Annotated in this window: 56 protein-coding genes, 2 tRNA genes, 4 pseudogenes and 1 riboswitch (1 of these 63 running past the window's edge); of the genes and pseudogenes, 28 read left to right on the top strand and 34 right to left on the bottom strand. The window is 42.3% G+C overall.

Features of this window, described 5'->3' with window-relative positions:
- From FTT63_RS06865 to FTT63_RS06850, 4 genes are all read right to left on the bottom strand, one after another.
- Positions 1-180 carry the start of a lysozyme inhibitor LprI family protein gene (locus FTT63_RS06865; RefSeq protein ID WP_127801689.1) on the bottom strand. Its footprint begins 219 nt before the window's first position, so the window shows 180 of its 399 coding nt (coding positions 1-180); its start codon is at positions 178-180; its stop codon lies beyond the left edge, outside the window.
- A complete protein-coding gene (locus FTT63_RS15745; protein ID WP_227554677.1) occupies positions 164-1729 on the bottom strand; it encodes a pesticin C-terminus-like muramidase in 1566 nt (521 codons plus the stop codon). Before FTT63_RS15745 ends, FTT63_RS06865 begins: the two co-directional genes overlap by 17 nt.
- Positions 1726-4620 (bottom strand): type VI secretion system Vgr family protein, encoded by a 2895-nt coding sequence (locus FTT63_RS06855; RefSeq protein ID WP_180192102.1) that lies wholly within the window; start codon positions 4618-4620, stop codon positions 1726-1728. Before FTT63_RS06855 ends, FTT63_RS15745 begins: the two co-directional genes overlap by 4 nt.
- Before the next feature lie 168 nt (positions 4621-4788).
- Positions 4789-6489, bottom strand: a complete 1701-nt coding sequence (locus tag FTT63_RS06850; protein WP_180192101.1) for an NAD-dependent malic enzyme — start codon at positions 6487-6489, stop codon at positions 4789-4791.
- Positions 6490-6855: 366 nt separating this feature from the next.
- Between FTT63_RS06850 and FTT63_RS06845 the strand changes: the two genes are divergently transcribed.
- Complete coding sequence (locus tag FTT63_RS06845; RefSeq protein ID WP_127799283.1) at positions 6856-7461, top strand: hypothetical protein; 606 nt, start codon at positions 6856-6858, stop codon at positions 7459-7461.
- 3 nt (positions 7462-7464) lie between these two features.
- Here the strand turns inward: FTT63_RS06845 and FTT63_RS06840 are convergent, their stop codons facing one another.
- Complete coding sequence (locus FTT63_RS06840) at positions 7465-7743, bottom strand: DUF2798 domain-containing protein (protein WP_005181365.1); 279 nt, start codon at positions 7741-7743, stop codon at positions 7465-7467.
- Positions 7744-7927: 184 nt separating this feature from the next.
- Here FTT63_RS06840 and argS point away from each other — a divergent pair, with 184 nt between their 5' ends.
- Together argS and FTT63_RS06830 are read left to right on the top strand one after the other, a co-directional pair.
- Complete coding sequence (argS, locus tag FTT63_RS06835; RefSeq protein ID WP_180192100.1) at positions 7928-9718, top strand: arginine--tRNA ligase; 1791 nt, start codon at positions 7928-7930, stop codon at positions 9716-9718.
- 85 nt (positions 9719-9803) lie between these two features.
- Entirely contained in the window at positions 9804-10424 is a 621-nt protein-coding gene (locus FTT63_RS06830; RefSeq protein WP_075168056.1) for an SPOR domain-containing protein, read from the top strand.
- Between the two features lie 45 nt (positions 10425-10469).
- Here FTT63_RS06830 and FTT63_RS06825 read toward each other — a convergent pair whose 3' ends face one another.
- Complete coding sequence (locus tag FTT63_RS06825) at positions 10470-11129, bottom strand: glutathione S-transferase family protein (RefSeq protein WP_127799289.1); 660 nt, start codon at positions 11127-11129, stop codon at positions 10470-10472.
- A gap of 131 nt (positions 11130-11260) precedes the next feature.
- Positions 11261-12208: a pirin family protein gene (locus FTT63_RS06820; protein WP_127801642.1), complete on the bottom strand. Its 948-nt coding sequence runs from the start codon at positions 12206-12208 to the stop codon at positions 11261-11263.
- A 318-nt stretch (positions 12209-12526) separates the two neighbouring features.
- Here FTT63_RS06820 and FTT63_RS06815 point away from each other — a divergent pair, with 318 nt between their 5' ends.
- Positions 12527-13795, top strand: coding sequence for a GGDEF domain-containing protein (locus tag FTT63_RS06815; RefSeq protein WP_016658966.1), 1269 nt, complete (start codon positions 12527-12529; stop codon positions 13793-13795).
- A 36-nt stretch (positions 13796-13831) separates the two neighbouring features.
- On the opposite strand, the gene FTT63_RS06810 is transcribed toward FTT63_RS06815, so the two are convergent.
- From FTT63_RS06810 to FTT63_RS06800, 3 genes are all read right to left on the bottom strand, one after another.
- A complete protein-coding gene (locus tag FTT63_RS06810) occupies positions 13832-14710 on the bottom strand; it encodes a restriction endonuclease (RefSeq protein ID WP_373685670.1) in 879 nt (292 codons plus the stop codon).
- A 264-nt stretch (positions 14711-14974) separates the two neighbouring features.
- Entirely contained in the window at positions 14975-16543 is a 1569-nt protein-coding gene (gene guaA / locus FTT63_RS06805) for a glutamine-hydrolyzing GMP synthase (RefSeq protein ID WP_016658965.1), read from the bottom strand.
- A 220-nt stretch (positions 16544-16763) separates the two neighbouring features.
- Positions 16764-17180 (bottom strand): DoxX family protein, encoded by a 417-nt coding sequence (locus FTT63_RS06800; protein WP_016658964.1) that lies wholly within the window; start codon positions 17178-17180, stop codon positions 16764-16766.
- A 193-nt stretch (positions 17181-17373) separates the two neighbouring features.
- Here FTT63_RS06800 and FTT63_RS06795 point away from each other — a divergent pair, with 193 nt between their 5' ends.
- Entirely contained in the window at positions 17374-18000 is a 627-nt protein-coding gene (locus FTT63_RS06795) for a DedA family protein (RefSeq protein WP_180192098.1), read from the top strand.
- An 8-nt stretch (positions 18001-18008) separates the two neighbouring features.
- Here the strand turns inward: FTT63_RS06795 and FTT63_RS06790 are convergent, their stop codons facing one another.
- From FTT63_RS06790 to FTT63_RS06770, 5 genes are all read right to left on the bottom strand, one after another.
- Positions 18009-18602 carry a LysE family translocator gene (locus FTT63_RS06790; protein WP_005181344.1) on the bottom strand — a complete coding sequence of 198 codons (594 nt, stop codon included), beginning with the start codon at positions 18600-18602 and terminating at the stop codon, positions 18009-18011.
- Positions 18603-18821: 219 nt separating this feature from the next.
- On the bottom strand, positions 18822-19214 hold the full coding sequence (locus FTT63_RS06785) for a hypothetical protein (RefSeq protein WP_005181343.1): 393 nt from the start codon (positions 19212-19214) through the stop codon (positions 18822-18824).
- A gap of 7 nt (positions 19215-19221) precedes the next feature.
- Positions 19222-20064: a ParA family protein gene (locus FTT63_RS06780; RefSeq protein ID WP_005181342.1), complete on the bottom strand. Its 843-nt coding sequence runs from the start codon at positions 20062-20064 to the stop codon at positions 19222-19224.
- An 80-nt stretch (positions 20065-20144) separates the two neighbouring features.
- The gene (locus FTT63_RS06775) at positions 20145-20537 is read right to left on the bottom strand and encodes a SirB2 family protein (RefSeq protein WP_168383793.1); all 393 of its coding nucleotides are present in this window, start codon (positions 20535-20537) and stop codon (positions 20145-20147) included.
- A gap of 32 nt (positions 20538-20569) precedes the next feature.
- The gene (locus FTT63_RS06770) at positions 20570-20878 is read right to left on the bottom strand and encodes a BolA family transcriptional regulator (protein ID WP_016658959.1); all 309 of its coding nucleotides are present in this window, start codon (positions 20876-20878) and stop codon (positions 20570-20572) included.
- A 232-nt stretch (positions 20879-21110) separates the two neighbouring features.
- Between FTT63_RS06770 and FTT63_RS06765 the strand changes: the two genes are divergently transcribed.
- A tRNA-Gly gene (locus tag FTT63_RS06765) sits at positions 21111-21186 on the top strand.
- Positions 21187-21231: 45 nt separating this feature from the next.
- A tRNA-Gly gene (locus FTT63_RS06760) sits at positions 21232-21307 on the top strand.
- 325 nt (positions 21308-21632) lie between these two features.
- Here the strand turns inward: FTT63_RS06760 and FTT63_RS06755 are convergent.
- Positions 21633-21860: a helix-turn-helix transcriptional regulator gene (locus FTT63_RS06755; protein WP_016658958.1), complete on the bottom strand. Its 228-nt coding sequence runs from the start codon at positions 21858-21860 to the stop codon at positions 21633-21635.
- 112 nt (positions 21861-21972) lie between these two features.
- Between FTT63_RS06755 and FTT63_RS06750 the strand changes: the two genes are divergently transcribed.
- From FTT63_RS06750 to FTT63_RS06725, 6 genes and pseudogenes are all read left to right on the top strand, one after another.
- A complete protein-coding gene (locus tag FTT63_RS06750) occupies positions 21973-22182 on the top strand; it encodes a hypothetical protein (protein WP_000122748.1) in 210 nt (69 codons plus the stop codon).
- A gap of 19 nt (positions 22183-22201) precedes the next feature.
- Positions 22202-23383 (top strand): site-specific integrase, encoded by a 1182-nt coding sequence (locus tag FTT63_RS06745; RefSeq protein ID WP_004835499.1) that lies wholly within the window; start codon positions 22202-22204, stop codon positions 23381-23383.
- Complete coding sequence (locus FTT63_RS06740) at positions 23376-23627, top strand: hypothetical protein (protein ID WP_004835501.1); 252 nt, start codon at positions 23376-23378, stop codon at positions 23625-23627. Before FTT63_RS06745 ends, FTT63_RS06740 begins: the two co-directional genes overlap by 8 nt.
- Before the next feature lie 65 nt (positions 23628-23692).
- Complete coding sequence (locus FTT63_RS06735; protein ID WP_095706003.1) at positions 23693-24229, top strand: DUF1376 domain-containing protein; 537 nt, start codon at positions 23693-23695, stop codon at positions 24227-24229.
- Positions 24230-24239: 10 nt separating this feature from the next.
- Positions 24240-24983: an ATP-binding protein gene (locus FTT63_RS06730; protein ID WP_016658955.1), complete on the top strand. Its 744-nt coding sequence runs from the start codon at positions 24240-24242 to the stop codon at positions 24981-24983.
- 119 nt (positions 24984-25102) lie between these two features.
- Positions 25103-25219, top strand: a pseudogene (locus FTT63_RS06725) (IS5/IS1182 family transposase); the annotation flags it as partial.
- A 41-nt stretch (positions 25220-25260) separates the two neighbouring features.
- Here the strand turns inward: FTT63_RS06725 and FTT63_RS06720 are convergent.
- From FTT63_RS06720 to FTT63_RS06695, 6 genes are all read right to left on the bottom strand, one after another.
- A complete protein-coding gene (locus FTT63_RS06720) occupies positions 25261-28137 on the bottom strand; it encodes a type I restriction endonuclease subunit R (protein ID WP_095706002.1) in 2877 nt (958 codons plus the stop codon).
- Positions 28138-28144: 7 nt separating this feature from the next.
- On the bottom strand, positions 28145-28864 hold the full coding sequence (locus FTT63_RS06715) for a hypothetical protein (protein WP_095706001.1): 720 nt from the start codon (positions 28862-28864) through the stop codon (positions 28145-28147).
- A gap of 7 nt (positions 28865-28871) precedes the next feature.
- Entirely contained in the window at positions 28872-30107 is a 1236-nt protein-coding gene (locus FTT63_RS06710) for a restriction endonuclease subunit S (protein WP_095706000.1), read from the bottom strand.
- Positions 30107-31675 (bottom strand): type I restriction-modification system subunit M, encoded by a 1569-nt coding sequence (locus tag FTT63_RS06705; RefSeq protein ID WP_095705999.1) that lies wholly within the window; start codon positions 31673-31675, stop codon positions 30107-30109. The genes FTT63_RS06710 and FTT63_RS06705 overlap by 1 nt, the downstream gene beginning before the upstream one ends.
- Before the next feature lie 225 nt (positions 31676-31900).
- The gene (locus tag FTT63_RS06700) at positions 31901-32944 is read right to left on the bottom strand and encodes an HNH endonuclease (RefSeq protein ID WP_095705998.1); all 1044 of its coding nucleotides are present in this window, start codon (positions 32942-32944) and stop codon (positions 31901-31903) included.
- Between the two features lie 2 nt (positions 32945-32946).
- Positions 32947-33537: a bifunctional 2-polyprenyl-6-hydroxyphenol methylase/3-demethylubiquinol 3-O-methyltransferase UbiG gene (locus tag FTT63_RS06695; protein WP_016658949.1), complete on the bottom strand. Its 591-nt coding sequence runs from the start codon at positions 33535-33537 to the stop codon at positions 32947-32949.
- A gap of 151 nt (positions 33538-33688) precedes the next feature.
- Between FTT63_RS06695 and FTT63_RS06690 the strand changes: the two are divergent.
- Both FTT63_RS06690 and FTT63_RS06685 read left to right on the top strand, forming a co-directional pair.
- Positions 33689-33766 (top strand): annotated as a pseudogene (locus FTT63_RS06690) (DUF4236 domain-containing protein); the annotation flags it as partial.
- 109 nt (positions 33767-33875) lie between these two features.
- Positions 33876-34190, top strand: a complete 315-nt coding sequence (locus tag FTT63_RS06685) for a hypothetical protein (protein WP_016658948.1) — start codon at positions 33876-33878, stop codon at positions 34188-34190.
- Positions 34191-34259: 69 nt separating this feature from the next.
- On the opposite strand, the pseudogene FTT63_RS06680 reads toward FTT63_RS06685, so the two are convergent.
- Positions 34260-34522 (bottom strand): annotated as a pseudogene (locus FTT63_RS06680) (hypothetical protein).
- A 169-nt stretch (positions 34523-34691) separates the two neighbouring features.
- Here FTT63_RS06680 and FTT63_RS06675 point away from each other — a divergent pair.
- The 7 genes from FTT63_RS06675 to FTT63_RS06645 all read left to right on the top strand — a co-directional run bounded on the left by FTT63_RS06675 (position 34692) and on the right by FTT63_RS06645 (position 42755).
- On the top strand, positions 34692-35318 hold the full coding sequence (locus FTT63_RS06675; RefSeq protein ID WP_223235077.1) for a hypothetical protein: 627 nt from the start codon (positions 34692-34694) through the stop codon (positions 35316-35318).
- Between the two features lie 2 nt (positions 35319-35320).
- Positions 35321-37501: a hypothetical protein gene (locus tag FTT63_RS06670; protein ID WP_180192097.1), complete on the top strand. Its 2181-nt coding sequence runs from the start codon at positions 35321-35323 to the stop codon at positions 37499-37501.
- The gene (locus tag FTT63_RS06665) at positions 37498-40455 is read left to right on the top strand and encodes a site-specific integrase (RefSeq protein WP_180192096.1); all 2958 of its coding nucleotides are present in this window, start codon (positions 37498-37500) and stop codon (positions 40453-40455) included. The genes FTT63_RS06670 and FTT63_RS06665 overlap by 4 nt, the downstream gene beginning before the upstream one ends.
- A gap of 90 nt (positions 40456-40545) precedes the next feature.
- Positions 40546-40914, top strand: a complete 369-nt coding sequence (locus FTT63_RS06660; RefSeq protein WP_016658943.1) for an antitoxin Xre/MbcA/ParS toxin-binding domain-containing protein — start codon at positions 40546-40548, stop codon at positions 40912-40914.
- A gap of 243 nt (positions 40915-41157) precedes the next feature.
- A complete protein-coding gene (locus FTT63_RS06655; protein ID WP_016658942.1) occupies positions 41158-41418 on the top strand; it encodes a helix-turn-helix domain-containing protein in 261 nt (86 codons plus the stop codon).
- Positions 41419-41621: 203 nt separating this feature from the next.
- Complete coding sequence (locus tag FTT63_RS06650) at positions 41622-42008, top strand: diacylglycerol kinase (protein WP_016658941.1); 387 nt, start codon at positions 41622-41624, stop codon at positions 42006-42008.
- 39 nt (positions 42009-42047) lie between these two features.
- Positions 42048-42755, top strand: a complete 708-nt coding sequence (locus FTT63_RS06645; protein ID WP_016658940.1) for a phosphatase PAP2 family protein — start codon at positions 42048-42050, stop codon at positions 42753-42755.
- Between the two features lie 25 nt (positions 42756-42780).
- Here the strand turns inward: FTT63_RS06645 and FTT63_RS06640 are convergent, their stop codons facing one another.
- Genes FTT63_RS06640 through FTT63_RS06630 form a run of 3 tightly spaced genes read right to left on the bottom strand, consistent with a single transcriptional unit; the run spans position 42781 to position 46456 of the window.
- Positions 42781-44103, bottom strand: coding sequence for an ATP-binding protein (locus FTT63_RS06640; protein WP_095705995.1), 1323 nt, complete (start codon positions 44101-44103; stop codon positions 42781-42783).
- A gap of 3 nt (positions 44104-44106) precedes the next feature.
- Positions 44107-44778 (bottom strand): response regulator transcription factor, encoded by a 672-nt coding sequence (locus tag FTT63_RS06635; RefSeq protein WP_016658938.1) that lies wholly within the window; start codon positions 44776-44778, stop codon positions 44107-44109.
- A gap of 1 nt (position 44779) precedes the next feature.
- A complete protein-coding gene (locus tag FTT63_RS06630; RefSeq protein WP_016658937.1) occupies positions 44780-46456 on the bottom strand; it encodes a phosphoethanolamine transferase in 1677 nt (558 codons plus the stop codon).
- A 608-nt stretch (positions 46457-47064) separates the two neighbouring features.
- Between FTT63_RS06630 and FTT63_RS06625 the strand changes: the two genes are divergently transcribed.
- The 3 genes from FTT63_RS06625 (at position 47065) to FTT63_RS06615 (ending at position 49300) form a co-directional block, all read left to right on the top strand.
- Positions 47065-47637 (top strand): LexA family transcriptional regulator, encoded by a 573-nt coding sequence (locus FTT63_RS06625; protein ID WP_005180682.1) that lies wholly within the window; start codon positions 47065-47067, stop codon positions 47635-47637.
- Positions 47634-48932 carry a Y-family DNA polymerase gene (locus FTT63_RS06620; protein WP_095706047.1) on the top strand — a complete coding sequence of 433 codons (1299 nt, stop codon included), beginning with the start codon at positions 47634-47636 and terminating at the stop codon, positions 48930-48932. The genes FTT63_RS06625 and FTT63_RS06620 overlap by 4 nt, the downstream gene beginning before the upstream one ends.
- A 158-nt stretch (positions 48933-49090) precedes the next feature.
- The gene (locus FTT63_RS06615; protein ID WP_016658935.1) at positions 49091-49300 is read left to right on the top strand and encodes a hypothetical protein; all 210 of its coding nucleotides are present in this window, start codon (positions 49091-49093) and stop codon (positions 49298-49300) included.
- A gap of 179 nt (positions 49301-49479) precedes the next feature.
- On the opposite strand, the gene xseB is transcribed toward FTT63_RS06615, so the two are convergent.
- From xseB to FTT63_RS15880, 5 genes and pseudogenes are all read right to left on the bottom strand, one after another.
- Positions 49480-49674 carry an exodeoxyribonuclease VII small subunit gene (xseB, locus tag FTT63_RS06610; protein WP_005180690.1) on the bottom strand — a complete coding sequence of 65 codons (195 nt, stop codon included), beginning with the start codon at positions 49672-49674 and terminating at the stop codon, positions 49480-49482.
- A complete protein-coding gene (xseA, locus tag FTT63_RS06605; protein WP_016658934.1) occupies positions 49664-50929 on the bottom strand; it encodes an exodeoxyribonuclease VII large subunit in 1266 nt (421 codons plus the stop codon). Before xseA ends, xseB begins: the two co-directional genes overlap by 11 nt.
- Before the next feature lie 200 nt (positions 50930-51129).
- Positions 51130-51432 carry a hypothetical protein gene (locus FTT63_RS06600; protein WP_095706046.1) on the bottom strand — a complete coding sequence of 101 codons (303 nt, stop codon included), beginning with the start codon at positions 51430-51432 and terminating at the stop codon, positions 51130-51132.
- Positions 51433-51506: 74 nt separating this feature from the next.
- The gene (locus FTT63_RS06595; protein ID WP_095706045.1) at positions 51507-52625 is read right to left on the bottom strand and encodes a Fic family protein; all 1119 of its coding nucleotides are present in this window, start codon (positions 52623-52625) and stop codon (positions 51507-51509) included.
- 161 nt (positions 52626-52786) lie between these two features.
- Positions 52787-52906, bottom strand: a pseudogene (locus tag FTT63_RS15880) (type II toxin-antitoxin system death-on-curing family toxin); the annotation flags it as partial.
- A 59-nt stretch (positions 52907-52965) separates the two neighbouring features.
- On the opposite strand from FTT63_RS15880, the gene FTT63_RS06590 reads away from it, so the two are divergent.
- Entirely contained in the window at positions 52966-53280 is a 315-nt protein-coding gene (locus tag FTT63_RS06590; RefSeq protein ID WP_095706048.1) for a hypothetical protein, read from the top strand.
- A 524-nt stretch (positions 53281-53804) separates the two neighbouring features.
- Here FTT63_RS06590 and ppa read toward each other — a convergent pair.
- Positions 53805-54329, bottom strand: a complete 525-nt coding sequence (ppa, locus tag FTT63_RS06585) for an inorganic diphosphatase (RefSeq protein WP_005225406.1) — start codon at positions 54327-54329, stop codon at positions 53805-53807.
- A 26-nt stretch (positions 54330-54355) separates the two neighbouring features.
- Positions 54356-54736, bottom strand: coding sequence for a fluoride efflux transporter CrcB (gene crcB, locus FTT63_RS06580; protein WP_005225409.1), 381 nt, complete (start codon positions 54734-54736; stop codon positions 54356-54358).
- Between the two features lie 116 nt (positions 54737-54852).
- Positions 54853-54920: riboswitch (Fluoride riboswitch) on the bottom strand.
- 197 nt (positions 54921-55117) lie between these two features.
- On the opposite strand from crcB, the gene FTT63_RS06575 reads away from it, so the two are divergent.
- Entirely contained in the window at positions 55118-55327 is a 210-nt protein-coding gene (locus tag FTT63_RS06575) for a hypothetical protein (protein WP_004282305.1), read from the top strand.
- 252 nt (positions 55328-55579) lie between these two features.
- Positions 55580-57034: a SulP family inorganic anion transporter gene (locus tag FTT63_RS06570; protein WP_125824936.1), complete on the top strand. Its 1455-nt coding sequence runs from the start codon at positions 55580-55582 to the stop codon at positions 57032-57034.
- 206 nt (positions 57035-57240) lie between these two features.
- Here FTT63_RS06570 and FTT63_RS06565 read toward each other — a convergent pair whose 3' ends face one another.
- A complete protein-coding gene (locus tag FTT63_RS06565) occupies positions 57241-57468 on the bottom strand; it encodes a hypothetical protein (RefSeq protein WP_000555568.1) in 228 nt (75 codons plus the stop codon).
- Positions 57469-57671 lie beyond the last annotated feature (203 nt).

The following is a 57671-nucleotide window of genomic DNA, read 5'->3' as shown; positions in this document are numbered from 1 at the left end:
CTTATCTGAATCTAAATAACTTCTTGAAACACAATACATTAAGTCTTCTTGCATAGGACTTCCATCTTTACACTCTACCTCTAAGGCATCTGGATATAAGAAGTCTTCAGGAGTTACTGCATAAGAATTTAAAGAGATAAATAAAAGATTCAAAATAAATAGCTTACTTATAACATTCACATTTTAATCCTTTTTCAAAAATTTTTGCTTCTTCTTCCCGTCTAGCTTGCAACCCTCTATTAGCTTTTGTTGTCCATAATCGTTTCATACTTCTTAACAACGAAGGAACCTTTTTTCCATTACTTTTAAGATCATCTTGGATTTCTTTCATTTCTCTACGACGATCTCCTTTTAAACCTATATACCTGTTATACACTAGAGATAAAATAGCTCCTTGACAATGAGGATGATATTTCAAAATATCTGGATAAACTTTTAATGTATTTTCCGCATACCTTTTTTTTACTATCATTACCATTTGATAAGCTTTATCTTTAGTAATAATAATATCAGAAAGACTATCTACTAATTTTTGTGCTGCTATTCCTTTTTTTCCTTGGGCTTTGAGTAATCTTTGAATCTGACCTAAAGTATAATAGGAAGCTAAATCTTTTTTAATTTGTTCTACACTTTGGTGACCTAAATCATAGCCATATCCTAAAGTTACTCCACTTTTACCATCTTGTCCTTTACTAGGTACATAAGGCTTAGATTCATATTTTTCCCATTTTAAAATTGCATCAAGAGCTTCTTTTGAAATAATCATTGCTCCTAAAGAAGTTTCAAAAGTATAAGTTTCTACAATACATTCTGGAGGACAAATTTTCTTAATATTCTTGTTTATGATCGGTTCATTAGGCTTTGTACTTCCCTCAGTTATATCCACATCTAATTCCAATTTATTAGAATGTTCTTTTATTCTTTTAGAATAATAATTTTTAGCTTCTAAAGACGTTCCATCTGGTTTGAATACTGTAATTTTTACTTTTTCTCCAACCATACTCTGAAATGAAAATTTTCCATTGGATGTATTCGCAACTTTCTTTATTTCACTTTCCAAATATAAGATTTCAATTTTAGTATTTTCAATCCTGTAGTCATTTCCTAATCTGTCTACTATTTTAAAATTTGAGAGACTTTTAAACTTTTCATAGGGTTCATCTAATTGAATCAGAATAGGTTTTTCTGTGCCATTACCTGAATTAAGCGATCTTTTTAAAACAAACTCATCATTCGATGTTAAGGCTAAAAATTCAATATCACGATTAGCCGAAGAGAGGACTTCAACTCTTCCTTGATCATCCGTAATACGTTCAAAACTTTTCTTTCCCTTTGGTCGTGTTTGTATCGGAAAATTAGCCATAATTTTTCCATGAACATCAACCACTTGAAAAAGTGTTACCACCAAACCATTCTGAGAAATCGTACTATTCATTTGTCGATATTCTTCAATGGTGTTAGGTAACTGAATTTTTATAGGATGCTCTGAGGAGGAGAGTGTCGAAGAATTAATGACCTTCACCACAGTATAATCAGATGCCTTCGGTGGTTTTGCTAAAATTTCTACCATCCGATTAGGAGAAGCTTGAAAGACAAATAAGCCATCTGTATCTGTTTTCTTCAGATTCTCTCTCGATGAATTTTGATAACGTGATTTCACCTTCAGATTTCTGACATATCGTCCAGATTTATCATAAAACTTAGAGGTAATGGTCACCAGTTTACTCATGATTCAATATCCTCGTGTGTAGACACCTCATCCTCCTGATCTTCTTCTATTTCTTCGAGCAAATAATCAATCTGTTCATCACTCACTGCTCCACTCAAATGTGTACGCAAAGAGTTAAAGCTCAGCGCAATAAAGTCAGTTGACTGGGGCGTATAGAACCTAAAAGTACTTAATTGATGTTGTTCATTTAATATGGATTTATTGGTTTTCAGAAGTTTTCCATCAGTTTGATCAATCACAAAAATTTCTTTTTCTCCTGCAGACGAGCTATTCCATTGATAATTGATCTGATTACTAAATAATGTTGCCATCTGAGGTAAGCTCTTCTTCGGTTCAACCACATTCTGTGGCTGTAAAAACAGATGCTGCCCCGCTTTCACCTCAAACTTCCCAGCAGTTGTCGGTAACACACCTGAACCACTAATCTCAATCTGACTTCCTCCAGCCACCAATATAATTTTTTTACTCGCCTTGACTTCAATCCTGTCTTCCGTCGAAATAATTTGCACCCCCTTTCTGGCAATAAGATCTGCACCATCACCCTGTGCCTGAATCCCAACCTTGCCTTTACCGGCATATAAGCGTGCACCGTCTTGTGCTGCAAACAGGCTCAGTTTCTGGCTGGCATGCGCAATCAAAGATTGCTGCGTACTCAGGTTAATACTCTCTCCGGCACTGTGGCTGATCTGACCATCCGCAGAGAGATGCACATCTTGCTGGCTACTTAAGGCAATAGAGTTTGGTGCGCTAAGAATCATTAAGGCCTGTTTAAAAGCAGCAGCTTTATTTTCATCCTGCTGTTCGATCTGTTCCAGGAAGTTCTTTAAGTTATCAAGAACTTCTAAAGGATCCGTCTGCTGGTTTTTGGCCACTTCACTTAGGGCTTGGGTATTTTTCAGTGAGCTTTCAATCTGGCTCTTGGCTTCACTGGCATCGAGATGATTGCCTTCGGCCTGTGCCTGTGGATGGGTGGAAATTAGTAGCCCTTCTCCAGCACGAACTGCGCCCCACTGATCGGTTCTCAGTTCAAAACCTTCACCCCGACCGTCACTTTCGGCGCTGGCTTTGGGATGGCTCAAGTTCCCCAGGTTCAGTTGTGTTGCGCCATGGCTGCTTTGCAGCTGGGCAGAAATCTGCTTCGGAGTATCATCAAAACGCAGCTGGTTAAAGCCACTGCCTTCAATTTCCTGTGAGCGGATCCCGCTGAGTTTTTTGGTGTCGGGTAGCTGGCCTTGTTGGTCGAATTGGGTTGGCGAGCGTTCTGCTTCATGTAGACGACCAACCACGAAAGGCCGGTCGATGTTACCGTCAAAGAAGTCGATCACCACAATTTCATTAATCCGTGGCAGGAAACGTGCCCCATAGCCTTCTCCGGCCCAGGGGGTCAGTACATCCACCCAGGCGGAATCGGTGTCATTGTCATTGCTACCGGCCCCACCATCATGCTGATGGTCATCACTGCGGGTAAACAGGAAGCGGACTTTAATCCGTCCCCATTCATCGACATGGATGCTTTCGCCAGCAGGTCCCACCACCAGGGCACGCTGCGGATGGGCCGCCGGTCGGTGCTGTAGTGGATGGTATTCCGGTACGGTGCGGATGTTGCGGCGTTGCAGGGTTAAGGTATTGCCTTGACGTTCATCCGGGTGTTGAGCTTGTTGAAAGCTAAAATGGCTATGCCAGTGGCTCTGGCTGAGTAACTGGTTAATCTGCTGATTGAGGTCTTTGGGTAAGTTGTTCTGGTTATAGAACTGTTTGCCGGTAATTAGAAATTCTTTGTCGGCTGCGCTGTGCTGGTCAATTTCCGGGTGTTCATTCAGTTCAAACCAGTAGCCGGCCTGAGCATCACGGACGGTGGAATGCGCGCTGAAGTATTTGGATTGCAGGTCGTGGTAGTGACTGAGGTTCTGGTTCAGCTTGTCCAGCTGGTTATTAGAGGATGCGGTGGCCTGGTCTTCACCATTTAAATCCTGCATCCAGGCCGGGCTGATCTGCCAGGCTTGTTCCAGGCTTAAGCTGGCATTGTCCTGATTGTGGCTGTGCTGGTGTTTGCTTTGTACAGAACCGGCGCCTTCTTCCTGGCTCAGGCTATCTGACTGCCAGCGTTGCAGATGTACGGCAGTGGGTTGCAGGCTGCGCTGGGCAATCAACTGGGTGATGCTGTCTAATTGTTCGGTGGCACTGGAGCGATGAAAGCGGATGCTGCGGCGGTTTAAGGCACTGTACTGGCTGTTGTCATCAATCAGGCGCAGTTTCTGGGCCTGTATCGGGCTGCTGGAATATAAGACCTGTAACTGGGCTTCATCAATCAGCCAGTTAATGCCTTCACTGCGCCAGAGCCGGGTCAAAAAGTCATAGTCGGTTTCATTGGACTGCATGATAAAAGGACGCACATCCAGTTCCTGGGTCAGTCCGGTTAAGTCCAGGGTTAGGCTGGCAGCAAAGAGCGGGCTTTTGTTTTGCCATTCTTTAAATAAAATTTCGCTGACTTCGCGCACGCTTTTATTCATAAACACGCGGCTGTTACGGCGTTTATGCCAGAGTGCGGTTGAATCTTCTAGCGTAAGTTTATAGAGGGTGAGAGAGCCATCACTTTGGCCTTGCGCTGCGGCGGTGATGATGCCACTGCTGCGAAACAGCTGGCCCTGGTCAGTGACCTGATCGACGGCAACCTGCGCGCCGATAAACTGTTTTAACGGAATCTGGGCATTGGTGGAGAGACAGATCAGTTCGGCATGTAAACCGTCATTGAGCTGGTGTTCACCGTCGATGCGCTGTAAAAAAACATCGGCATTTAAGGCAGGCTGAGAAAATTGAATATGGAGGGCACGTTTTTGTGGGCTGAGGCCGGCCTGCTCCAAGACAGTATGGATATGAACATGGGTTATCATTGTTATAAAAGCTATTGTTTTAATTTGCCCTGATTCTAAACAATGCTTATTTTTTAATCCAGCCTCCCGCTTTCATTTCTTGCCTACAAACCACCTGTTTCCGACCAGTTGCGATCAACCGCTGCCCAAAAAAAGGAGCCGAAGCTCCTTATGGTGTTTGTCTATATTTTAAAAGGTAATCCGGCGATAACTGCGATATTCCGGTTTCCAGAAATTCGCCTCAATCACCTCTGCCAGTAACTCGTCACTGATTACCGGCGCTACACCAGCCAGCATCGCCGCTTTAGCCACTTTAAAGGCAATAATTTTCGAAACCTTCTGGATTTCATTTAAATCCGGCAGCAGATCGGCTGCTGGATCGAGCAGCATCGGCGAACAGTCTGCCAGTGCATTACTCGATGCCATCAGCATACTGTCCGTGACCCGGGTTGCGCCGGAGGCGACTACACCCAAACCGATGCCCGGGAAAATATAGGAGTTATTACACTGCGAGATATGATAAATCTTGCCATGATAATTCACCGGTGCAAATGGACTACCGGTTGCAATCAGCGCCTTGCCTTCAGACCATTGCAGGATATCGGCCGGCACCGCCTCAACCCGCGAAGTTGGGTTCGACAGTGGCATTACAATTGGTCGCTCACAACTCTCAGTCAGGGTGCGAATAATTTCTTCGGTAAACAGCCCCGGCTGACCCGATACGCCAATCAGTACCGTTGGTTTGGCATGCTTGACCACATCCAGCAGTGAAATCATGTCATCGGCATTACCCCAGGCTGCGACCCGTTCAGGCGGCTGTGCCAGTTTACGCTGGAAGTCCAGCAGATTCGGCTGGTTTTCGGTAATCAGGCCAAAACGGTCGACCATAAATACCCGCGCACGTGCTTCGGCATCGCTTAAACCTTCATACATCATCTGCGCAATAATCTGCTCGGCAATGCCGCTACCGGCAGAACCGGCACCGAGGAAAGCCACCACCTGATCTTTCAGCTGTTTGCCAGCGGCGCGCGATGCAGCAATTAAACTACCCACCGAAACGGCTGCGGTGCCTTGAATATCATCATTAAAGCAGCAAATCTGGTCACGATATTTGTTTAACAATGGCATGGCATTGTTCTGAGCGAAATCCTCAAACTGGATCAGCGCTTTTGGCCAGCGGCGCTGGATCGCGGCAATTACTTCATCAACAAAGGCATAGTATTCATCGCCGGTAATCCGCGGCTGATTCCAGCCCATATAAATTGGATCATTCAGCAGTTGCGGGTTGTTGGTGCCTACATCTAAAGTAATTGGCAAGGTATAAGCCGGGCTGATCCCACCACATGCGGTATATAAGGATAATTTACCAATCGGAATACCCATCCCGCCAATACCCTGATCACCAAGGCCCAAAATCCGTTCACCATCGGTGATTACAATCACCTTCACGTTTTTCTTGTTCACATTTTGCAAAATGTCATCAATATGGCCGCGGTCCGGATAGGCCAGGAAGATACCGCAATGACGGCGATAAATATCGGAAAAACGCTGGCAGGCTTCGCCGACCGTCGGGGTATAAATAATTGGCATCATTTCACTTAAGTGATGCTCAATTAAGTGATAGAACAAGGTTTCGTTAGTGTCCTGAATATTTCGTAAATAAATATGCTTGTTAATAGCATCGTTAAACGACACATACTGCTGATAGGAGCGCTGACTCTGTTCTTCAATGCTCTCGATGGCATGTGGAAGTAAACCGTGGAGATTAAAATGGCGGCGTTCCTCTTCTGTAAATGCACCGCCTTTATTAAGCAAAGGCAGCTCCAGAAGCGTGTTTCCGGCATAAGGGATGTAAAGCGGTTTTTTGGTGGCTGAATTCGCTGATGTCATTTCCGATCTCATTATTCGATGATCCAGAAGGAGGCTCAAAGCAAAAGTTCCTCTGGGAGATAAGCTAGCTTAGCCCGTTTTGAGGACAATGGGGTATTTAGAAAATTGATAATGATTTGTGGATAATTTAGGTACTGAATAAATTTGTCCAATCCGGCATTCAGTCACGACATAAGGCTTTCCCAAAGCCGAAAATGCGGTTTTTTTGTACCCAGATCAATCCCCGCCTGTTTAGCTTACAAAGCTCCGTTCCTGCTAGATGTAGTTTTTCGCTGTTTTTCTGTTACATGCAGCCAGTGCAGATTTTTCAATTGGCCTCAATTTGGGTATGCTCTGGGGCAAAACACAACGACACATTTAAGAATCATGTATATCAAGCCATGGATTGCACTGGGCGGTTTGGCCGCTGTGCTGGGTTTAGGCGGCTGCCAGACCCTTTCCAATACCACTGAAAAAGTCAGCGATCAGGTAACCGGTTTATTCTCCGCTAAAGACAAAGCGCCGAAAATCGACAAAGATGGCGTGGTGGATATCAGTAAAAAAACTCTGGAACAACTGGAAAAATTTACTGCCAGCATGCCGACTCAACAATGGGTTTATATTGAAAATGAACAGCTGGGACGCTATCAGCTGAAAAACAAAGCACAAGATGGAGTGATTCTGACTCTGGCCCTACAATGCAAGATCAGCAGCCAGCGACCGACCTTCTCGCTCAGCAACGCCGAGGGCAAGACATTGTTAAAGGCCTATGATCCGAATGCCGGACAGATCCAGTTCCTGCTCGACAATCAGAATTATGGCAATCCTTTTAATGTACATACCGATGAGCCATTGAAACGCTTCCAGGCAGCCATTGCGCAGGCCAAGGTGATCAAGATTTTTAATGCCTCCCGGCTTTATACCTTCCAGAATGGCAATGCCGATCTGCTGAGTAAACCGGTGTCCTGTCAGGAGTCTGGTGCATCGAGCTAAATATTATTTGGGTGCACCCGGCATATCCACCAGCATCGCGGTAAACCGGCGCACCAGCGGCAACACCACCAGCACCACTGGAAAGGCAATGGCCCAGGAAATCATCCAGTTCTGGAACCACAGTGTGATCAGCCCTTCGACCCAGCCCAGCGCACGCAGCATATTGACCATTGAAATAATACCGCTCATCAGGCCAGACAGCAGCAGCGGCATAATAATGCCCGCCCATTTTGCTGGCAGTTTAGGAATGTTGGCGATAATTACAGGACGTTTGGCGTGCATGCGTGCTCCTACAGCGGGACAAATCCGTCATTGATCAGGTCATTTCATGGCCATGGTAGCATTTTCAGGCTACAGATGGCGCAGAATGTCGGACAATCTTCATTCACTACAAATGGGTTCACCTAAAGACAGTGAAATTTGCTATATTTGCTGTTTTTCTGCGACATTTATTTTTCGACTGATTATGAATACGGCAATCCAAGCAGCTCTTGAACATGCAGTGCAATCCCTTCAAGCAGAAGGTGTCCTCCCAGCAGACTGGAACAACACCAGTAATTTGACGCGAACCAAAGACCGAAGCCACGGTGACTTTGCCTCAAATATCGCCATGACTGCCTCTAAAGCTGCTGGCATGAAGCCACGTGATCTGGCCGAAAAAATTCTGGCTGCATTGCCAGAAGTGGCAGACATCAGCAAAGCAGAAATTGCCGGTCCGGGGTTTATCAACTTCTTCTTAAATGCCGACCAGCGTTTTGCCATTCTTGATCAAATTCAGGCGCAGCAAGACCAGTTTGGCCGCACCAAGGTCAACGCGGGCAAACGTATTCAGGTTGAATTCGTTTCGGCCAACCCGACGTCCAGCCTGCACGTGGGTCATGGTCGCGGTGCTGCTTATGGCATGACCGTTGCCAACCTGCTCGAAGCCACTGGCGCGACTGTAGATCGTGAATACTATGTGAACGATGCCGGCCGTCAGATGGATATTCTGGCAACATCAACTTACTTACGTTACCTGGAACTGACCGGTCAGGAGCTGGTGTTCCCAAAAAATGCCTATCAGGGTGATTACGTTAAAGAAATCGCGCAAAGCATTATCGACCAGGATGGTGATGCTTATGTACGTCCAGTGGCCGATGTCTATAAAGATGTACCGGAAGATGTGCAGTATGCAGCCGAGCCGGATGCAGAAGGCAACAAGGTGGTCCTGTCTGGCGACAAAGAAAAACACATTGATGGTCTGATTTTCAATTCACAGACTTTAATTGGTGAAGGCTATCGCGTATTCCATCAGGCCGCTTTAAAAGCCATTCTGGATGACATTAAAGATGACCTCGGTGAATTTGGCGTAACCTTTAACCAGTGGTTTAGCGAAGCCTCTTTAACTGAAAAAATTGATGAAGCGCTGCAAACGCTGGATCAGCGTGGTTATCTGTATGAACAAGATGGCAACATCTGGTTTAAATCGACTGAGTTTGGCGATGAAAAAGACCGCGTGGTCAAACGTCGTAATGGTCAAACCACTTATTTCGCTTCAGACATTGCATATCACCTGAACAAATTACAACGTGGCTATACCGACCTGATTGATATCTGGGGCTCTGACCACCACGGTTATATCTCTCGTGTAAAAGCCGCTATTGATGCGATGGGTTATGACTCGAAAAAACTAACCGTTTTACTGGTGCAGTTTGTGAGCTTATGGCGCGGCGGCGAGATGGTTCAGATGTCTTCCCGTTCTGGCCAGTTCGTGACCTTGCGTGACCTGCGTAAAGAAGTCGGCAACGATGCAGCGCGTTTCTACTATGTCATGCGTAAATCTGAGCAGCACATCGACTTTGACCTGGATTTAGCGGTCTCACAAAGCAAAGACAATGCGGTGTATTACATCCAGTATGCGCATGCCCGTATCTGCCGTATGCTGGAAAAAGCAGCCAGCACAGGCGTGAATTTTAATGCGCTTGACGCGCGTCAGTTTGCGGCCAAGCTGGAACTGGAGGCTGAAACTGAAATTCTGGCCAAGCTGGCGGCCTATCCTGAAATTGTGACCCGTGCTGCCAATGCCTGCGAACCCCATCAGGTTGGTAACTACTTGAAAGAATTAGCAGCTTTATTCCACGGCTGGTATAATGAACACAAAGTTCTCAATGATGATGCTGCGCTTACTCAAGCCCGCTTATTGCTTTCAGTAAACGTACAACAAACCTTGCGCAATGGTTTAGAATTATTAGGTGTTTCTGCACCTGAAAGCATGTAAACCAAGACATTCTTCTGCTGGGCAGGCGTACCATCACGCACCTGTCCAGCCAATCAGCCAATAATCAGAATAAAGAGGTTCCCTCGTGTTTGGAAAAACGCAACGCGGTGTATCAGAACGACCAAATAAGCCCAAAAAACCACTCATTCCGACCTGGTTAGGCACACTGGTGGTGATTCTGGTCGTGTTATGTTTCGCAGTGGCCTTAATGCTGTGGAAGCCGTGGGAACCTGTGCCACCAAAAGGCCAGATCACTTCTGAACATTATCAGGAAGACACCAACAAGGATTACCGCTTCTATGACCTGCTGCCCCAGCAACAGGTAACACCAATTCCGGAGCAGGCCGTACCTGAAACCCAGGAACAGACGGCAGTGGTGATTGTCGAAGCGCCAATTGTTGAGCCGGCAGCGCCCGCAGCCGCCAGTGAAGCGACGGCGGGCATCACGCCAACTGAACCGCCCGTGGCCGCGCCTGCCAGCTATATTCTGCAGGTCCGCAGCTATACCGATCCGGATGCCGCCGATGCACGTCGAGCTGAAATTATTCTGAATGGTCTGTCCGCCGATGTGGTCAAAACCGTAGAAGGTGGTGAAACCTGGTATCGGGTAATTTCGGGGCCATATACCTCTGCAGAGGCGGCGCTAATTGCTCAGCAAACCCTGCAACATAGCGGGATTGATTCGATTGTGGTGAAACGCCAATAATAAAAAAGATGCGCAAGCATCTTTTTTTATAGCTTCAAATTTTGTTTAGGCCAACTGTGCCTCTAGCTTCTGTTCACGAGCGAACGCCCGCTGATAGCCCTCGCGCTGTGCCAGTCGCTGCAGATAACGCTCAATCTGCGGATATTTGCCATCAGTACGGCTTTGCAAGGCCTGTAGCGGAAAGGCCATCTGAATATCGGCAAAGGAAAATGTGCCGGCAAAATAGTCATGTGTGGCCAGATAATCTTCCAGAAACTGGATATGATCTTTGAGTCGCGGCTGAATAAAACCCTGCCGGATACCTTCACTGACTTTTGCTGCCACCGGACGAATCAGCCAGGGTGCGCGCTGCGGCACTTTACTGGCCACCAGCTGCATCACCAGCAATGGCATCAGTGAACCTTCGGCATAGTGCATCCAGTAACGGTACTGCTGCTGATCGGCCGGATGTGTTGGCTTGAACTGCTGCGCCGGATCATACTGTTCCTGTAAATACTCTAAAATCACCGCAGATTCGGCAATCGGCTGCCCACCATCTGTCAAAATTGGTGCCTTACCCAGCGGATGCACCCGTTTTAACTCGGGTGGTGCGGCAAAACTCGGTAAACGGCGATAAAATTCAATCTGATAAGGCTGGCCCAGTTCTTCTAAGGCCCACAAAATACGAAAGGAACGCGACTGTTCCAGATGATGCACAGTAATCATAATGACACTCTGATTGTTTTTCTTGAAATAAAGAACCACCGGCCACCTTGACCGGTTGCGGCAACTCAGCATCATCAGGCCCACCCATCGATCGCGACGCTTGGGCCTGAAGTTCAATTCATCATGCCTGCTTAACGTGAAGCACGCATTTTATCTGGCAGGGCCGGTGCTTCCAGCCGTGGCCCATTATAATCTGGAATGCTGCCAAAACGCGGGTCCTGATTGACCCACTGGTCACGTGCCTTGCTCAGCTCGTCCTGGGTACGTCCGACAAAGTTCCACCATAGTAAAATCGCGGATTCAAATGGCTCACCGCCCAGTAACAGTACGCGTGCACCCTGGTGCAGTTCAATCTCAATGTCCTGCAGACCCGGCTCCAGCACCACCATATTGTCTTCGTTCAGTTCATGCTGGTTAATATGCGCCGTGCCTTCTAGCGCCATAAAGCCATATTCAAAGGCCGGATTCAGCTGAAGCCGGGTGCGTACCGTTTCTGCCGCAGTTAAGTCCACTGCCAGTAACGGGCTATGCACCTCAACCGGCGAGCGGGTTTCCAGAAACTCTCCGACCAGTACGGTAAATTCAACCCCATCTCGTGACACCACCGGTAATTCAGGATAATGGTCAAAACGCGGCGGCATATTGCGCTTGGCATCCGGCAAGGCAATCCACAGCTGGGCCGCATGCATGTGGGTTTCCTGCTCTGGCGCGACTTCGGTATGCGAAATCCCCTGCCCGGCCGTCATCAGGTTGACCTGTTTCGGCCGGATCAATTGTTTGGAACCGATACTATCGGTATGCATGAGGGTGCCTTCAATCATCCAGGTAAAGGTTTGCAGGCCAATATGCGGATGTGGCCCGACATCCAGCCCGTCACCCTGCGGAAAGCTGACCGGACCGGCATGGTCTAAAAAGCACCAGGCGCCAATCATGCGTTTATGACGGCTGGGCAAGGCGCGTTTAATGACGGTGCCCTGCCCGATTTCTGCACGGCGCAGCGGCACTTCCTGAATAAACTGCTGGATATATTTTTCACAATCGTCTGAATGGGACAGTTCGGTATAGTTGGCATTGGTCATAGTTGTATCCTAACTCTGGCGATGTTCCATGTCGCTCATCTTGTTGTTTATCTTATACGCGGATGCTGCATGAGTTTGCTATAGTTCAGTTAATATGCAGCATTCTCCTGGCAGAACAATCAAAAAATCGCTTTTTGTTGTAAAGATTCATGTGAGCACCAGCGCACAATTTCCTCTCTTTTCCTGCCATTTTCAGGCTTTTTTTCAGCAAATTACCCATATTTAGGGAGGTCTTTTTTTAATCGTCAAAGCTATACTATTACTTTGATTTTATTAAAGACTTGGGGCAATTCTATGAAGATGGGAAATCGGATTAGAATGTCGACGAATTCAACAGATCTTGCACCCGATGATTCGGATCGACATATTTTACAAGCGTCAGAGTGCGACCTGGAAAGTCGTCAGGCCCTGGAACAGGCCCTGCAAGATCCGGCTGCCCGTATTCCGCCCCAGTTTGAAGACTATTTTTATAAATTCCAGACCATTCACCAGAAGCTGTATTTACAACAGGTCAATCACATTGGCCAGCTGGCATTTTTACTGTACTTTTTCGCCGATTATTTTGTACTGCCCGATGTCAGTCTGCTCTCCGGCATCGCCAGAGTCATCGTGATTGTACTGGCCATCAGCATTAATTATTTCCTGTTCAAATATGTGAAAGATATCCGGATCCATGACCAGATTTTACCGGTCGGCACGCTGGTCTGTGCCGGCCTGTGGTTTTATCTGATGTCCTTGTCGAACAGCCCCTATATCGATATTTATATCTATGCCTCGGTCATTTTTGTGGTGCTGGCCAATTTATGTATTCAGGTACGCTTTAAGCCGGCGCTATATACCTCGTTTTTAATCAGTACTGTGGTGTTTTTAGGCGTATCCAACTTAACCAGCGCCATTGAAACCATTATTTTTGCCCTGGTCTATCTGCCAATCTGGCTGTTCAGTTTATATATCAGCTGGACCAATACCCTGAATGCAAGGCGTAATTTTCTCAGAACCATGCTAAATGACTGGAATTTCCATATTCTGCAAGAGCTGGCACATACTGATGAGCTGACCCAGCTCAGCAACCGCCGCCAGTTTGTGCATATTGCCGAGCATAAGGTACATGAATGGCCGCAGCATGCTTCGACCTGCCTGCTGATGTTTGATGTCGATTATTTCAAGCAGATTAATGACACCCATGGTCATGATGTCGGTGATCAGGTGCTGCAGACCATTGCTGATATTGCCCGTAAGGAAATGCGGCGCAAGGATATTCTGGCGCGTTTTGGTGGCGAGGAATTTACCGCGTTACTCACCGAAACCAGCCTGCAGGATGCACTGCTGATTGCCGAACGTTTAAGAACCAAAATTGCCCAGCACCGGATTTATATTGGCCAGAATATCAGCCTGAATTTTACTGTTTCGATTGGGGTATCTGAGCTCAAAGCCGAACAGCCCGATTTAACCACATTAATTAAAGAAGCTGATATTGCCTTATACGCGGCCAAACAGCATGGCCGTAATTGTGTGCTGCATTATGATATTGGCATGAGCGAACCGAAAAAACCGGCCTGCCCGTCCAATATTTCCTGGGTGGTTTAAATGCAAAAAGAGCGCCGAGGCGCTCTGCAAAATGAATTAGAAATTATCTTCATCAAAACGGTCTTGGTCGATTTTATAGATATGGAAACTCCGTTCTATCTGTACCCCTAAACCAAATTCAATCATCAAGGAGGTCAGCTTATTGCCATCAATTAAAACAATACCTGATTTCTTCGCAGACTCAATTGCCTCTTTACTAAAACTTGAAGTTGTAATGAAAACACCCTTCTTGGCGACCTGATCTGCCAAAGCGCCTTTAAACTGCTGAATATCAGGACGCCCCACGGTATTTTCCCAGCGTTTTGCTTGAATATAAATTTTATCCAGACCTAAGCGATCTTCGCTGATTACACCATCAATTCCACCATCATTCGTTTTTCCAATTGCTTGCGCTGCATCTTGATGTGAACCGCCATACCCCATAGCGACAAGAAGATCGACAACAAGTCGTTCAAAAAATACAGAGGATCTATTTTTAACCAGAGCTAATAAATCACTTTTTAATGATTCATTTAATAATTTTGAGTTCTTATCAATAATCTCTTCTGGTAAATCCTCATCTTGCTCTACCTCAACAGTAGAATTTATTAATAATAGAGTTGGACTTCTAAACTCCTTAAAACTATCAAATTCAGAAAGAGTTTTACTAGAAAACTTTTCAATTTTAGTCAAATCAAAATTTAGCCCTAGTGGAGTCAAAGTAAAGTTACTAGGAGATGTATACTCTAATAAACCGGCTTTCTTAAGATAAGTTTTCGCCCACTGAAAACGATATTTAATTAAATTCTTCCCATTTTGCATTTTTAATTGTTTATCAGCTTCGGTTAATTTCAATTCTTTTGAAATTAAAAATAGGGCTTCTTCATTACTGATTTCATTTTTATAAATCTGCATGACTTTAATTAAGGGTTTCATTAAATCGTAATGGGTATACATATCATCGTTTTAATTAACTATTTTGATATATATTAAACAAAAAAAGAGCGCCTAAGTGCTCTTTTTTAAATAATTTTGGGCTTCTAAACTGCCGCGCACCTTGCGCCGATTTTAAAAGCAATGCTTTAAAATGGGCTCATGGCGTAATTCAGGCACAAAGCAATGCTTCGTAAAACCCCACTGCCGCGGGCACAGCCCTTGGCGTAATTCAGGCGGACAGCAGTACTGTCCGAAAGCCCTGAATTACTCCCATTCAATTGTTGCAGGTGGTTTAGACGATACGTCATATACCACACGTGAAACGTCTTTAATCTCGTTCATGATACGAGTTGAAATACGATCTACCAGATCATATGGCAGGTGCGCGAAACGTGCTGTCATAAAGTCAACTGTTTCAACGGCACGCAGGGCAACAACCCAGGCATAACGACGGCCATCACCCACCACCCCAACAGATTTCACTGGCTGGAATACAGCAAAGGCTTGTGCAGTTTTGTCATACCAGCCGCTGGCACGCAGTTCCTGCATAAAGATGTCATCAGCCAGACGTAAAATGTCGGCATATTCTTTTTTCACTTCACCCAGAATACGCACGCCCAAACCTGGACCCGGGAATGGATGACGGTAAATCATGCTGTGTGGCAGACCTAAAGTGGTGCCCAGTTTACGTACTTCATCTTTAAACAGGTCACGTAACGGTTCAACCAGTTCAAAAGCCAAATCATCCGGTAAACCACCCACGTTGTGGTGTGATTTAATTACATGCGCCTTGCCCTGTTTGCTGGCGGCAGATTCAATCACGTCTGGATAAATCGTACCTTGTGCCAGGAATTTCACACCATCTAATTTACGTGCTTCTTCAGCAAACACTTCAATAAATTCACGGCCAATAATCTTACGTTTCGCTTCAGGATCAGTGACCCCTGCCAGTGCAGACAGGAAACGATCTTCAGCATCAGCACGGATCACGCGGATCCCCATGTTGTCTGCAAACATCTGCATCACTTGATCGCCTTCGTTTAAACGCAGCAAACCGTTGTCTACAAATACACAGGTCAACTGATCGCCAATTGCTTTATGCAGCAATGCAGCAACCACAGAAGAGTCCACACCACCTGACAGACCTAGCAGTACTTTTTCATCGCCAATCTGTTCACGTAGCTGTTCTACACGCAGATCGATAATGTGCTCTGGTGTCCACAGACCACGACAGCCACAAATCTGGTGTACGAAGTTCGACAGTAATTCTGCACCTTTAGAGGTATGCGTCACTTCCGGGTGGAACTGGATGCCGTAGAAACGACGTGTTTCGTCAGATACCATGGCAATTGGGCAGCTTGGGGTTTGTGCTGTTACCTGGAAACCTTCCGGAATACGGGCAACTTTATCGCCGTGGCTCATCCAGACATGCAGCTGGTTTTCACGGTCTTGCAGGTTACCAATCAGCTGGTCACGCACCACGATGTCTACTTCTGCATAGCCAAACTCATGGACAGTACCTGGCTCAACTTTACCGCCAAGCTGTTCGCACATGGTTTGCAGGCCATAACAAATGCCCAATACCGGCACACCTAGTTCAAACACCACTTGTGGTGCACGCGGGCTGCCTTCCTGGTGAACGCTTTCAGGTCCACCCGACAAGATGATACCGTTTGGATTAAATGCACGAATGTCTTCTTCAGACATGTCATAGGCATACATTTCAGAATATACGCCAGCTTCACGAACACGACGTGCGATGAGCTGACTATATTGAGAACCGAAATCCAGAATCAGGATACGATCTTCAGTAATTTGAGTATTGGTAGTCATGACAAACAACTATGAGAGGCAAACGAATATAAGCGCCGTATTCTAGCATTTTTTCTGCGCATTAAACACAAGATTCAGATCAGTCTGTGTGGATCTCCGAATCAGGCCGCTACCGGCAGATGTTCCCGACCCTCTTCTTTATTATCTATTTAGGCAAAAAATAAGGCAGCCGGAGCTGCCTGTACTGAATGACGGGAAAATTATTTCCCCGCATTGCGTCTTATTTTTCAATCAGATGATCCAGACTCAGTTTACCTGCACCTTGCAGCACCAATAGCAGGAAACCACCTGAAATCGCCAGGTTCTTCATCAGGTTAACTGCATCTTCCGGTGCACCATGGAACATAAATGCAGTCAGCAAACTGAATACTGCCAGTGCCAATGCCACCAGACGGGTTTGCAGACCCAGTAAAATTGCCAGACCACCACCCAGCTCCAGCAGAATCACCAGCGGTAACAGGCCACCCGGCACCCCCATCGCTTCCATATAGCCCACCGTTGCGCTATAGCCGGCAATTTTGCCCCAGCCCGACACAATAAAAATATAAGCCAACAAGACACGCGCCAGTAGCAGCGACAGGTTGTTCAAAGCAGGGGTTTGAAAGATTTTGGCAACCACAGTATTTGGATTAAACATGAGAGAACCTAGAGCAGATCAGTAAAAAGATGCTGCTATCTTAGGGGCTGGCCGAAGATCAAAAAATCACCATTTCAAAGATATATCGTTGCAAATTTAGAATGATGACAGCGGAAATTTATTTACGTTTTTCTACTGACTTTCACCAACCGGACTGATAGGATTTGACTACATTTCTGCTTGTTTTTCCCTCATGGAACTGATTGATTTTATCCTGCATGTTGATGCGCATTTACTTGAGTTCATTACCAATTATGGGGTCTGGATTTATGCCATCCTGTTTCTGATTATTTTTGTTGAAACTGGTCTGGTGGTGATGCCCTTTTTACCGGGGGACAGCCTGTTATTTGCAGCCGGTGCGCTGGCGGCCTCGACCGGTGCCATGGACCCGTGGTTATTGGGCGGCTTACTGTTTATTGCCGCTGTCCTCGGCGATACCCTGAACTATCATATTGGTAAATATATTGGGCCACGGGTATTTGAAATTGAATCGCGCTTTATTAATAAAAAACACCTGATTGCCACCCAGCAATTCTTTGCCAAGCATGGCGGTAAAACCATTATTTTTGCCCGTTTTGTGCCTTTTGCCCGCACCTTTGCCCCTTTTGTTGCCGGTGCCGGGAGCATGAACTATAAATACTTTCTAACCTATAACGTAGTGGGCGCTTTCTGCTGGATTGGCTCATTTATTACCCTGGGTTATCTGTTTGGTAACATGCCAATTGTGAAAGAGAATTTTACCTATCTGATTTTTGGCATCATTATTTTAAGTGTCTTGCCGGGGGTGATTGGTTTTGCCCGCCAGAAGCTGAAAAAGTAGGTCCGCGCTTAAGCGAAAAAGCGCAGAATAACCGGAAAAGCACACAGCACCAGCAACATGGCCGATCCTTTATACAAGAGATCGGCTTTTATTTGCTTGGATTCTCCCGATAAAATCGCGCGACCAAAAGACATCCAGAACAGCGCAGTCGGCAACAGCACCAGACAGAACACTGCATAAACCATCAAGAAATTGGTCGGATTATCCCAGGTTTCAGTCGGTAAAATCCCGGCAGCAAAAAGTAGTGCCTTGGGATTTTTTAAGGTGGCAAAAAACAGCTGATGCGGGCGGATAGACGGGTTGAGCTGGTTATGCTTGACCAGATGCGCATGCTTCCACAAATGAAAAGCCGTCCACAGCACATATAGTGCGCTCAGGCCATGCAGAATATGGCTTAAATACGGCCAGATTGGGACGGTCAGATGAATCAGCAGCGCCCACAAACTGATGGCATATAAATAGCCGAGCAGCTCGGCAGGCACAAATAAACTGGTTCTGGCAACTCCATGTTGATGTGCTGAACTTGCAAGCAAAGCATTGGTTGGTCCCGGAATAAGCAGAACCGCAATCATTGCCAGCACAAACAGCCAACTTTCAATCATAGACACCTGAAATTACCTGAAATTAGGCGCACACCTTATATTAATTTGATAAAAACTGACAAGTTTTTCTCACGACTGGGAGGATATTTGGACAGATAAAAAAGCCTTTATTTTTATTTAAATTTAAGATTTTTAATAATTTTTTCTGAAACATTTTGCTAAGATTTTTCACGCCGTGACTCGCATAAACTGCCAGCCCAGCGTGAAAAATGCGAAGCCTTAACTGGCCTGCTTGGTGCGTACAACAATTGGACAGCCTTTAAAACGCGCCGCCTGCACAATGGCTTCCTGCTCGCCCAGCACCCGTGCCAGTTCAGTATTTTTGGTATTCGATGATTGTCCCATATTGACCGAAACACTTGGGCCAATGCCCCAGCCGCCACGACTGCCCCATCCTCCGCCAAGACCCACCCCCACACCAACGCCGGTCCGTTTAGGCGCCTGTACGCCCTGATCAATATAGGACTGAATCCGGTTATATTCGCTTTGCAGCTGCTGACAGTTCAGCGCCTGATAATGTGTAGGCGAGACATAGGTCGGTTTAACCGTCGTGGCACAGGCACCCAGCAGCAAGGTTCCGGCAGCCAGCAGGCTGATATACAGTGTTTTCATGCCCATCTCAGGATTGTTTCTGTTCAATCTCATTGAACAACGATTGATAGGCCTGCGTCAATTTATGATCTGTAGCAAAATGAATAAGCGGCAGATTTTTATGATGCGACTCTTTCATGATGACTGAGGGTGGCAGCATGCTGTTAAATACCGGTAACTGCTCCTCTTTCAGCTGCTCGACCACTTCTCGTGGCAGCTTGGCCTGGGCCTGGAACTGGTTCACCACAATGCCTTCAATCTCCAGCTCGGCATTATGATCTTCCTGGGTTTCCAGCACATTCTCAATCAGGCTGTGCAGGGCACGTTTGGAAAACACATCGCAGTCAAACGGAATTAATACCCGGTCAGCCGCAATCAGTGCTGACAAGGTAAAGAAATTAAACGCCGGCGGTGTATCAATAAAGACCCGCTCATAACGCCCGGCCAGTGAAGCCAAGGCATCCCGCAATTTATAGATTTTATGTTTGCTTTCTAAGGCATGGGCCAGACTGCCCAGGTCCGGACTGGCTGGAATTACATCCAGATTTGGAAAGGGCGATTGATGCACATAGGCTTCCAGACCTTTGGCGCGGCTTTTTAAGATCGAGCCCAAGGCATTGCCAATTAAGCCTTTGCTTTGGGTATTGCCCAGCACTTCTTCAAAATAGTTCTGGATATTTGGCTCTAGTGCCGGCTTATGGGTGGAATAGGTGGCATCATCCCCCAGTAAATACTGGCTGGAGTTGGCTTGCGGGTCCAAATCAATGACCAGGGTTTTAAAGCCCTGATGGGCACTGATGGCGGCCAGATTGACCGTAATACTGGATTTTCCAACGCCGCCTTTCTGGTTAAAGACCACACGTGTTCGCATGTCTATCCCTCTGATTTTATATTCTAATTGGCTCAAGTGTAGCGAAGTATAGCCGAGAGATAGACATTATTGTCGAACAATTAACCAAAACTTGGCTTGATCATTACCAAGGCGATAATCGCCAGTAATGCAACCAGGGCTATGCCCCAGCCGGCGCGGCGTTGCACCAGTAAAATACTGTCCGTTTTACGGTAGGCTTTCATTAACGAAGACAGCATCACCAGGAATAAAATGATTTTGGCATAAAACCAGGTTTCGACCTGAAAATCCTTTAATGCCAGCAGCACAATTCCGGTTACTACTATCAGCGTAACCGATAAATGTTGTAGCGCCACCCATAGTGTGCGTCCGGCCGGATTGGGCTGGTTGCCCTGCACGCCTTTAAATAAGGTCAGACCACGGGCCAGCAGAATGACCAGCAATACGCTGATGCTGGTCATATGAATAATTTTAAGTAAAAGTTGGATTTCCATGAACTGTTCTGATCTCTATTTCTTGTTCCGGGTTATTGTTTCGGGGCGTGGGCACATTCCGGGCTTGAGGTATCCTGTCCTTGCCATTCATCCTGAACAAAGGCATGAATTGCCAGCGCATGAATCTTGCTTGGACTTAACAGATCACCGACCGCGGCATAGACTTGTTGATGACGCTGCACCAGACGTAAACCGGCAAACTGTTCACTAACGATTACCACCTTAAAATGAGATTCCTTCCCCGGATAATAGCCGCCGTGACCAGAAGATTCATTCACCACGTCTAAATGTGTCGGGTTCAGGGTGTGTAAGCGTTCAATCAGTTGTTGTTCTATGCTCATGATCATGCATCCAAAAAGGCCTGAGATTAATCTTAGTATACCCTGTTCTTTTTGCGATATTGTGGCGACCGGCTGAAAACCGGCTTTTTCCCGCCTGAACCGCCGCTATGGGCTGATTTCACAGCAGAAATCATCTAAACCTTGGTCAAAATGGCTTTTATTTATGCAATCAGCACAAGTTTTTTCACAAAGTTATTGACCCTGTTTTTGCATAATGTATTATACACCGCATGCGGGAATAGCTCAGTTGGTAGAGCACAACCTTGCCAAGGTTGGGGTCGCGAGTTCGAGTCTCGTTTCCCGCTCCAAATTCTTTTTTGTTCATTTTTTAAAGTAAAAAATTGATCGACCCTGCGGGAATAGCTCAGTTGGTAGAGCACAACCTTGCCAAGGTTGGGGTCGCGAGTTCGAGTCTCGTTTCCCGCTCCAAATTCAAAAAGCCCTAATCGAAAGATTGGGGCTTTTTTCTTGTTGATTTTATTATATTTTTTAAAAACTCTTCTTCCTTTGTTCTTCGATTCAATAAAAAATATTCTTAATGTAATTTGTATTTTGTGACCAAGATGTGACCATGGCGTGCCCACGACAATAAAAATGGTCTCAATTGACCTTAAATGTCCTCAATCGATCACCAATTTTAGAGCTTTTTTGAAGGCAAAAATCACCCAGTTCTCTTCCAAACAAGGTGTTTTTTTACCAAACGATCAAGGATTTGTGACCATTTCACTTTTTGATGTGACCATTTGTGACCAAACTAGCCATTATCATTTTGATTATTATCAATTTTCTTAAAAATCAATAAATCGCCCACTTCTACATCTAATGCAATACAAATTTTATCAATGGTTTCAAAATCAATCCGTACAGATTCATCATTATAAAGTTTATGCAAAGTAGATTTATTAATTCCAGTACTTCTCACCAAATCAGCAACCTTAAGTTTCCTTTCTGCTAATAAAACCGCCAAGTTTGAGATAATCATAAAATTTCCTAGTTAAATCATAAAAAGTACTTGCAACAACATAAAAATATGATAATTTATGTCTTAGGAATAATTTTTCCTAGTTACCTAGTAAAAAATATGAGGCTCTATTATGTCATATACCTATCTCACAGCCCAGCAACTGGCTGAAAAAATCCAGTACGACGCTCGTACTATCCGCAACCAACTGAAGGACAGTGTCTTTATTGAAGGTGTTCACTACATCCGTCCTTTTGGTGGTCGAAAAATTCTTTTTGTTTGGGAACGCATTGAAACTGAAATGCTTAAATTCACCGGTTTAAGCATGGATGCCTTGCAATAAGGCTTAGGAGGTTTAACTGATGGCTACCATCCGGGAACGAAGTGGCAAACTGATTGCCGACTTTCGCTACATGGGCATTCGTTGTAGAGAGACAACCAATCTTGAAGACAATGCTTATAACCGACGCATTTTGAAAAAACGTCTCGAACAGCTTGAAGCTGAAATTACTTTGGGAACTTTTGAATACGAAAAGTACTTTCCAAAAAGTAACCGTGTTGAGGAGTTTAAGGAAAAAAGAAGTCAGCAAATTGCTGTACAGACCAAAGTTCCTCTTTTTAAAGAGTTTACTGAATTGTGGTTTAAGCAGAAACAAGTTGAATGGAGAACCTCATATCAGCAAAAGGTTTCAATTGTGATCAAAAACTATTTGATTCCTGCTTTTGGTAATCAGGTTCTCTCGAAAATCAAGAAGTCAGACTTGCTGAACTTCCGTGCCTCTCTCGCCAAAGTGACACACGGAAAAGATCAAACAAGTCTGAAAGCATCGAGGATCAATCAAATCATGACGCCTTTACGTATGATACTCAATGATGCGGCTGAACGATACGAGTTTGAGTCGCCTTATAAAAATATTAACAATCTGAAGGAAAGCAAGATTGAAGTCACACCTTTTTCTCTGGAAGAGGTGCATAAAATTCTTACCACAGTGCGTGAAGACTTCCGCCCCTATTACACCATTCGCTTTTTTACGGGTATGCGTACCAGTGAAATCGATGGTCTGCAATGGAAAAATATCGACTTACAGCGTCGTGAAATCCATATCAGAGAAGCGTTAGTAAATGGCGAGCTTGGTGGAACCAAAACTTATGGTTCTGACCGTACCATCCAAATGAGTGATCGGGTTTATCAGGCCTTTCTGCAACAGAAAATGTTAAATAATGGTAAATCAGAGTTTGTATTCTGCAATCGTGATGGTGGACCTCTCGATTATCGTCTGGTAAACAAGCGTGTCTGGCATCCTCTGCTACGCTTTTTAGGATTAACGCCTCGTCGTGCTTATCAGACACGTCATACAGCAGCAACGCTCTGGTTGGCGGCAGGTGAAAATCCAGAATGGGTCGCTCGCCAATTGGGGCATTCAACCACTGAAATGTTGTTCCGGGTCTATAGCCGCTACATTCCGAATGTTACCCGTCGCGATGGCAGTGCTTTTGAAGCCATGCTGGAGAGACTCACTACAGAGGAGCTTGCACATGAATAGTAAAGCTTTCTTTGGTGGTGTGGTGATCAGCCCTGAAGCAGATATGGTCGCTCGTGAATTAATCCATGAGCTACACATTCCGAAACTGCACAATCTGGCCTTTTTGCTGGAAATCAATAAATGCTTCGATGATCACCAAGCATTAAGACTTTGGCTACAGCGAATGCTGGATGAAGGGCAAGCTCATTACGATGACTTAGCTCAACAGGCCCGTGTCCGCTTAATGAGTCTCGCTCACTCATAAAACAAACATAAAAGGTCATCAAATCGATGACCGTAGCCCCTTTATACCTATAAAAAGGTGAACATATGCATAAAGATATTTCAATTTGGATGCCACTCTATATTGGCGACCTACAGGCGAAATTTGCACGAATGACAGCAGAACAAATTGGTGCGGCACTGCTGTTAATGATGGATTTCTGGAAAAATGGAGCTATTCCTCATGATTTAGCAACGGTATGCAGCATCACGAAATTACCGCAGCATACCAAGGCTAAAACTTTGTTGAATACGCTGACAGCATTAGAATTATTTGAAGTCGAATCTGAACAAATTCTTTCAAGTTTTTTAACCAGTTTAAAAAGCCAGGCATTGCAAAATCAGCAAATGAAATCTGATAAAGCTAAAAATGCAGCTCAAGCACGTTGGGGGAAATCCGCAAGTAATGCTCAAGCATCAGCCAAGCAACGAAAAGTAAATGCTCAAGCAGCTCCTGAGAAGAACCCGAGTATTACTCAAGTCATGCTTGAACCATGCCCTTCATCTTCATCTTCATCTTCATCTTCATCTTCAAATTTTGAAGAAAAAAATGAGGATTTTTTAGAAAATTCCAAATGGATTTAGGAGAGTGATCATGAATACCATGCTTAAAACGCTCCAGTTTCGCACAGAAACAACGGAAACACTTTGCCCTACCCATCATATACCCCTGATGGAAATCGCTGGTCACAAGCTATGTAAATTGTGTGCCAAAGAAACCGTCCATCACTCACATGCAGCCTATGCAGATGAGTTGCAACAGCGATTGCTACAACAGAAAATCAAAAACTCAGGGCTCAATAAACGCTACCTGGATCGTGGCTTCAAGAATTATGTAGTTGCATGCCCTGCACAAGACAATACCATCAAACTATGTCAGGCCTTTGCACAGCAGATTATTTCTGACCACAACCCGAACATGTTGATGATTGGTACACCAGGTACAGGTAAAACCCATCTGAGTGCATCAATTATTCGCAACATTCTGCATAACAGTACAAAATCTGCACGCTACTATACCAGTGCAGAAATTGCTCAAAAAATGATGGACACTTGGTCAGATGCTTCACGCTCTGAAAAGGAAGTCATCGACCATTTCTCCAGCTTTGATTTATTAGTGATTGATGAATATGGCCTGCATGACCGGCATGAAAAACGCCTGGAGATGGTGCATAAGGTCTTATATAGTCGTTATGACAATATGAAATCTACCCTGCTGATTTCCAATTTCACAGTCCAAAATATGCAGCGGGATTTAGGTGTCCGATTATGGTCAAGGTTGCATGAAAATAGCCTGATCATTGTTCCATGCTACTGGGCAGATCAAAGGATTACTTAATACTGCTTGCAAAAAAGAGCCTTGTTAGACGGCTCTTTTTAACTTATCTCTTTTTTAAATTAAGTGGCTTTGTTGCACAAACCTATCTGTAAAGGGTTTTTCAGCGATATAATTTTCAAATGAAGAAGCCTACACACAAAATCTACCGCACAACCAATTGGCCCGCATATAACCGAGCACTCATGAGTCGCGGAAATATTGCCATTTGGTTTGATCCTGCTACGCAATGGTATGCGCCCCTTCTAAGCTAGGTTTGTGCTACAAAGCCTTACCTCAATTAAAATCCCACATAAAACTTCTCAATCAATTGCCTTGTCTTCACCATTAAACTGGTCAAAACATTATCCCGTTCAAACAGCTTAACCTTATAGTTTGGTAAGTCCTTCAATTCTTCCTTACGTGGTAGGCGTTTGGTGAACTCATAATGCTCCAGAACCTGCTTCATGGCTTCTGGTTTCAGGTTTTCTTCTTTACAAAGATGCTGATAGGCCTGTTCTTTTTCAGCATCCCAGAATTCAGAAAAAGCTGTTTGGACGCTTTGGCCGTTGATCATCTTCGGCATGTTTTCTTCAATGAATTTTTGAATGAGGTCTTGCTTATCGTGCAAGCTAATATCGCTACTGATTAAATCGTAAATTTGCGCTTGGTACTTCTTACGCTTGTCCTCTGAGTCTGTATCAACAACAAGCTGTAGCAGGTTGATGATATAACCAACATTAATGCGATCACTATGCAGTAAATCCAGTTGAAAATCGACATCATCCAGTACCGATACTTTGTCTCTCTTGGTGGTCTTTCTAACGGCACGACATAGGTCAGCATACTTAGAGGCGAAGTTTGCAAAGTGCTGCTTATCAAGTTGTGTTTGGTCTTGATCGTATTCAATAAAAGTTTGTAATTGCGCGTTATAGCGCATCACTTCACGGAAAGCTTTAATAAATTCGAGTTGCTGTTCTTCAGTGACAAGATCATCGACTGATTGGTAATTGGGCGTTAAGGCAAACAATTTGCTCACCGCTGCTTGGTAATCCTGTTCGATTTCCGCATAGCTTGGAACAAGGACGATCTTGGTCGTTTCTTTGTTGGAAAATAGTGCCAGCGCTTCATCCGTTGCACGTTTTAGGTTACGGAAACAGATGATATTGCCAAATGGTTTTTTATCGTTGTAGACACGATTGGTACGAGAGAATGCTTGAATCAAGCCATGATATTTTAGGTTTTTATCGACATACAAGGTATTTAGCGGCTTAGAGTCAAAGCCCGTGAGGAACATATTGACCACGATTAGAATATCAATCTGTCTGTTTTTTACGCGCTGTGCAATGTCGCGGTAGTACGCATAAAATTGATCGCCAGAATTGTAGTTGGTTTTAAACTGTCGGTTGTAATTGGCAATGTAGCGATCTAGCTTATCCCGACTGGATGAATTGACCTGAGTTGGAATATCTGCGGCTTCTTCGTGAATCAAGCCAGTTAAGTCATCAGTCGGTACAGCCTCATTTGCCGCATAGGAAAAGATGGTTGCAATAGTCAACGGTTTAAATATCCGACCTTGTGCTTCATCTTCAATTTGCTTTTCAGCCTGCACCTTTTCAAAAAGGTCGTAATATTGGGTCAGTGTTTCGACCGAACTGACACAGAACATTGCGGTAAATTCACGATTACGGGTTTTGGTATCGTGAATATTGACAATGTAGCGGGCAATCATTTCTAAGCGTTTCGGGTTGTCATAAAGTTCTTTGGTATCGATGCCTTCTACATCTTCCTCATAACTTTCATTCGTCGCCATGCCTTTGGCGGTGTATTTGCCCCGATAATCAATCTGGAACTGCAAGACGTTACGGTCACGGATGGCATCGACAATCACGTATTTATGCAAACATTCATTAAACAGGTAATCTGTGGTGAGTTTTAAACCTGCTTTGCTTTGGCTGTTCTTTTCAAAAATAGGCGTACCGGTAAAACCAAACATTTGTGCATTGCTGAAGAATTTTTTGATGTTCTGATGGGTCTCACCAAATTGACTGCGATGACATTCATCAAAAATAAAGACCACTTTTTTATTTTTAAGATAATCAATCGATTCTAAATATCGGTCAGTACTGATGGCCCGATTGAGCTTTTGGATGGTGGTCACAATCAGTTTGTCATGTCGTTGATCGAGCTGTTTTACCAAGGTCGATGTGTTATCGGTGCTGTCGACGCTGTCGGCTTTAAAAGCATTAAATTCGCGTGAGGTTTGCGTATCGAGGTCGTTACGATCGACCACAAACAAGACCTTTTCAACATCGGGCATTTGCATGATGATCTGACTGGCTTTAAATGAAGTCAGGGTTTTGCCTGAACCTGTAGTGTGCCAGATATAGCCGTTCTGATCGGAGTTTTGCACATGCTCCACAATTTTCTGTACTGCATAAATCTGATAGGGACGCAGCACCATCAGGCTTTTGGTGGTTTCTAGCAGCACCATGTACTGGGTCAGCATTTGGGTTAGATGCTGCTGATTTAAAAAAGCTTCGGCAAAGTCGACAATTTCATTGATATGTTTGTTATGAACATCTGCCCAGGGAAAGGCAAACTCGATGCCTGTGGTGCCGTTGGAGTAATAACGGGTATTGGCACCGTTACTAATCACAAAGAGCTGAATAAAACCAAACAGCCCTTGCCCTGCCCAATAGGCTTCACGAATATAGCGTTGGGTTTGATTAAAGGCTTCGGCGATTTCCATGCCGCGTTTTTTTAGTTCGATCTGTACCAAAGGCAAACCATTGACCAGTAAGGTCACATCAAAACGGCTGGTTCTGCCATTATAGTCGCGGTGATCGATGGTGATTTGATTGGTCACCTGATAGATGTTCTTGCTTGGGTCATCCGAGAGAAAAAAGATGTGTTTGCTGCTGCCGTCATCAAATTTGACTGGAAATAGATCACGCAGATTCTTGGCTCGCTCAAACACTGTGCCTGTGTTTAAAAAACTGATGACTTGTTTCCATTCCGTTTCTGACAGGGGCGCTAGTCCATTGGCACGTTCAATCTGGGTTTTGAGGTTTGACAGTAGTTGGCTTTCATCCTTGAGCGTGACTGAGGCATAACCCAATTGCTTGAGCTGGCTAATCAATTCATTTTCAAGTTGATATTCGCTTTGTACTGTCATCTTACCGTCACTTTAAATTATAAATTTTGAAATAAAACCAAAGGAAAAAATTTGTTCTTACGTAGGTTAGTAAATGCTCTTGCGTTTGTCCTGCGTTTAAACTATTTGCCTTTTGTTGAAGGAATTCGAATCCAACAAACTCTTGGGCAATTGTTAGATTTTGAAATTCTTCAAGATAATAACCTTGTAATACACTTTGAAACTTTAAATGCTCAGTTTCCGATTCAAACCATAAATCAAAAAAATCATTATACGAATCTGCATATTCATCTTTTATACGGCACCTTAAGCTCAAATCAGGTTTAATTCTCTCAATTTGACTTAACAAGTATTCATTCAGACGACTAATTACATGTTGTATCTTATAAAATATTGGTTTATCAACTTTACCTTGGACTAATAATCTAAAGTTTATTGCAGACATTTCTGCTTGCTTATCACATAAAAATGTTTCTAACTCTCGGATGATACCAAGTCCTAATTTTAGGTGATCAGTATTTTCATTTAAAAAAAATTCTACTTCTTCTGCACAAAGCTCTACAGTTTCTAAAAAAGTAGCTATTCGCATTTGGTATAGTGCATCATTACACTGCCTGATATGCTCAGCACTTTCTTTCATTGAGTTACGAAAGGCTGCCCCCAAGCCAAACGTTGCTGAATCAACTAAAGCTAAACTCGCATTACCAGCAAATATTTCTAAAACTGTATACCCATCAAATCTTTTCATGCCTACCCTACACAAACATCTGCTGTAACAAGCCTTTTTTCCAAGTTTTAGCCTGTTCTATTTGCTGTGCCACCACTTCAATTTTTTGATCAATGGCAGATAAGAAATTGGCGATTTTGGTTTGTTCTTCTGGGCAAGGCAACCGAATTAAGCATAATCCAATTTCACCTAAATTAATTTTCTTTGGAAAAGCTACGTGAATAGTTCTTTCATGTAATTCTCTTTGAAAGAAAACAGACTTAATATATTGATTTACAAAAGAAGAATTATGGTTTTTATCAACTTTAATTAAGGCTAGGCTTACATAAAATGATGCACGTACATCCCAATCAATTAATTTGGATGTCCCAATATCTCCGATCCTAGTTAACAAAATGTCATTTTTCTCTAGTTGAACTCTTTTCAGCTCATTCAAAAATACGTCTTCAGCGATAAATTTTGTTTTAAAAAAGTTGTTTGCTGTTACGTGTTCCACACTATAGAAAGGCACACCATCTTCAACATAATTAGGGGTTTGATGAGTACCGTCATAAATTCTTGCAATAGTCTTAAGCGCTTTTTCCTCCCACTCCCCAAACTCACTACCATCATCCGCTTTAAAACGAATCTGCTGGCTAAACAGCTTTTGCATCATGCCTTGTTTATATTGGCTGAGTAGCGCATGTTTTTGCGTGAGTTGGCTGATCTTTTCATCGACTGCGGAAAGAAACGAGGCGATTTTGGTTTGTTCTGCTTTTGCAGGAGTCATCAAACTTACATCACATAAAATTTTCTGAGAAATATTTGTCTGCGATTTTGCTAATCCTGAAGTTTTAGATTGAAGCTGATTTTGACATTTTACAGATGACAGGCTAATTCCTAAAAATTCAGGATTATTCTCATTATCTGCTTTCAATCTAATTAACTTATCGGAAATCATTAATTTCGAGCGTACATTATGTGGAACGACTGCCACTACACCTACACGTTCAGTTGGGCCAGCTCGAGTAACCAAAATATCGTTAGGCTTTACCTCAATCTCAAATCTAGCTTCTAAATTAGATGGAAGTTTTTTATTAAAATTAGCCTTAAAGCCATCCCAATCTACTGATGTGGTTTTTAAAACAGCCCACTCATTCTCATCAGCAGGATAACTTTCGCATTGAGGACTCCAACCTGAATCAATTGAATCTATACAATCTTTTAATTTTGATTCAGACCAATCCCCATCAAACTCTTTAAATCTTAACTTCGGTGCAACCATTACTTCACCTCCGAAAACGGTGAAACAATGCCTAGCTCTTTGCAAAAATCTGCAATGATGGCATCGGTTTTTTGGCTGTCTTGTTCCAAAGCTTGAAGCTGTTTTGCAATCGCATCTAAATCAATCTCGGCTTCCGCTTCAAAGGTATCCACATAACGCGGAATATTCAGGTTGTAATCGTTATCTTTCACTTCCTGCAAAGTCGCCACATGCGCATACTTTTCAATATTTTCACGCTTTTCAAATGCCGCAACAATCTTATCCAAATGCTCAGGCAGTAACTTGTTTTGGTTCTTCTGCTTTTCAAAATCATTGCTGGCATCAATAAACAGAATATTACCGCTCTGCTCACGGTTTTTCTTCAGCACCAAAATACAGGTTGGAATCGAGGTACCATAGAAAATATTGGCAGGTAGACCAATAATGGCATCCACCACGTTCATCTGTTCAATCAAATACTGACGAATCACGCCCTCACTCGAACCACGGAACAAGACGCCATGCGGCAATACCACCGCCATGGTGCCGTTGTCATCCAGTTGATACAGCATGTGCTGTACAAAAGCCATATCCGCTTTGGAGCTTGGCGCCAGTTTGCCATAAGAAGCAAAACGCTCATCTTGTAAAAATAACGGATCGGCAGACCATTTTGCAGAAAATGGCGGATTCGCCACCACCGCATCAAACTTTTTATCTAAATGCTGCGGACGGGTTAAAGTATTTTCCTGCTTGATGTCGAACTTGGCAAAATGCACATCATGCAGAATCATGTTCATGCGTGCCAAGTTGTAAGTAGTACGGTTCATTTCCTGACCGTAAATCATATCGACATCTTTGACTTCACGTTTTACCCGTAGTAACAATGAACCCGAACCACAGGTCGGGTCATAGACTGAACGTAAACGGTCTTTGCCTTGGGTGACAATCTTCGCCAGTAAAGTCGATACCGTTTGCGGGGTATAGAATTCACCCGCTTTTTTGCCCGCACCTGAGGCAAACTCACCAATCAGATATTCGTAAGCATCACCCAGTACATCGGCTTCGGTATTACTAATATCAAAATCAATGTCATCTAAATGACTCAGGACTTTCGCCACCAGTGCATTACGGTCACTGGCATTATTGCCAAGCTTGGTCGAGTTTAGATCCAAATCTTCAAACAGGTTGGCAAAGTCATCGGCAGAGTCAGTACCTAACGTGCTTTGTTCAATTGATTTTAAGGTCGCAGTTAAATCATCCAAAATGAATTCGCCCTGACGACCACGCTCGGCTAAGGTATGGAATAGCTGTTTGGGTGTAAGCGCATAACCCACTTCGGCAATGGCATTCTTTTTAATTTCTTCGATGTACGGCACATGCTCAGCATTATTTTCATCTAATTCTAAAAAGCTGAGGTCTTCGCCATCGAGCAATTCGTTGGCAAAATTAACCGACTTTTCTGATAAATATTTAAAGAAAATAAAACCCAGAATGTAATCACGGAATTCATCGGCGCCCATGGTGCCGCGCAAAGTATTGGCAATATTCCAAAGTTGTTTTTGTAATTGTTGCAGTTGTACTTGGGTCATTGTTATAGGAGTCCAAATAAGTAAATCATTAATAAAATGATTTTACCTAAAATTCTAAATTATGCAGCAGTAAAAAGGTGGACAAGGACATGAATTGTCGTGGTCAAGCGATGTAATCTGTCAATTCAGGCGCTAGATAGAGACATAATCTAAACTATATAGCAGCCTACTCCAGTAATCTTCACTACAGAAAAATAAAGACATTAAAGTACTCCAGATATGGGACTAAACACCTAATATATGTTTATCTTTTCCACCTAGCCAGACTAAATATTCATTCTCTATTGCCTGCTTATACGCCCAGTCGGCAACCCGATGCGAACGTTGCAGATCGGTTAAAAAACCTAATTGAGAAATTTCCCGAACAATAGATTGATCATGTAGATAGTTCCGCTCCTGCCACTGTTGCAGAAATTGTTCTGACGCCAAATAATTACTTTTTTGTGAGTTGCACTTTTCATCCGCCAGGACAAAATTATGTCCGGTATCGGCAGGATATAATGCCCATGGAATAAAATGATCCACGGCATATTTTGAATTTTTTAGGCTTTTGCCACAGTAAAAACACTGGCATTGCTGTACGTCAATTAAGAAGTCCGCGACCTTCCCCAGTTGATTGCGACTTGGGGCAAACATGAATTCATCTAGATCAGGCAAACCATCCAGTACCACTAGGTTCTGCTTGTTTAGCCGAACAAAATCAATCCAGCGCTTCTGGCACAACTCTTCAATGATTTCACTAAATTGTCTTAAGCAATACATCACCTTGGGCAACAGCTTGAGGGACTGCTTGGAATCTTCAAGACTATAGAGAAACTCTATGGTTTGACCATTCAAATTCTGCAAATACACCACCGGCATTTGCTTTACCGTTGTTGCAACTGCTCGCTTCAACCTGTTCCAGTAAAGTACATCCTTTCTCAACGCGGCCAAGGTCTCGAATTGTTGCTGTGCTTTCTGGATTTCACTGATGATCTTTGCCTGCTTACCAGTGCTTTGATGAATAGTAAAAGGCTCATACTGGTTAAACTGAAACGGCAGTGACTGTTTCCAGTACAGGTCAATAAACTTTTCCGCAATATCCTGATAGTCCAAATGCAAGACAGCACCAGTATCTTGCCCCTGTTCAATCGCCAGACGCGTGATACTTATCAGTAAGGCAAACTTATATGTCGAAGTAAACGTCCCTGACTGCAAAATCTGCTGAATATGCTTTAAGAATTTCAACTGTTCTTGAGGGGTTGGTATTTCGGCTATACTGAATAACATATCTAAGCCTGCACTTTTCTAATCAGAATATTCATCCACTCTTCTGTACGCTCTGGACGTTTATCTACAGTAATCCATTGTTGTAACAGTAAAGCCTGATCGATCTGCTTAAGTAAGTCATGAGCTTGCTGTTCATTCAAGTCAGTAAAGCTACGCCCCTCTATCTCACGGTCTGTATTGCCATACTTAAAAGACATGTAACACACACCATTTAGCTTTAATGCTTTGAATATAAGCCCCAGCACTTCAGTTAGGCGATCTCTTTCACAATGTAAAAGAGATGCACAAGCCCAAATACCATCGTATTTATTATTCTCAGCTAGGTCATAAAAACTTTGCTGACGTACTTCAATATTGGTCAGCTCCCTGGCCTTTTTAACCAGCTCGGCAGAATAATCAATTGCCTCAACTTGATAGCCTTTTTTCTTAAATGCCAAAGTGTCCCGCCCCGAGCCACAGCCCAAATCTAGGATCAATGCCTGTTCCGGCAAATATCTTAGAAATGGTGCGTAAAGACTTTCCATTTCAACCTGATAGGTATTTTCAAAAAATGCTTGAGCATGTTGATTGTAATAATTTGATGTTTGATTCATTGTCTAAAAGCCAATATCTTATGTTAAAGAACATACTGATTTTTCACTAGATAAGTCAAATGATCAGTCCTATGAATGAATCAAACTCTTATTTCACTGTATCCGGACAACTGAGATAGAAACCAAACTGGTTCTTATAAATGGAAAAAATATGGGCTTCAGATTTCGCAAGAGTATTAAACTGCTACCTGGATTAAAAATTAATCTGACGCATAAAGGCATCAGCAGTTATTTTTTGAATTTAGCCATTCTTTGTACCCCATAATATCCACTGCTAGGCAAAATTTAATTCATTCATTACTATGGACGGATGTTAAATACAATAAAGGCTGCCGCTGATGTCTGATAATGACAGTACTATGGATTATGATGAAAATGATTTAATCGATTCTCCCTTGTCTCAAATTTTAAAAGAGGATAATGAGCAAATTGAAGTTCTAATTTATCGATTACCCGATAGTGACTGGACACTGGAAGTGGTAAACCAAAATGGTACTTCTACGGTATGGGATGAAACATTCCCGTCAGATCAGGAAGCTCTATCTGTTGCTTTAGATGGAATTAAAGCTGCAGGCGGTATTCAAGCCTTTTCAGAACTCAGTGACCTTGAAGCAAAGAACAATATTTTTCCTGAATCACTTACTCGCCATTAAAAATGAAGCTGCTAGCGTGGATATGAATCAGTATTTTCTGGATTCTTAGAACCTGTCGCGATGATAGGTTCACTTTAACCCAAACCCATCTAGTGTTGAAGGGTCAAAATTTTCATCAAACATAAACTCATCTGCTCGCTCTTTTCTTAATGTCGCCAAGGCATAAAAGAAACATTTCTCACATAACTGCAATTCATATCTTTCACCGTCATGCTTAGAACCATAGCCCCAATGCGCCGATAAAGTGCCAAACTCCAGTTTCGTTGATTGGTTGCATACATCACATACAACATCTGTAACGACTTCTATCTGTTCAGTTCTTTGATCTCCATATCCAATTCCTTGTAAATCCAACTTAAACATTCTAAATATTTACTAAAAACATAATTCAATAGGGTTTTAATTACCGCTAAAAAGATTAAAAACACTATATATAGTGAAATTTACAATTTAATAACACAATATAGGGTGCGTAACCCTTGACTCCCCTATAAAAAGTACGTGAATATTATATTTTATTTTTCAGCCACTTGGCATAAATATGGGGAGACATCAGCATATGTCTATAAAAAAAAAGCTATTGAAAGTCATCGTGTATCTTCAAAAAACTTAAAATTAATGTGTTATCCAAAATGTATGCATGCGTACCAAATCTGGATAGCTTTATTTTTCCAACTGAGTGATAAACAGCAAAACTATCACTTGAATTTAACTTTTAAACAGAATATCGAAATCCCGCTCCTTACCACTAAAACACCTGATCACTATTTTTTTAGTAGTCATTTCAGCTGGATCTATGCTTATTTTTACAATAAGAATAAAAATGAATTTAAGTTCAGAGCTTATGAGAAAAATAATTCCTACCAATTTACCATCCAGGCTTTAAGCGAAGTTAGGGCCTTACTGTGTTCCGGATTACATCACTCAATTCATGGCTTAGATATCATCGCATATTGGCTAAATGAACAATACTTAGCCGCACATCTTCAGGAAGTTTTCGGTCAGGAAGTTTTAACTATCAATCATCTACGAGAATTATCAGGGCTATCTAAATCCAAAAGTCCAGTAAGTTCTATTTCAAATTATACCGGCCCACTTTCATTAGAAAAAATTCTGGCGGGAATTTAATCATGAACGGATATCGTTATTTAGAAGATACTCAAGAATTAAAGCTTGAGCCATTTCGAGACTTCTATCAAGCACTGGCGGAAGCAAAACTGGAAAATGATCAGGACTTCTTTAAGCTCAATGATTTCATCCAACCAACTGAAGTCGTTAAACTAATTAAAATTATGACTCAGCATCCTACTGATCTATCGATTAGTAAATATCCATTGGTGCATTATCTCCGGGCTCTGATCAACACTCCATCAGCATATCAATCAAATGCCCTAAAATGGGGCGTTTTCAATACTCAATGCATTGAATTACTTGATAGCAAAGAACATGCAGCTACTGTGGCTAATCTTTGTAGGCGTTTTCGTTTAGCAAGCACAAACGAGCAATACTATTGGCTCTATAATTTTCTACCTTCTCTGCCTCTAGAATTAGAATATCTAATTGATTTTATAGATAAAAAAGAGAAGAAAAATAAAGAACTGCTGAACCGATCCCTAGAAATTTTGAGTAAAGAGCAAATCGGCCAACTGGCAGATATTCGTGTCATCTATCAATATGCATATACTCAATCAGAGCGTCAAAAAAGACATCGTCAAAGCAATTCAAGCGCCCAGGAACCACCTCAAACTGATGTTAAGAAGACATCAAGAATGTCTCTTGATGATGAAAAAACACATCAGACTTGTTTTGAACGCGGTATAGCAAAACAGCCACCTGAGGATAAAACTATAGAAAGAGTTGAAGATCATAATTTTGAATTTAACTCACTAGAGCAATGTTCTATTACAGCTCAGATCAATAATCTCAAAAATAAAATTCTGCATCAAAACAAGAATCAGTTAATGAGCAAATCAAATCCTCGTATTTTTGATTTGCCTACCGCGCAGCATATTATACGAATTTTGTTTGAACAGGCAGAAACCTCTCCAATTCATGCCTTGCTTTTATTTTCAGTACTCAGTTTGACGCATTATGAAGAGTTATTAGTATTTCGGAAACATTTCCGTCTCAGCTCAAAAAGAAAAGAAATTACTTTTAGTCCTGAAAATTTCTATTTTCGGCAAAGTTTTGATAACTCTAAATTTAAAGATGCTTTATTAAAAGAATATATGCTGAATATAGGAAGTTCTTTTACCATCCCCTTACCCAAAGTTTATTTTGATCAGATTTTTCGACTAAAAAAGTGGGATAAAGCTGATATTGCTTCCGATGTACAAGAATATTTACGTAGAATCAGTGACGGCCTTACTTTTCACTTAACAGCTCGAAACCTTCCTCGTTTAATCAGTGATATTACGTTGAATGAACTTGGATATGAATTGGAAAGTAAATTACTTAGTGGAGAAAACGTTAATAGCTACACCCCAGGCCATTACTATTCAATGAAAATTGTTGATATCCTCGATATTTATAGCCAAACACTTTACCTAGTTTACCCGCAGCTCGACACTAATTATATCGAAGAATTTAAATCCCCTGTTACTTTCGGTAGTCAGCAAACGCCAGACCTGCCACTGGTTAAATCCTTTTTTAAACAGCTTGATCAGCAAGTTCGGGGCAACCCTAACCCTTTTAAAACACTGAAATATTATTCAATTTGGCTATGGCACGTTTGCATGATTATGACATCTGCACGACCAAATGAAGCCTTTCCCCCGAATCTCGATTATCTTGATCTCGACAACCGGTTGGTAGCTGTTGCAGATAAAGAGCAACGTTATTCGGGTACGATTGGGCGCTACCTGCCATTTAATGATTTTCTTCGAGATGAAATACAGTCCTACCTAAGTTATTTAAAACAATTTCAGCATTTTATGAAAGCTTGTGCTAGCCAAGTTAAAACAGAACTAATTCAAGAAATTTTTGATGGTAAGCGTCCCTTTCTTTTATGTTTCGAGCCTGAGGGATATATCCGAAATTTAGAACTTTCTGATATTCAAAAATACTGTACAGAAATAGCCCTTCAGCTCAACTGGACCCGCCACTTTACTCGTTATTTTTTTGCACAATACTGCAATGAAGATGTAGTTAAAGGCATCTTTGGTCACGACGAAGCAATGCAGGGACTGTTTGACCGCTATTCAGCTTTTCAGGCGGCTGATTACGACCAAATCAGAACAGCACAAGATAAGCTAATTGAAATATTAGAGCTTAAAAGTATGTCGACATTCAACGGGATCATGATTAAATGAACAGACATCCACACTCCCTAAAACGACAAAAAAAACTTATAAAAAATAAGGAATTTCTTCTTAAATTATTTAGTGAGAAATGCCTAGAACTTACACCTGAAAACTATTCCGATGTATATAGACAAGTCGATAATAGCCTTTTGGAAAAGTACAAATCTAGTACTCGTAGTCATAAAATAGCCCGCTTAGAATTCGCGAGATATATCAAGCGTTTTAATCGTTTATCAAATCAAAACTACCCTGTTCCTGCAACACCTGTTCGTCATGAAAGCCCCCCACCCCAGCAAAATATTGAGACTTTAAAACATGGTAAAAGGGTGACTCAATTTGCCAAAAATTTGATTGCTCACTGGACAGAACATAATGACTTCAGTCCAACTCAATCCCTCGCTTTTTGTTTGATCAGCACCATATTATTCAATGGCTTTTATAATGAGAACGAACTACAAAAGTTTTTAAAAATCTTTTTCAAAACAAAGAAATTTCAAAGTTTTTTAAACCTGAATCATATTGTTTCACTTGATATCCCGAACCGGAATTTCGGTAATCAGCGTATAAATGACCCTGATTTTTCAGTCAGCTATACAAAAACGTTTGTGCTACACGATATTGTGAAATGCTGGATCTACAGACTAAAACATCAGAAATTTGATTTATTTTCGGATATTGAAGATGCAGAACATCTGATTAACGCTTGTATTATTGAATGCTTCCCTGAGGAAAAGGTGCGTTGTAAAGACCTGTTAAAATACGGTTTTTACTATACACAGTTCCTGAAAAACAGCGGGCTGGATCAAATGTCCATTTGTATCTTAAAAAATGAAATTTACAGTTCCAGTCCTCTTGAAAAACAATTAGCAGCTTATTTTATCCAACCTGAACCCACGCCTACCCATACGATTCAGAAAGTTCATGAGAACCCTCAAGACCAGTCTAAAGTCACTATTGCATTAGATGTTGCCGATATTTTAGTAGAAATACGTCAAGCTATTCGTGCAAAAAACTATAGCGATCAACTCATAGAATTATATGCTAAAGAACAATCTCCAGCCTTGGAACGTTTGCTGCTGTGGAGCATTCTACGCTCAAAATTAACGGAACCTCAACTAGACCTTCTCAATCATATTATTCAGCAGCAGCAACGATTTAAGCGCAAGCTTATACGTGCAGATTTTCAGCCGCTCAAGCAAAGTTCTCTGAAGACCATGTTTTCACAGTTTGCAGTCCATTGGCTGCAGGCAACGCAAGACAAAGATATTTCATCATTTTCAGATGCTGATTTTGAAGATCTGTATGGAGAAATGCTTCTATTAAAGAAAGAAACAACTAGAGCGACTTTACAAAAACGTCTACAGGAGTTTCATCACAAACAAACCTTATTCTTTAACGCACCCACTATCGATCTAGATAATTTAATCCAGGCAAAAATCTGCAGAACCGCATTGATCTCACCCCATATTTTTCATCACATGCTAGAGCAGCTCGAAAATACTCAAAATATTTCGATTCAGGATAAAAATATATTTAAACTGATTTTTATTTTGGGGTTCAGAGTCGGACTACGGATCAATGAAACATTGAATATCTTCGTACGTGATCTATTTATTAGTGAAGATGCTATGATAATCACTATTCGCAACAATCGCAATAAAAATCAAAAAAGCTACTCAGCTTACCGCAAGATTCCCCTGCATCATCTACTTAAAGCCGACGAGTTACATGCATTTAAAACATATAGTCAGAATAGAAAACGTCTGCTAAAAGAACAAGGAAAATCAGTTGCACAACCGCTGTTTTTAAAACAGTCCTTAGAAGAAACTCATGAAAATGAAGTGAATTCCCTATTGAAACAATTGATCCAGCCAGTTTTTGGAGAACACAATTTTACTTACCATAGTCTGCGCCATTCTGCATTTAATCATCTTTACCTGATTTTAAAAAACTCAACACTTGCAGATGCATTTACTGACTATAGCCCACATGAGCAATTACGTATCCGTTATGCATTGTTGCGAAACAGAAATACTCAGCAAACCTGGTATGCACTTTCTCATTTTGCCGGGCACCTAACCCCTGACACGACCTGTTCAAGCTATCTGCATTTAATGCATCTGGCAATTAGCTACCAGCTGAATCAAATGCACAGCCCACTTCCTAAAGAAGCCTATTTTAATATTCTGAAACATGATGATGCTATTAAATATCCTGTTCAGCAACGGGCGATCAAACAGTTTTTATTTGATCAACTCACTAAAGACCGTTACAGGCAACATGATCATCAATATCAACCAGAACAGCAGAAATCGCCTGATTCACTGATACTAGGAGCTCATGACTCAGAGATGACTTTTGAACTATTGCATCACATTCTTGCAGTAGAAAAAGAGCAAGATCTTCTGTTACCTGAAGCCATTCCTTTGCAAATCGCGCAAAAATTACGTGCCAGAGCCCAGCATTTGAAAACCTCCTGTGTAAACCAAAAAAAATCATCGAGGTTATTTACCACAGATTTTTTAAGGAAAACTCCTGCTGCATTAGTTACCATGTTGCCAACTAATCAGGAGGAGAAAAAGGTCATTCACCATGTCCAGGAGCGTTATGCAAATGTACAAAGTAAATATAAAAAACAGCTCAATACTATCTATTCAATTTATCTTGAAAAAGTTCAGCCCAATTCTGCTCAGTTCATTTTTGAAATAAATGAAAAACGTCAACTGAAAAAGTTTCTGTCTTTTATTAGTAAACTGTTTCCAACAGAATATCTTCACCTCGAACTTTCTAAACAGAGCAAAGAACAGCTCAAGAATACATTACAGGGTTTGAAATTAGGTTCAAAAAACTTCAGCCTGAATGAAAATGAAAGGCGAATTAAGTTCTGCTTCAAAAGTAAAGATGTAAAAGCACTTGGGGTATTCAAGTTACTGATGTATCTCATGATAGTTTCTCATCTTTAAGCTGTTTGTAATAAAAATTTGAACTCTGAGAAACGATAATCAAATAGTATAAACTCTAGGTATCAGCAACGTCTGAAACTGAGATCAGTCATGCATAAAACATCAGAAAAAATTGCAAAACAAAAAAAGGTATTAGCTAAAGCTGTTTTATCTTCTGCAAAGCAGCTTGGTTTGACACAGGAGCAGCTTGCCATCGTTCTCAATTTAGATTCAATGGAAACTTTAAATTCGCTTGAGTTAGATCCAGATTCAAGTCAGGGAGAACTCGCAATTATTTTAATTCGTATTGCGATATCACTAGATGCTCTAACTGGTGGAGAGACTAAATGGATGCAACATTTTATGAAGTCACCAAGTAAGTTAACCAAAGGCATTCCGATAGAGCAGATTCAGACTACTGAGGGATTAACCACTGTATTAAACGTAACCGAAGGACTTCGGCTTCAGGGTAAATATTAATAAAACAAAGCTTCATTACACAGAAAATTAAAAGTCATAATTTTGTCTAATCATTCAAATTCAAGGCATATGAAGTTCCTCTTCTCAAGAGGTATATGACTGTCTCATTATTGATAACTGCCATACATATACGGATTCTATTAACTTAATTCGAGGCTAAATTGAATCTTATAAGTTCAATTTAGCCATTCAAGAGTCATTATAAAAGTTTGCTATATAGCTAACAAATTTGGGGAGCAAAAAATGGCTACACGAGGTGAAATAGGTAAAAAAATACGTTTGGCCAGAAAAGGATTGGGCCACACACAGAAAAGTCTTGCAGAAAAAACTAAAGTCAATAAAACAACAATTTCAGAGATGGAAAATGGCCGTTTTACAGGTTCATTTGACATATTTGAACGTGTGCTTGATGGTGTTGGTTTACAATTCGAAGTGAATAAAAAAAATTGTAAATTGCCACAGTGGGATGAAATTGAAGAAATATTTTCAGAATATGATAAATAAACAGCTTTTTTACACAAACATTCAAAAGGTGAATTCTCCCCAATCCATTCAAATTAATTTTTTTATATGAAAGCTGATTGAAATACACATCTAGATCATAAATCTGATTAGATAAATGCGGATCAAATCGACATCCATTTTTAAGAGAGTTTTAAGGTTAAGAACTTAAATTAATCAAATTTCGTCTTAACTGAATCATTTCTATGTCCCCTGATCGTTCACTCTATAAAGGCACTTCCGGAATACAACGTATTTTCAATGCTACCCGTTATTCCGTGGCCGGCTTTAAAACAGCCTTTCAAAATGAAGCGGCCTTCAGGCAAATCCTGCTCATCAATCTGATTTTGATTCCTCTGAGCTTTGTCATGCCGGTGAGCCGGGTTGAGCAAGCACTGATGGTGGCCGTGTGTCTGTTGGCGCTAATCGTTGAACTGCTTAACTCGGCGATTGAGGCGGTGGTAGACCGTATCTCCATGGAGCAACATGAACTGTCTAAAAATGCCAAGGATATGGGCAGCGCTGCCCAGTTTGTCGCACTCAGTTTAATTACCGTAACTTGGGGCATCATTTTAATCGGTCATTCATTGTGACCTCATTTTTGCTACAACGACAAGAATGGAAGATTTAAAATGATATCCGAGCATTCCCGGTTTTTACTGACACAAATATTGCTGCTGATTTTCAGTTTTCTGATGCTCTGGAATTTTTTTGATGTAGGTGGAACGATTGATTTACAGCTGATCTATCCGTTCATTGATGATCAGGGACAATTTCCCCTGCGGCAACACTGGGCACTGGCCGAGCTCAATCATCGCTATGTCAAAAATCTGCTGATTCTGGTGTACATAACATTGTTAGCCGGCTGGCTAGTTTCACTGAAATGGCAGAACTGGCATCAACGGCGCTGGGAATTTGGCTATTTCTTTAGTATGGTGGTGCTGACCACGGCCTCAATTGGTATTTTAAAATCCCAGTCGGCGCATGCCTGTCCCTGGGATATGATCATTCCTACCCATGAAGGTATTTTGTGGGATTTGAGTGCTACTGCCGGACACTGTTTTCCCGGAGGACATGCATCCAGCGGTTTTGCCTTAATGGCTGGTTATTTTGTCTATCGGATTGCTAACCGCAAGCGGGCTTATTTTTTCCTTATCGCGGCACTGATTTTAGGCTTCGCCATGGGCTGGGCGCAAATGATGCGTGGTGCGCATTTCCTGAGTCATAATCTGTGGACCGGTTGGATTACTTGGTGCATGAATGTCATGGGCTATACACTGTTTAGCCACAAACTGCCACTGGCAAATCATCCCATGCACATGAACATCAGACAGCCTTAATGCCTAAAAACCAAAGCCTATCCACTTAGGCTTCGACTACAGGAAATTTAACTTGTACACACAGGCCGCCAAGACTGCTACTTTGCGAAAATTCCAGCGTGCCGCCCAAGCGCTCGGTGGCTTTATCTACAATTGACAAACCTAAACCGCTACCAATTTCGGCATGGTTATGAATCCGGTAGAAACGCTGCCGGATCTGGGCGAATTGAGTAGGATCAATCCCGGCTCCACTATCTTCAATCTGTAAAACTGCCTGCTGGCCTTGCTGAAAAATCGATACATTAATCACGCCGCCTTTCGGACTGTATTTAATCGCGTTATCAATTAAATTATAAATAATCGAGTGCAAGGTCGAAGCTTGTCCTTGAATTTGCAATTCCTGTTGCTGTTCTACGCCCAGATCAATTTCTTTCTGTAAGGCCAGCTGAATCAGCTGCTCAAGGCAGGCCACGGTCATCTGATTGAGCGAAAGCATTTGTGCAGGCTCGATTAAGCTGTCGGAGGCATCCTGTTTGGCCAGACTCAATAACTGGTTGACCAGATGCTGCATGCGTAAAACGCCCTGACTCAGATTATGAAGCGAGTCGCTCTGCGGAAACTGCTGCAATAAAATTTGCAGCTGCAAGTTGAGTGCGGTCAGTGGCGTGCGTAATTCATGGGCAGAATCCGCGACAAATTGACGTTGTTCCTGTTGAGCCAGGGAAATTCGACCAAACAGATGATTCATTTCCTGAATAGTCGGTTCCAGCTCCAGGGGATAATCCTTCATTTCAATCGGCTTTAATTCTTGCGCCTTACGGCTGGCCAGTTCCGTTTTAAAATCATGCAAAGGCTGAAAATTTTTCCGGATCATCCAGCCTAAACCAAACACAGCAAAAGGCAAGAAAAGCATATAAGGCAGAAACATATTGCCGGCCAGTTCCAGCGCCAGCTCCTGCCGGACATTTTGCTGCTGACTCACCTGAATCTGCAACTGGTCACTTGGAATGATATAGGTGAGCCAGGTTCCATACGGCGTTTGATGCTTGTAAAAACCTGCTTTCTTGACCGGTGCAACCAGCACATTCTGTGGATGCAAGGGAGTAGCTGTATTTGCATAGGACCAGATATCTACAAATAAATCTTCTTCACTGTACTGTTTTTCTAGATCGATTTGACTTTGTAGCGGTCGTGGATGATTTTCCGCAATGCGCTCGGCCAGACTTTGCATCTGTTTATCCAGCACTTCATTAATTTCTTCAAGTGCAATCCGGTATGCCGCAAAGATTAGTACACAGCCCAATACCACGCTAAACAATGAAATATAAATAATTAGACGTTTTTGTAAGGAATAACGTTTTGGCTTCATGCTCTATCCTAAGCGATATCCTAGACCACGGATCGTCCGTATAAAGTCTTTTCCTAATTTGGCGCGCAGATGGTGAATATAGACTTCCACAGTATTACTACTTACATCACTATCGAAATCATAAAGTTTGTCTTCTAAATCGTTTTTAGAAAAAATTTTGCTAGGATGCATGAGGAGTGCAGTGAGAATAGACCATTCCCGATTAGACAACTCGATCGGTTCACCATTAAAGCATACGATGTGCTGTTCCAGGTCCAGTTCCAGCCCACTGTGTGATAATTTCTTATTAATGTCTATCCCGGTGTTTTTTAAGCTACTACGTCGCAGCAAGGCATGAATACGGGCCAGCAGCTCGTCAAATTCATAGGGTTTAATCAAGTAATCATCTGCTCCCTGATTCAGCCCATCCACCCGGTTTTGTAATTGGTCCCGGGCGGAGATAATCAGTACCGGTAAATTCGGAAACTTCTGCCGGATATTTTTTAGCACCAGCATGCCATCCATCATCGGCAAGCCTAAATCGAGCAGGACAATATCGTAGACCTGCTGCTGTAACTGTTTTAAACCCTCAATCCCATTATTGACCCAGTACACCTCAAACTGATGCAGTTTAAGCAATGTTTCAGTCGACTCGGCAATCATAAAGTCATCTTCAATAATCAGTATTTTATGCATTTCAAGCTCTGTTTTTTAATGATGATGAGCATTGTGCAAGCATATCATTTTTAGCTTCAATCACTTGCGTTTTTATATCCAGCATACTTAATAAGCTGGGGAAAAGATGATCGTGACTGCGTGCCTGTCCGGTCTGTGTTTTTAAACAGTTTAGCTGCCGGACATTATACTGTTGCCAGGTATCAGAAAACCACATCAGCATTGGGATATGGGTTTGCTGCGTGGGCGCCATGCTATAAGGAGCACCATGCAGGTATAAACCATGCTCTCCGGTAGATTCTCCATGATCAGACAGATACCAGAAACCGGTTTGATATTGAGTCTGTTGCTTTAAAGTTTCAATGATCTCGGCAAGAACATGGTCTGTATATACAATCGAATTATCATAGCTATTCTTTAATTCTTCTGTACTACAGCCCTGAATGGCATTGGTATTACAGGTCGGTTGAAATGGCTGATATGGTGCTTTGGAGCGCTTGAAATATGCGGGGCCATGACTGCCCATCTGATGCAGTACAATTAACTGCGGTTTCGAGTTATTTTTATCCAGATGCGCCAGATAATCTTTCAGGCTATCCACCAGGATTTCATCAAAACATTCACCACCAGCATCACACCATCTCTGTTTCAGTTGGGCTGGAATCTGGTATTTTTGTACGCGGTCACAGGCACCTTTACAGCCCGAATTATTATCAATCCAGGTCACCTGATAACCGGCCCGCTGAGCAATATCCAGCAAACCTTCTCGGTGGCTAGCCAACTGTTCATTATAGTTTTGACGTGTCATTCCTGAAAACATACACGGTACTGAAACAGCTGTGGCAGTTCCGCAAGAACTGACTTGATTAAAATTAATTATCGGTAACTTGCTCAGTTCAGGATTGGTATTGCGTGCATAACCATTTAAAGCAAAACTCTCGGCACGTGCAGTCTCCCCAACCACCAGCACCATCAATTTGGGTTGTTTCTGTATTTGAGCCTGCTGCAGCAGATGGGCATCTTCACCATAAGGAATCAAAGGCAAATTGGCTTTAGGTGCTTTCTTTTTATAGTAGGATACGGTGGATGCAATGCTATTTTGCGGGGAAATCATGCCCTTCAGATCGCGGTGCTCGCGGAAGATGGCTGCATAATCGACATAAAAACAGAATAACAGTCCTAGAATCAATACGGCCGAAAGCAGACTGCTAAGGCTTTTATGCAACAATTGACGCCCGAAAGATGCAGGCTGAATGTTCAGCATCCAGACGATACACAAAGGAAAAATCACAAAGACCAGCGTCCAGATCACCAGCCGTATTGACCAGAGATCACGGACTTCCCGAGCATCGGTCTGCAGCATATTCTGGATCTGGTCCGGCGTAATAACAACCCCCAGACTATTGACAAAATAAGCACTAAAACCGCCCAGAATGATCAGCACACTGGCCAGTATCTTGGCATTCCATTTCCAGTTCAGCCACTGCAAGACCAGATTGTACAAGCCGATAACTACCAGGACTGTAGCCGCCAATAATGCGCCTGCCTTGAGGTTGGTATAAGGCGTCAATTGATGGATTTTCTGATAGAAATCAAAGTTTAAGACCAGCCCCAGCCAAATGGCGAGTAAAAGGTTGAAGCGTGCAAGGCTGATGGGTTTGATCTGGCGTAGACCGGGAAAAGAAGGCAGCTTAAGCATTTTTTTAGTTCAAAGACTTTAATATGCTTTAGCCTAAAATTTGAATCTTAAAAATGACTTAAAATAATCTGAGAACTACAAAAACTTATACATATTTTGATTTCAAATCAAATCTGATAAAACTAAAAATGCAGCCCAAGCACGTTGGGGAAAATCCGCAAGTAATGCTCAAGCAAATCATGAGCACAGCCCGAGTATTACTCAAGTCATGCTTGAACCATGCCCTGAATAGCCACCACTTTCCTAGACAAATACAGCCCAAAGAATGATTTCACCCTGAAAATGCCGACCATGGAAGGGATTCATATGCTGCACCTTTAGCTAAAAGAGGATTCAGCTTACCATTAGTGGTTATTTGCAACAGTGCCCTTTTTCTTATGCACGTGGCATGTTCCCTCAGGTTTGATTTAAACCTTCTGCAGTAGAAGTTGAACCTCAACAGCTTGGGCTGCAAATAATTTTTAGCTCAAGTTTGATTGCTCTAAGTAATCTATAACCACCTTCTGGTGAGATAGATATTCAGAACACAATCCGACGAATGGAGTTGTTTTTTTCCACTGCTGTTTTACCATCTTGATTATGTTACACAATCAAGATGAACAAATAAAATGGATGAATTTCAGCATGGTGGTGCCCGTGAAGGTGCTGGTCGCAAACCAGTTCATGAAGGCCCAACCAAAGTGATCCGGGTTCCCGAAGCCCGTGTACTGGAGATCAGGCAGTATCTGGATCAGATAAAAAAACCAGCCCGCAATGATGTTGCTTCGATTACTCCGGTTGAAGCCAGAACACATTATGAGATTCCGGTTGCCTTGCAAAAGGTGGCTGCAGGTTTCCCTTCCCCAGCCCAAGACTATATCGACAAGACCCTGGATCTGAACGAGTTCCTGATCCAGAACCAGCAGGCTACCTTTATCGTTGAGGTGGAATCGCTTTCCATGCGCGATGCCGGGATTGATCTGAAGGACAAGCTGATCGTGGACCGCAGTATTGAGCCCAAGCATGGTGATATTGTTCTGGCCCTGATCGACAATGATTTCACCATCAAACGACTGATGATTGAAGGCGACAAACGCTGGTTACAGGCGGAAAACCCGGATTATGCGGATATCCATTTGAAAGACGGTCAGACCCTGCTGATCTGGGGTGTAGTCACCAGTGTCATCAAGAAGTTCAGATGAACAGCCTCGAGCGGATTTATGCCCTGATCGACATCAACAACTGTTATGTCAGTTGTGAACGGGTGTTTAATCCCAGCCTGAATCACCGTCCAGTGATTGTGCTGAGCAATAATGATGGTTGTGCAGTGGCCCGCAGTAATGAGGCCAAAGCCCTGGGCATCAAGATGGGTGTTCCGTTGTTTCAGGTTCAGGACATTGTCCGGCAGCATCAAGTGGTGGTGCTGTCGAGCAACTATGCCCTGTATGCGGAAATGTCCAATCGCTTCCATTCGATTTTGGCCGGTTATGTGGCTCCGCATGAACAGGAAATCTATTCGATTGATGAATGTTTTCTGGATTTAACCAGTTATGCACAGCATTTTGACTTGACCCGCTATGCCAGAGAGATGAAACAGCGGATCTGGGACTGGATCGGGTTGCCGGTATCCATCGGGATTGGTCGCAGCAAGACCGAAGCCAAGCTAGCCAATCACCTTGCCAAGAAATGGCCTGGCTTTGCAGGCGTATGCAATGTGCTGGAGCTGGATTATCTGGATCAGGAAACGCTGTATGCCGGAATTGAGGTGGGTGAAGTCTGGGGTGTGGGACGTAAGCTGGTCAAAAAGCTGAACCAGATGGGCATCCATTCGGTACTGGATCTGGCCATGCAGGATGCGCATCGCATGGGAAGTTTGTTTTCAGTGCTGATGCAGCGCACGGTGCTGGAATTACAGGGCATCTCCTGTTTGCAACTGGAGGATGCTCCTGCACCCAAGCAGCAGATTGTGGCTAGCCGCTCCTTTGGAGAACGGATTACTGAGCTGGATGATCTGAAAGAAGCCATGGGTAAGTATGTGCAAGATGCAGTCATGCGCTTGCGTGCGGATGCCTCGCTGTGTGGCTGTATCATTGCTTTTGTGCAATCCAATCCCTTTGATCAAAACACAGCGTATTACAGCAAATCGTTGGCCTTTGAATTCCCGGAACCCACGGACTGTGTACTTGATCTGATTCATGCTGCGATGCAGTTACTGCAAGGCATCTATAAGCCAGAGGTAAAGTATAAAAAATGTGGGGTGATTCTGACCGGTCTGGTCAGCAAGACCCGCTATGTGCCTGATCTGCTTACAGACCATCGCCAGCGTGAAAGCAACGAACAGCTGATGCAGGCTTTAGAAGCCGTGCAAGCCAGATATGGCAAGACTAAACTGGCAGTGGGATCGTGTTATTTACCACAGCGGAAATGGTCGATGAACCGGACACATCTGACCCAGAACTATTTCAGCTGGCAGGGATTATTGAAAATTACCCATTAAGCCAACACCCCTTTTTAGGTTAAACAGGTGACAATTAACAACCGGACATCTATCCAGCCCCCCTATTGCGGACGGATCGCTGCTGGGAAGATACTCATATCGCTATGGTAAAACATTGAGCTCATCATATTGCAAGCAACTCAGGAGGCTTAAATCGCATGGCTAAAACAACAAAGGACGAAATCCCTGTAGAAGAATCAGCTCAAGCCAGTGAAGTTTCTGACAAAGTAACGGAAGCTAGAGCGTTATTGGGCAAGCAAATGTCCGCAAACCTGATTGCGATCGCAGAACTGACCCATACCCCGATTCCACACATGCAGGTAGATGAACACGGGGTTTTTCACGAGATTCAAAACACTGATAGGTAGACCGGCATGGATTGCAGTAACGGACGGTATTCTCCTGTTCAATCGGTCGAGTGCTCAGATCCGGTTTGATCGTTATCGTTAAGTCCATATTTTTGTACCTAACACATGGTTTTATACAGTTAAGTACAGGAATACGTACTGAACAGACAAAGCGTTTTTATGGTCCTTAGGCTTTTTTTCTATTCCTTAAAGGTGTCATTGAGCGCCTGCTGAACCGCCTCAATCCTTGATTTGCAGGCTTTGTAGGCGGTCATGGATTCTTCAACGATCGCCATCAGGTTATCAATATCCGGTTCTTCCTGCGATTCCAGCAGTTCGGCATTCTTCTTCAGAATCTCGTAGCCCTGTTTGAAACTGAGTTCTTCATTGTTCATGTGTATTTACCTGTGTCACGGTGGCATCAATCATGCCATCCTGGAGTTCGATCTGGAGTTGCTGGCCAGTGATTTGTTGCACTGAGCGGATGGCTTTGCCCTGACTGCGGACAATCGCATAGCCTTTAGCCATCACGTTTCGTGGGTTCTGTAGCAAGGTTTCCCGCATCAGGGATTCGGTCTGCTGTACAGCCTGCCGCAGCTGTTGCTGGGCAAAATACTGGGTATCGCTTTTCAGCAGATCAACGCTACGCTGCGCATCATTGAGCTGGCTTTGTGCCAGGGTTTGGATGGTTTTCAGATACTGGTCATTCTGGCTTTGATAGGCGGTCAGCTGATGCTGGGACAGCAGTTTGATGGTTTGCAGCGCAGTACTGGCTTCATTGACCCGTTCGACAATCAGGTTACGGATCCCGGCGATGACTTTACTTGGGGTATCAAAGGAGCGATGCGCGATTTCATCCAGAATGGTGCGGTCTTTCTCGTGGCCAATGCCCACCCAGATCGGCACTGTTCTTTTACACAACAGTGCAGCCAGATCATAGTCGTTCAGGTACGCCAGATCATTCACTGCTCCACCCCCACGGATGATCACAATTAGGTCGGGAGCGGTCTGGTAATCTTGAGCCCACTGCCTGAGTGCACTGGCCAGAGCCTGCATGATGCTGGTTGGGGCAGTATTGCCCTGGAAGGTGGCTGAATGATAAACGAAGTGGCAGACACCCGCCTGAGCCAGGGCATCGGCATCTTTTTTAAAGTCTCCCAGCCCGGCGGCATTTTCCGGGGCGATGACCAGTACGTTCTGCAAATCAAAAGGTGCCGGTAGCTGTTTGTTGTTATTGAGCAGGCCTTCCTGGGTCAGGCGCTGCAGGATCTGCTGATAGCGTTTGGCAATGTCACCTAAGGTGAAGCTGGAGTCGATATCTTCAATATTGACGGAGAAACCATATTGCGGATCAAATTTGGCTTTGACCTTGATCAGGACATTCAAGTCTCTGGACAGTTCAATGCCGCTTTCCCGTTCAAACCTTAACACGATTTTTTGTGCGGTGAATTTCCACAGGGTGCCTTTACAGCTGGCAATCACTTTATGGCTGTCTTCATCTTTCTCTGCCAGTTCCAGATAGTAATGCCCGCCTTTGATGCTGAGATTACGGATCTCGGCTTTGACCCATACCGCTTCATCGAAAGTCAGCTGGATGACTTCCTGTACGGTGGTCAGGTATTCACTGAGACTGAGTTGGGTTTCTGACATGAAAGAAAATACGGAATGCGGTCATTTGATCCTACAAAATAACAGCTTTCATTTCAAAGCATAGAATTGTTTGGAAAATCTGGAGCATTGCCATGTATGTCCACAATGTGCTGAAAGCCTCTCATCAAGATTTGACTATTTTGCGCTGAGGATAAACGGGTCAGACTCCAATTTTTATCCAGTAAGCTTATCAAGTGCTCTCATTTCGCATGTTCTTTATAGTACTGGTTTTTCCGTTTGGAATTGTGCTTCCAACTTTTGGAAAATTTATAGACATAAGTCGGGAAATCATCCCAAATATAGGGCAAACCACTACCACGGGCAACACGTATTTTGAGCGGATAGTCTTTATATTCAATGCAATGCATGAAATAAAAACTTCTTTCTTGTTGCGTACTGAACTTTTTAAAATAAACACTTCTCAGATTAGGATATTTTTTCCAAAAATAATCATGAGGATGTGCTTTGATAGACTGTTGGTACTGATATTTCAGTTTTTTCATGATTCCTCCTAGGTAACATTACCTAGAAGGGATCCTGTGCAAAGTAATTCATCATAGTTAATCTCTTTGTCTTTCTATAATTGAGTATTGATTTGATAACGTGTGTTACGTCCACCACCTTCTAATTTGACTATACATGCTTTTTCAAGCAAGTCAGATAAGTGGCGGGTAGCTGTTGCCTTACTGACTTTAGCAACCTTTTGATATTGTGAGGCACTAATGCCATGTTCAAAGCCATTTTCCCCGCCATCCAATAAACGGTTTAAAACCTTTCGTTGCCCTTCATGCAGGTCTAAACTAGAATATTTATGCCAAAACTGACTTTTAAATAAAGTTCGATTGATCCGCTTTAAGGTTGTTTCAAGGCTGTCATTCAAGGTATCTAAAAACCAGACCAGCCAATCTGTGATATTGGAATCATTTTTTTGGGTTTGCTCCAAGATGTCATAGTAACTTTTGCGTTTGTTTAATATCGCAGGAGATATGGCATACAAACGAATGCTCTGTTCATCCATTTGAGCCAGGGCAAGATCTGTCAGTGTACGTGTAATACGACCATTACCATCATCAAAAGGATGTAGCGTCACAAACCATAAATGAGTAATGCCTGCGCGTAAAAGGGGGTCAAGCAAGGAATCGGTCAGACTATGGTTAAACCACTCGATAAAGGCATTTAAGCGACTTTCTAGCCCCTCTCTAGGAGGAGCTTCAAAATGTACCGTAGGATAATCCAATCGACCTGAAACGACCTGCATAGGTTCTGAGCCTCTGAGTTGACCAATGCGTAAACGTTGCATTGTCCAATCCGGGTCATTGAAAAGCCAACGATGCCATTGCATGAGGCGTTCAACTGTGAGCGGTTGCTTCACATTGTTAAGCGCATCGAGCATGATATTCGCTAGACCTTCTGATCTGTCTGAGCTTGGATAAGGTTGTTCAAGAGTAACGCCCAAACGTCGAGCTAGAGATGATCGCAATGAAAAAACATTTAGAGTTTCATTTTCAATCGCTGATGAAGCAACTAGATTGGCAAGTAGAGTATCTAAAGTAAATTGTTCTTTCGCTAAATCATGCTGACTTTGCCCAAGAAGAATTCCTATTTTTTGATGTATTTGTCTAGTTTTAGGCAGGATGATTTCATCTTGCCATGTGAAGTTTGTCCAGTTTTCTGTTTGCCAAATCCATTCCTGCATCTTCAATCTATAACTCGAATCGTTCCAAGATGAGTTAAATATAGCATATATTCGGCTCACAATATGAGCTGAATATAATGTTTAATTAGCTCATCTATTTGTCAGAATTTGCATCAGCCGACTTATTTTAAAGTCGAATTGTTGGTGTCTTTGTGGTTATTTTAAATTTTCAGAAAATCTGAAACTTTTAAAGCCAAAATTTCGTGTTCGTCTTGTGATTCCACAATATCAACCATAAGATCATCAAGCTCAGTATCATCTTTAATTGAAACACCTTGAATATTTTCTGATCCTTACTTCAGGTATGATGATATTGCTATCACTACATTTAAAAATCATTATGAAACACTTAGGATTTGTAGGAAAAAGTACAGTACATATTGGATATACCCATGTTGAAATTATTAACAGCGCTCTTCGACTGTCCTTCAACGTGCCCTTAAAGAATAATCCAGAGGGAGTCTTTAGAAAAATCGTAGAAAACAACTATGATTTATTGATATCGACTTCAGCAGAAATCTCATTTGAATTAGATAGCGAAACGATTACAAAGGCTGAAAACTTAATTAAAGAGCAAGGTATTGAGTTAGAAGAATTTATTCAGAATACGCTGATTGAATTTATCAATCAGAACCAATTAGATACCACTAACTAATTACCATAGTTAGACAATAAAAAACCCCGACATATCGGGGTTTTTCGTGTTTGGCTGCTAGGTAGGCTGCTGTTCTACCTCACGTCCTGGTGCTTGAACTTATCATTATTGTTGTATGTTTCGGAACTTCCTGTTCCTGTATGACTTCATCATAAGCAAAAAACTACAGATCCCCTAGCCGCAAAATCCCTAAATGTTTGTGCGCCAGGGCGTACAAATCTGGCTAAAAGTTGTCCCGGTTTTATCCGCAGAAATTGGGGATAATTTTTGCCATGGACACCTGATAGAATCAGGAAAAGCCGCAAAAAAAGACTATTTTTTAAACAAATTGATTGGCAAGAACTATCAAAACCGCTCATAAAAAAGCCGACTTGTTTCAAAATCGGCTTTTTTATGGTTTTTAGATTTTTATGCTTTGAATAAATATCTGATATTTATATTAATATACAAATGTATTGCGTATAATATCCATTATGTTAAATAGCATAAAAAGGGACCTCAGATTTGGGTCCCTTTTATCTAAATTATTTGTATGCTTGGATAGATTTTAGAATCTCCTGTCTGGCTTCTTCTACATTGCCCCAACCATTAAATTTCATCCATTTACCTTTTTCCAAGTCTTTATAATGTTCAAAGAAATGTTTCATTTGATCTAATTGAAGCTGAGGGAGGTCGCTCAGATCTTCAACATTGTTATATAGAGGTGTGAGCTTAGAATGAGGTACAGCAATGATCTTTGCATCAATACCGGCTTCATCTTCCATATACATGACTCCGACAGGTCTGCTGCGAATTACTGATCCTACAGCAACCGCATGGGGAGCTATTACAAATACATCTAAGGGATCACCATCCTCGCTTAATGTTTGAGGAATATAACCGTAATTGTACGGATATGACATTGCTGTACTTAGAAAGCGATCAACCAATAAAGCATCATATTCTTTATTCACTTCATACTTGATGGGTTTAGCATTTGCCGGGATTTCGATGATGCTATTAAAGTCATCTGGTGGATTAGTACCTGCTTTAACATTTTTAAAACTCATTGTTTTACCTTCTAATATTTAGATTATTAATGATTAGTGAAAAATTGATAGGAAAGTATTCCTAGTACTGTAAAGATTAATGAACCTATTACATGGATGGCTATTGTTGAGATAGCATATTCAAACTTTGAAGCTTGTAGCAACGCAACAATTTCAACTGAAAATGTTGAAAAGGTCGTTAAAGCACCGCAGAAGCCTGTCACAACGAATAACTTATAATTAGGGCTTATTGAGCTATTTGAAAAAAATGATACAGCTAATCCAATAATAAAAGCACCGATTAAGTTAACAATCACTGTCCCGAAAGGAATATTTTCAAATACGCTATTAAATCTTAGACTTATGCCCCAACGAAGCCAGGCACCGATTACAGAACCGAGAGCAATTGATAAAAGAGAAAGATACATGTCTGCTCCTAGTTATGAGCAGCAAAAGATATATAAATAAAGAACTTTATGACGGGAAAACATAGCGTAGCTCCATTTTGTAAAAGCAGAGCACGCGACTACGTACCCTGCTTGAGGGAAACGTAGGTATCATCAGCCAGAATTGGCGGTTTGTGTAAGGAGGATAGCCATCTCCTTTGAGTACTATTATTTAAAAATTGATTAGCTAATTCAACAACCTTCTATTATTAAAATACGTAAGTTTGATACTTTTTATCTTTAGTTTAGTAAAACTTGAAACTTTTCATTTTTTCTATAATCTTTTTGGAAAGGGTGTCCAGCTAAGCTGAGGCAGGTGTTTGTTGTAGTCGGGCCGCTACAATATTGATAAAGAGCACCTGTATGTTTAATTTCAAGATTTTTAATAAAGTCTCTACGGAAGTATTGACGATCAAAAATGATCTCCAGCTTAATGCTGAGCTGCAATTAATTAATAAATATAAAACGGCTATTTCTGAAGATTATAAACAGGCTATTGTTTTGATCTTTAAAGAACGCGGCTACACACGTTTGGAAATAGGTCAATTACTTGGGGAGCTAAAAGCTTCATAAAATACAGATTAAACAAAGCTTGGATATACATCCAGGCTTTATAAAAAAGTACCTAGCTGTTACCCTTGTCCTGATTTTTTTACTCTAAAAAGTTTCTTCATCTTATGACACCTACGCCACCTTAAGTTTATTTACCTTCTTAAATCTGTAAATAACTCATCACTGTCTAGCTAGTGATGTGGTGTAGTCGCTTGTGTGTTGTATATATCACATCACTAGCCTATCTGAAAAATTAAAAAACAGGCTATGTTTATGTTATCTAATGTCCGAGAACAGTGGTTCTCTAACATCCGTGGGGATGTACTTGCCGGATTAGTCGTCGGTCTTGCACTCATCCCTGAAGCCATCGCATTTTCAATTATTGCAGGTGTAGATCCTAAAGTTGGTCTATACGCATCCTTCTGTATTGCCGTCGTGATTTCTTTCGTAGGTGGTCGTCCTGCCATGATTTCAGCAGCCACTGGCGCAATGGCGCTGCTTATGGTCACATTGGTCAAAGAGCATGGGCTTGAATATCTGCTGGCAGCAACAATTTTGACAGGCGTGATTCAAATATTGGCAGGCTATTTAAAGCTCGCCAAGTTAATGCGGTTTGTATCTAAATCTGTGGTTATTGGATTCGTAAATGCGTTAGCGATCTTAATTTTCATGGCTCAATTGCCTGAACTGATTAATGTGACCTGGCATGTATATGCTTTTGTTGCTTTAGGTTTAGCAATTATTTATCTATTCCCTCTGGTTCCCAAATTAGGAAAATTACTCCCTTCTCCACTAGTCTGCATCATTGCAATCACATTATTGGCAATCGCTTTAGGAATTGATGTACGGACCGTGGGCGATATGGGGTCTTTACCTGACACACTTCCAATGTTCTTGATTCCAGATATTCCTTTGAATATTGAAACATTGATGATTATTTTGCCTTATTCAGTCGCACTGGCGGCTGTAGGTTTACTTGAATCGATGATGACAGCAACTATCGTGGATGAAATGACTGATACGCCAAGTGATAAATATCAGGAATGTAAGGGACAAGGGATTGCGAATATTGCTTCTGGCTTTATGGGTGGCATGGCCGGTTGTGCAATGATTGGTCAATCTATGATTAACGTAAAATCAGGTGGCCTTACACGCTTATCAACATTCTCTGCGGGCATTTTTCTTCTTATTCTGGTTGTATTTATCAGTGACTGGCTCAAAGTGATTCCAATGGCTGCATTGGTAGCGGTAATGATAATGGTCTCTATCAGTACCTTTGAATGGAGTTCTGTCACTCAGTTAAAAGATAATCCTAAGAGCAGTAATTTCGTCATGATTGCGACGGTGATTGTAGTTGTTGCTACGCATAACCTGGCTTTGGGTGTGTTAACAGGCGTATTACTTTCAGCCTTGTTCCTGGCGAATAAACTTGAAAATGATATCCAGGTGACAGCATCTTTTGAAGGAATGGCCCGTTTATATGAGTTGAGAGGTCAGATCTTCTTTAGTTCTTCTGAAAAATTCATGCAAGGTTTTGACTTTAAAGAGGATGTAAAGGATGTGATTATTGATTTGACCCATTCTCACATTTGGGATGTAACATCAGTCGCCATGCTTGATTCTGTTGTAAATAAATTTCAAAAGAATGGTGTGAATGTCACTGTGCGTGGCTTAAATGAAGCCAGCTCTATCATGATTGATAAGTATGGAACACATGCCAGAATCTAAGCGCAGGAGATTTTACGTTTATGTAGAATCTCTAAAATTAACACAATACACCTTATACGAAGTCAAAAAAATATATCTATATGATAATTAATGAAATTGTAAAACCTATTCATAATGAACATTATGTAAAATGGAGATGATAGAAGTGTACTCACTAGTACACTTCTATCATAAAAAAGAGAGCTGCCAGCTCTCTTTTTTATGTTTTATTCAAAATGAAGTTGATATTTATCCGTCGTAATCTTGATCTTGAGGTTCTTATATTTTCGTTTTGTGGCACTCAGGGCTGAATCTGTCACTTCTGCATGAAATTTAGGGTCATTCATTAGATCATGAAATAGTTTATATCCAATCAATAACTTACTGGATTTTTTCTTTTCCTTTAGATCATTTTCAATCAACTGATCCAATTCTTTTACAGAAAAACTATGCATATTACCCTCTATAGTATCTTTCTGATAAAACACCATACAGACTTAGTAAGAGAATTTAAAGCTTATTAGATAATTGCTCTGTACACGACAAATTTCACAGAACCCTTATCCTATCAGGATTCTGCTTTCTTAAAATTGCCAAAATTTCCTTAAACTCTTCTTTTTTCCCAAAACCAATTAAACGCTGAATCGCCATTTGAACA

This window comes from Acinetobacter sp. C15, from assembly GCF_013420645.1.
Classification (GTDB): domain Bacteria; phylum Pseudomonadota; class Gammaproteobacteria; order Pseudomonadales; family Moraxellaceae; genus Acinetobacter; species Acinetobacter indicus.
The sequence above is the reverse complement of the archived record's forward strand: the minus strand, read 5'-3'. Positions and strand labels throughout refer to the sequence as shown.

Bases quoted from the DNA above. Each gene is read 5' to 3' on its own strand.
- FTT63_RS15745 (WP_227554677.1), bottom strand. From the start codon at position 1,729: ATGAGTAAACTGGTGACCATTACCTCTAAGTTTTATGATAAATCTGGA.
- FTT63_RS06855 (WP_180192102.1), bottom strand. From the start codon at position 4,620: ATGATAACCCATGTTCATATCCATACTGTCTTGGAGCAGGCCGGCCTC.
- FTT63_RS06850 (WP_180192101.1), bottom strand. From the start codon at position 6,489: ATGACATCAGCGAATTCAGCCACCAAAAAACCGCTTTACATCCCTTAT.
- FTT63_RS06845 (WP_127799283.1), top strand. From the start codon at position 6,856: ATGTATATCAAGCCATGGATTGCACTGGGCGGTTTGGCCGCTGTGCTG.
- FTT63_RS06840 (WP_005181365.1), bottom strand. From the start codon at position 7,743: ATGCACGCCAAACGTCCTGTAATTATCGCCAACATTCCTAAACTGCCA.
- argS (WP_180192100.1), top strand. From the start codon at position 7,928: ATGAATACGGCAATCCAAGCAGCTCTTGAACATGCAGTGCAATCCCTT.
- FTT63_RS06825 (WP_127799289.1), bottom strand. From the start codon at position 11,129: ATGATTACTGTGCATCATCTGGAACAGTCGCGTTCCTTTCGTATTTTG.
- FTT63_RS06820 (WP_127801642.1), bottom strand. From the start codon at position 12,208: ATGACCAATGCCAACTATACCGAACTGTCCCATTCAGACGATTGTGAA.
- FTT63_RS06815 (WP_016658966.1), top strand. From the start codon at position 12,527: ATGTCGACGAATTCAACAGATCTTGCACCCGATGATTCGGATCGACAT.
- FTT63_RS06810 (WP_373685670.1), bottom strand. From the start codon at position 14,710: ATGAAACCCTTAATTAAAGTCATGCAGATTTATAAAAATGAAATCAGT.
- guaA (WP_016658965.1), bottom strand. From the start codon at position 16,543: ATGACTACCAATACTCAAATTACTGAAGATCGTATCCTGATTCTGGAT.
- FTT63_RS06800 (WP_016658964.1), bottom strand. From the start codon at position 17,180: ATGTTTAATCCAAATACTGTGGTTGCCAAAATCTTTCAAACCCCTGCT.
- FTT63_RS06795 (WP_180192098.1), top strand. From the start codon at position 17,374: ATGGAACTGATTGATTTTATCCTGCATGTTGATGCGCATTTACTTGAG.
- FTT63_RS06790 (WP_005181344.1), bottom strand. From the start codon at position 18,602: ATGATTGAAAGTTGGCTGTTTGTGCTGGCAATGATTGCGGTTCTGCTT.
- FTT63_RS06785 (WP_005181343.1), bottom strand. From the start codon at position 19,214: ATGAAAACACTGTATATCAGCCTGCTGGCTGCCGGAACCTTGCTGCTG.
- FTT63_RS06780 (WP_005181342.1), bottom strand. From the start codon at position 20,064: ATGCGAACACGTGTGGTCTTTAACCAGAAAGGCGGCGTTGGAAAATCC.
- FTT63_RS06775 (WP_168383793.1), bottom strand. From the start codon at position 20,537: ATGGAAATCCAACTTTTACTTAAAATTATTCATATGACCAGCATCAGC.
- FTT63_RS06770 (WP_016658959.1), bottom strand. From the start codon at position 20,878: ATGAGCATAGAACAACAACTGATTGAACGCTTACACACCCTGAACCCG.
- FTT63_RS06755 (WP_016658958.1), bottom strand. From the start codon at position 21,860: ATGATTATCTCAAACTTGGCGGTTTTATTAGCAGAAAGGAAACTTAAG.
- FTT63_RS06750 (WP_000122748.1), top strand. From the start codon at position 21,973: ATGTCATATACCTATCTCACAGCCCAGCAACTGGCTGAAAAAATCCAG.
- FTT63_RS06745 (WP_004835499.1), top strand. From the start codon at position 22,202: ATGGCTACCATCCGGGAACGAAGTGGCAAACTGATTGCCGACTTTCGC.
- FTT63_RS06740 (WP_004835501.1), top strand. From the start codon at position 23,376: ATGAATAGTAAAGCTTTCTTTGGTGGTGTGGTGATCAGCCCTGAAGCA.
- FTT63_RS06735 (WP_095706003.1), top strand. From the start codon at position 23,693: ATGCATAAAGATATTTCAATTTGGATGCCACTCTATATTGGCGACCTA.
- FTT63_RS06730 (WP_016658955.1), top strand. From the start codon at position 24,240: ATGAATACCATGCTTAAAACGCTCCAGTTTCGCACAGAAACAACGGAA.
- FTT63_RS06720 (WP_095706002.1), bottom strand. From the start codon at position 28,137: ATGACAGTACAAAGCGAATATCAACTTGAAAATGAATTGATTAGCCAG.
- FTT63_RS06715 (WP_095706001.1), bottom strand. From the start codon at position 28,864: ATGAAAAGATTTGATGGGTATACAGTTTTAGAAATATTTGCTGGTAAT.
- FTT63_RS06710 (WP_095706000.1), bottom strand. From the start codon at position 30,107: ATGGTTGCACCGAAGTTAAGATTTAAAGAGTTTGATGGGGATTGGTCT.
- FTT63_RS06705 (WP_095705999.1), bottom strand. From the start codon at position 31,675: ATGACCCAAGTACAACTGCAACAATTACAAAAACAACTTTGGAATATT.
- FTT63_RS06700 (WP_095705998.1), bottom strand. From the start codon at position 32,944: ATGTTATTCAGTATAGCCGAAATACCAACCCCTCAAGAACAGTTGAAA.
- FTT63_RS06695 (WP_016658949.1), bottom strand. From the start codon at position 33,537: ATGAATCAAACATCAAATTATTACAATCAACATGCTCAAGCATTTTTT.
- FTT63_RS06685 (WP_016658948.1), top strand. From the start codon at position 33,876: ATGTCTGATAATGACAGTACTATGGATTATGATGAAAATGATTTAATC.
- FTT63_RS06670 (WP_180192097.1), top strand. From the start codon at position 35,321: ATGAACGGATATCGTTATTTAGAAGATACTCAAGAATTAAAGCTTGAG.
- FTT63_RS06665 (WP_180192096.1), top strand. From the start codon at position 37,498: ATGAACAGACATCCACACTCCCTAAAACGACAAAAAAAACTTATAAAA.
- FTT63_RS06660 (WP_016658943.1), top strand. From the start codon at position 40,546: ATGCATAAAACATCAGAAAAAATTGCAAAACAAAAAAAGGTATTAGCT.
- FTT63_RS06655 (WP_016658942.1), top strand. From the start codon at position 41,158: ATGGCTACACGAGGTGAAATAGGTAAAAAAATACGTTTGGCCAGAAAA.
- FTT63_RS06650 (WP_016658941.1), top strand. From the start codon at position 41,622: ATGTCCCCTGATCGTTCACTCTATAAAGGCACTTCCGGAATACAACGT.
- FTT63_RS06645 (WP_016658940.1), top strand. From the start codon at position 42,048: ATGATATCCGAGCATTCCCGGTTTTTACTGACACAAATATTGCTGCTG.
- FTT63_RS06640 (WP_095705995.1), bottom strand. From the start codon at position 44,103: ATGAAGCCAAAACGTTATTCCTTACAAAAACGTCTAATTATTTATATT.
- FTT63_RS06635 (WP_016658938.1), bottom strand. From the start codon at position 44,778: ATGCATAAAATACTGATTATTGAAGATGACTTTATGATTGCCGAGTCG.
- FTT63_RS06630 (WP_016658937.1), bottom strand. From the start codon at position 46,456: ATGCTTAAGCTGCCTTCTTTTCCCGGTCTACGCCAGATCAAACCCATC.
- FTT63_RS06625 (WP_005180682.1), top strand. From the start codon at position 47,065: ATGGATGAATTTCAGCATGGTGGTGCCCGTGAAGGTGCTGGTCGCAAA.
- FTT63_RS06620 (WP_095706047.1), top strand. From the start codon at position 47,634: ATGAACAGCCTCGAGCGGATTTATGCCCTGATCGACATCAACAACTGT.
- FTT63_RS06615 (WP_016658935.1), top strand. From the start codon at position 49,091: ATGGCTAAAACAACAAAGGACGAAATCCCTGTAGAAGAATCAGCTCAA.
- xseB (WP_005180690.1), bottom strand. From the start codon at position 49,674: ATGAACAATGAAGAACTCAGTTTCAAACAGGGCTACGAGATTCTGAAG.
- xseA (WP_016658934.1), bottom strand. From the start codon at position 50,929: ATGTCAGAAACCCAACTCAGTCTCAGTGAATACCTGACCACCGTACAG.
- FTT63_RS06600 (WP_095706046.1), bottom strand. From the start codon at position 51,432: ATGAAAAAACTGAAATATCAGTACCAACAGTCTATCAAAGCACATCCT.
- FTT63_RS06595 (WP_095706045.1), bottom strand. From the start codon at position 52,625: ATGCAGGAATGGATTTGGCAAACAGAAAACTGGACAAACTTCACATGG.
- FTT63_RS06590 (WP_095706048.1), top strand. From the start codon at position 52,966: ATGAAACACTTAGGATTTGTAGGAAAAAGTACAGTACATATTGGATAT.
- ppa (WP_005225406.1), bottom strand. From the start codon at position 54,329: ATGAGTTTTAAAAATGTTAAAGCAGGTACTAATCCACCAGATGACTTT.
- crcB (WP_005225409.1), bottom strand. From the start codon at position 54,736: ATGTATCTTTCTCTTTTATCAATTGCTCTCGGTTCTGTAATCGGTGCC.
- FTT63_RS06575 (WP_004282305.1), top strand. From the start codon at position 55,118: ATGTTTAATTTCAAGATTTTTAATAAAGTCTCTACGGAAGTATTGACG.
- FTT63_RS06570 (WP_125824936.1), top strand. From the start codon at position 55,580: ATGTTATCTAATGTCCGAGAACAGTGGTTCTCTAACATCCGTGGGGAT.
- FTT63_RS06565 (WP_000555568.1), bottom strand. From the start codon at position 57,468: ATGCATAGTTTTTCTGTAAAAGAATTGGATCAGTTGATTGAAAATGAT.